This window comes from Klebsiella sp. CN_Kp104, assembly GCF_040064515.1.
Taxonomy (GTDB): Bacteria; Pseudomonadota; Gammaproteobacteria; order Enterobacterales; family Enterobacteriaceae; genus Klebsiella; species Klebsiella aerogenes.
In genome coordinates, this window is record NZ_JBEAII010000004.1 from 169889 (window position 1) to 213414 (window position 43526).

The 43526-nt window shown below is 51.1% G+C and carries 41 protein-coding genes (1 of these 41 cut by a window edge); 35 read left to right on the forward strand and 6 right to left on the reverse strand.

What is annotated here, in order from left to right; all coding sequences use genetic code 11:
- The 32 genes from ABLU80_RS07870 to ABLU80_RS08025 all read left to right on the forward strand — a co-directional run.
- Window positions 1-336: the 3' portion of a recombination protein NinG gene (locus ABLU80_RS07870; RefSeq protein ID WP_047053472.1), read on the forward strand. It extends 246 nt beyond the left edge of the window; only the last 336 of its 582 coding nucleotides appear in the window; its start codon lies beyond the left edge, outside the window; the stop codon is at window positions 334-336.
- Complete coding sequence (locus ABLU80_RS07875) at window positions 333-473, forward strand: YlcG family protein (protein ID WP_072205588.1); 141 nt, start codon at window positions 333-335, stop codon at window positions 471-473. The genes ABLU80_RS07870 and ABLU80_RS07875 overlap by 4 nt, the downstream gene beginning before the upstream one ends.
- Window positions 470-1291: an antitermination protein gene (locus tag ABLU80_RS07880; protein WP_348849880.1), complete on the forward strand. Its 822-nt coding sequence runs from the start codon at window positions 470-472 to the stop codon at window positions 1289-1291. Before ABLU80_RS07875 ends, ABLU80_RS07880 begins: the two co-directional genes overlap by 4 nt.
- 157 nt (window positions 1292-1448) lie before the next feature.
- Window positions 1449-1871: a hypothetical protein gene (locus ABLU80_RS07885; protein ID WP_047053468.1), complete on the forward strand. Its 423-nt coding sequence runs from the start codon at window positions 1449-1451 to the stop codon at window positions 1869-1871.
- A gap of 180 nt (window positions 1872-2051) precedes the next feature.
- Window positions 2052-2351, forward strand: a complete 300-nt coding sequence (locus tag ABLU80_RS07890) for a phage holin family protein (protein WP_058675830.1) — start codon at window positions 2052-2054, stop codon at window positions 2349-2351.
- Window positions 2348-2890, forward strand: a complete 543-nt coding sequence (locus ABLU80_RS07895; protein WP_058675829.1) for a glycosyl hydrolase 108 family protein — start codon at window positions 2348-2350, stop codon at window positions 2888-2890. Before ABLU80_RS07890 ends, ABLU80_RS07895 begins: the two co-directional genes overlap by 4 nt.
- Window positions 2887-3234: a hypothetical protein gene (locus ABLU80_RS07900; protein WP_047077968.1), complete on the forward strand. Its 348-nt coding sequence runs from the start codon at window positions 2887-2889 to the stop codon at window positions 3232-3234. Before ABLU80_RS07895 ends, ABLU80_RS07900 begins: the two co-directional genes overlap by 4 nt.
- Entirely contained in the window at window positions 3231-3506 is a 276-nt protein-coding gene (locus ABLU80_RS07905) for a hypothetical protein (protein ID WP_047053462.1), read from the forward strand. The genes ABLU80_RS07900 and ABLU80_RS07905 overlap by 4 nt, the downstream gene beginning before the upstream one ends.
- On the forward strand, window positions 3457-3651 hold the full coding sequence (locus ABLU80_RS07910; RefSeq protein ID WP_047053461.1) for a hypothetical protein: 195 nt from the start codon (window positions 3457-3459) through the stop codon (window positions 3649-3651). Before ABLU80_RS07905 ends, ABLU80_RS07910 begins: the two co-directional genes overlap by 50 nt.
- A 799-nt stretch (window positions 3652-4450) precedes the next feature.
- A complete protein-coding gene (locus ABLU80_RS07915; RefSeq protein WP_047053459.1) occupies window positions 4451-4696 on the forward strand; it encodes a DUF2560 family protein in 246 nt (81 codons plus the stop codon).
- A gap of 200 nt (window positions 4697-4896) precedes the next feature.
- Window positions 4897-5889 (forward strand): terminase small subunit, encoded by a 993-nt coding sequence (locus ABLU80_RS07920; protein ID WP_063422099.1) that lies wholly within the window; start codon window positions 4897-4899, stop codon window positions 5887-5889.
- Complete coding sequence (locus ABLU80_RS07925; RefSeq protein ID WP_047053455.1) at window positions 5867-7171, forward strand: terminase family protein; 1305 nt, start codon at window positions 5867-5869, stop codon at window positions 7169-7171. The genes ABLU80_RS07920 and ABLU80_RS07925 overlap by 23 nt, the downstream gene beginning before the upstream one ends.
- A 4-nt stretch (window positions 7172-7175) precedes the next feature.
- Window positions 7176-8600 carry a DUF4055 domain-containing protein gene (locus ABLU80_RS07930; protein ID WP_045419392.1) on the forward strand — a complete coding sequence of 475 codons (1425 nt, stop codon included), beginning with the start codon at window positions 7176-7178 and terminating at the stop codon, window positions 8598-8600.
- On the forward strand, window positions 8584-9696 hold the full coding sequence (locus ABLU80_RS07935; protein ID WP_063422100.1) for a phage minor head protein: 1113 nt from the start codon (window positions 8584-8586) through the stop codon (window positions 9694-9696). Before ABLU80_RS07930 ends, ABLU80_RS07935 begins: the two co-directional genes overlap by 17 nt.
- 106 nt (window positions 9697-9802) lie before the next feature.
- On the forward strand, window positions 9803-10567 hold the full coding sequence (locus ABLU80_RS07940; protein ID WP_024359389.1) for a DUF6651 domain-containing protein: 765 nt from the start codon (window positions 9803-9805) through the stop codon (window positions 10565-10567).
- 87 nt (window positions 10568-10654) lie between these two features.
- A complete protein-coding gene (locus tag ABLU80_RS07945) occupies window positions 10655-11791 on the forward strand; it encodes a P22 phage major capsid protein family protein (RefSeq protein ID WP_063422101.1) in 1137 nt (378 codons plus the stop codon).
- Window positions 11792-11831: 40 nt separating this feature from the next.
- Window positions 11832-12044 carry a hypothetical protein gene (locus ABLU80_RS07950; protein WP_063422102.1) on the forward strand — a complete coding sequence of 71 codons (213 nt, stop codon included), beginning with the start codon at window positions 11832-11834 and terminating at the stop codon, window positions 12042-12044.
- Between the two features lie 3 nt (window positions 12045-12047).
- Window positions 12048-12458 carry a protein singed gene (locus tag ABLU80_RS07955; protein WP_348849881.1) on the forward strand — a complete coding sequence of 137 codons (411 nt, stop codon included), beginning with the start codon at window positions 12048-12050 and terminating at the stop codon, window positions 12456-12458.
- A 1-nt stretch (window position 12459) separates the two neighbouring features.
- Window positions 12460-12693: a hypothetical protein gene (locus tag ABLU80_RS07960; RefSeq protein WP_048228844.1), complete on the forward strand. Its 234-nt coding sequence runs from the start codon at window positions 12460-12462 to the stop codon at window positions 12691-12693.
- On the forward strand, window positions 12680-13063 hold the full coding sequence (locus tag ABLU80_RS07965) for a glutamate 5-kinase (protein WP_348849882.1): 384 nt from the start codon (window positions 12680-12682) through the stop codon (window positions 13061-13063). Before ABLU80_RS07960 ends, ABLU80_RS07965 begins: the two co-directional genes overlap by 14 nt.
- 1 nt (window position 13064) lies before the next feature.
- Window positions 13065-13616 carry a hypothetical protein gene (locus tag ABLU80_RS07970; protein ID WP_045419374.1) on the forward strand — a complete coding sequence of 184 codons (552 nt, stop codon included), beginning with the start codon at window positions 13065-13067 and terminating at the stop codon, window positions 13614-13616.
- Complete coding sequence (locus ABLU80_RS07975; RefSeq protein ID WP_015705691.1) at window positions 13613-14005, forward strand: phage tail terminator-like protein; 393 nt, start codon at window positions 13613-13615, stop codon at window positions 14003-14005. Before ABLU80_RS07970 ends, ABLU80_RS07975 begins: the two co-directional genes overlap by 4 nt.
- Window positions 14006-14028: 23 nt before the next feature.
- Window positions 14029-15201 (forward strand): phage tail tube protein, encoded by a 1173-nt coding sequence (locus tag ABLU80_RS07980; RefSeq protein WP_042896383.1) that lies wholly within the window; start codon window positions 14029-14031, stop codon window positions 15199-15201.
- A gap of 54 nt (window positions 15202-15255) precedes the next feature.
- Window positions 15256-15738 carry a hypothetical protein gene (locus ABLU80_RS07985; RefSeq protein ID WP_047053440.1) on the forward strand — a complete coding sequence of 161 codons (483 nt, stop codon included), beginning with the start codon at window positions 15256-15258 and terminating at the stop codon, window positions 15736-15738.
- 167 nt (window positions 15739-15905) lie between these two features.
- A complete protein-coding gene (locus ABLU80_RS07990; protein WP_072205652.1) occupies window positions 15906-16070 on the forward strand; it encodes a hypothetical protein in 165 nt (54 codons plus the stop codon).
- 70 nt (window positions 16071-16140) lie between these two features.
- A complete protein-coding gene (locus ABLU80_RS07995) occupies window positions 16141-16497 on the forward strand; it encodes a hypothetical protein (RefSeq protein WP_047053439.1) in 357 nt (118 codons plus the stop codon).
- Window positions 16498-16980: 483 nt separating this feature from the next.
- Window positions 16981-19929, forward strand: a complete 2949-nt coding sequence (locus ABLU80_RS08000; protein WP_117025800.1) for a phage tail length tape measure family protein — start codon at window positions 16981-16983, stop codon at window positions 19927-19929.
- Entirely contained in the window at window positions 19929-20402 is a 474-nt protein-coding gene (locus ABLU80_RS08005) for a hypothetical protein (RefSeq protein WP_032712199.1), read from the forward strand. The genes ABLU80_RS08000 and ABLU80_RS08005 overlap by 1 nt, the downstream gene beginning before the upstream one ends.
- Complete coding sequence (locus tag ABLU80_RS08010; protein WP_045419358.1) at window positions 20389-20871, forward strand: DUF1833 family protein; 483 nt, start codon at window positions 20389-20391, stop codon at window positions 20869-20871. The genes ABLU80_RS08005 and ABLU80_RS08010 overlap by 14 nt, the downstream gene beginning before the upstream one ends.
- A 9-nt stretch (window positions 20872-20880) precedes the next feature.
- Window positions 20881-21261: a hypothetical protein gene (locus ABLU80_RS08015; protein ID WP_032712197.1), complete on the forward strand. Its 381-nt coding sequence runs from the start codon at window positions 20881-20883 to the stop codon at window positions 21259-21261.
- Window positions 21258-24293: a host specificity factor TipJ family phage tail protein gene (locus ABLU80_RS08020; RefSeq protein WP_063422110.1), complete on the forward strand. Its 3036-nt coding sequence runs from the start codon at window positions 21258-21260 to the stop codon at window positions 24291-24293. Before ABLU80_RS08015 ends, ABLU80_RS08020 begins: the two co-directional genes overlap by 4 nt.
- Before the next feature lie 77 nt (window positions 24294-24370).
- Complete coding sequence (locus ABLU80_RS08025) at window positions 24371-27286, forward strand: BNR-4 repeat-containing protein (protein WP_053040960.1); 2916 nt, start codon at window positions 24371-24373, stop codon at window positions 27284-27286.
- A 71-nt stretch (window positions 27287-27357) separates the two neighbouring features.
- Here ABLU80_RS08025 and ABLU80_RS08030 read toward each other — a convergent pair whose 3' ends face one another.
- Window positions 27358-30474: an SGNH/GDSL hydrolase family protein gene (locus ABLU80_RS08030; protein ID WP_348849883.1), complete on the reverse strand. Its 3117-nt coding sequence runs from the start codon at window positions 30472-30474 to the stop codon at window positions 27358-27360.
- A gap of 91 nt (window positions 30475-30565) precedes the next feature.
- On the opposite strand from ABLU80_RS08030, the gene ABLU80_RS08035 reads away from it, so the two are divergent.
- Window positions 30566-31138 (forward strand): recombinase family protein, encoded by a 573-nt coding sequence (locus ABLU80_RS08035; RefSeq protein WP_048228836.1) that lies wholly within the window; start codon window positions 30566-30568, stop codon window positions 31136-31138.
- A 431-nt stretch (window positions 31139-31569) separates the two neighbouring features.
- Here the strand turns inward: ABLU80_RS08035 and lpxP are convergent, their stop codons facing one another.
- A complete protein-coding gene (gene lpxP / locus ABLU80_RS08040) occupies window positions 31570-32478 on the reverse strand; it encodes a kdo(2)-lipid IV(A) palmitoleoyltransferase (protein WP_048228835.1) in 909 nt (302 codons plus the stop codon).
- 200 nt (window positions 32479-32678) lie between these two features.
- Window positions 32679-32951 (reverse strand): hypothetical protein, encoded by a 273-nt coding sequence (locus ABLU80_RS08045; protein ID WP_196796023.1) that lies wholly within the window; start codon window positions 32949-32951, stop codon window positions 32679-32681.
- Between the two features lie 408 nt (window positions 32952-33359).
- Here ABLU80_RS08045 and ABLU80_RS08050 point away from each other — a divergent pair, with 408 nt between their 5' ends.
- The gene (locus tag ABLU80_RS08050; protein WP_038998405.1) at window positions 33360-33593 is read left to right on the forward strand and encodes a hypothetical protein; all 234 of its coding nucleotides are present in this window, start codon (window positions 33360-33362) and stop codon (window positions 33591-33593) included.
- Between the two features lie 19 nt (window positions 33594-33612).
- On the opposite strand, the gene ABLU80_RS08055 is transcribed toward ABLU80_RS08050, so the two are convergent.
- The 3 genes from ABLU80_RS08055 to cspF form a co-directional block, all read right to left on the reverse strand.
- Window positions 33613-42195: a glucoamylase family protein gene (locus tag ABLU80_RS08055; RefSeq protein WP_348849884.1), complete on the reverse strand. Its 8583-nt coding sequence runs from the start codon at window positions 42193-42195 to the stop codon at window positions 33613-33615.
- 156 nt (window positions 42196-42351) lie between these two features.
- On the reverse strand, window positions 42352-42522 hold the full coding sequence (locus tag ABLU80_RS08060; protein WP_306305617.1) for a YnfU family zinc-binding protein: 171 nt from the start codon (window positions 42520-42522) through the stop codon (window positions 42352-42354).
- Between the two features lie 75 nt (window positions 42523-42597).
- Entirely contained in the window at window positions 42598-42810 is a 213-nt protein-coding gene (cspF, locus tag ABLU80_RS08065; protein ID WP_071787615.1) for a cold shock-like protein CspF, read from the reverse strand.
- A gap of 279 nt (window positions 42811-43089) precedes the next feature.
- On the opposite strand from cspF, the gene ABLU80_RS08070 reads away from it, so the two are divergent.
- Window positions 43090-43308 carry a cold shock domain-containing protein gene (locus tag ABLU80_RS08070; RefSeq protein ID WP_023279058.1) on the forward strand — a complete coding sequence of 73 codons (219 nt, stop codon included), beginning with the start codon at window positions 43090-43092 and terminating at the stop codon, window positions 43306-43308.
- The last annotated feature ends 218 nt before the right edge of the window (window positions 43309-43526 follow it).

A 43526-nucleotide genomic window follows, 5' to 3' on the forward strand; every position in this document is an offset into this window, starting at 1 on the left:
ATCCGCGAACGAGACTACGACTTGCCTTGCATCAGTTGCGGCACGTTTGACACGGTTCAGTGGGAAGCTGGTCATTACCGTTCCCGCGGTAAAGCATCGCACCTGCGCTACCACGAGGACAACATTCACAAGCAGTGCCATCACTGCAACGTGAATTTGTCAGGAAACCAGCAGCAGTGCCGCATTGGTCTGGTAGAGAAAATCGGCGCTGAGCGCGTCGAGGCGCTGGAAAACAACAACACCCCTCACCGATACACCATCGAAGAACTGGAAGGCATCAGGCGCCATTACAGCGCACTACGCCGTGCGCTAATAAAACAACGGGAGGCCGCATGAGCCGTGACGTTATCGAACGTATCCGCGAACGCTGGCAAAAGCTCCGCCTTTTCCGGTGCCGCGGAACAGTAATGACCGATTATCGCATTTTGAAAAACTTTGTCCGCATTTATCAGTCTCTTGGAGAAATAGCATGAACCTCGAAAATACAGTGAAATACCACTTCGCGAAGTCCACTATGATTAGCGATTCTCCACGAGTGACGACATCAGACTCATTAACCGGCACTGACATTATGGCTGCAATGGGCATGACACAGGAACGTGCTGCTATGGGGTATAGCGCTTTTCTGGGCAAGATGGGCATTAGCAACAATGATCGAGAACGAGCTATCGGTCTATTAGCTGAATATGCGCTGACAAAATGCGATAAAGTTGCCGCGCTGCGCAAGCTCGCGACGAACGTAAAACCTCAGGTTATTCAGATCCTCGCAACGTTCGCCTTTGAGGACTATTCGCGAAGCGCTTCCAGCAAAAAAAAATGTGACTGCTGCTGCGGTTCCGGATTCATCGACGTAGAGGTCTTCACCAACAAAGTATCGTATCCGGACGGCAAACCGCCGAAGTGGGTCAAAGTTACAAAGGGGATCTATCCATCATACTGGGAGGAGGTGAAGTCGGTTCGGGAGCAGGTCCGGGTGCTTTGCCAAAAGTGCAAGGGAAAAGGGACTGTTAGCGCTGCCTGTAACGACTGCCACGGTCGGGGGAAGGTAGTGAACCAGGATGAGACGGAGAAGCAGGGAGTGCCTGTCATGGGCAACTGCAAGCGCTGTGGTGGTCGTGGGTATGAGCGAATCCTCTCCACTGCTGTGCACAGTGCCATTTGCCAGGTAACGGATGCCATCACCCTGGATACATGGAAGAAGACGGTTAAACCATTTTTTGACGAACTGATCACTAAATTCGATATAGAAGAGGCATGGGCGGAGGGACAGCTCAAACAAATAACGCGCTGAGATATTTACTTTTCCCGAATTCGTGTTAATTTGTTCTAACGATGGGCATTGTCTGTTCACCGTTGATCAACCCGCCAGCGAGCGGGTTTTTTTATGGACATAAATTACCATTGCCATTCGCATGTGTATAATTCCCTGCTTTGCATCAGGCGATATTATGAGAAAGATTATTTTCCCAGCATTGTTTTTAGTGGCTTCCGCGCATGCCACTAACCAGCCAACGATGATGGTTTTCAAATGCTCTCCAGAACATTCTAAAAACAACACTATTGTTACTTGGCAAGATGTGAAGAAACAAGATGGCTGGCATCGTTATGCTAGCTGGAAAGATAAGGAGGGAGAGCATTATGGCATTGAGCTGTATTTCAATGGTTCATCGCCTAATAAGGATGGACAGATTGAGGATATATATGTGTTTGGCAATATGGATAGCCAGAAAAAAATATCAGGACCCGCAATCTCTATGATTCTCAATAAAAAGGCAAAGTTGCTAACTTACAGTATTACGAACGACTTGGTAGGGTCGGACGTGCACAACCCTCTGGAGAAAGGGACGTGCACCTTAAGCGATAAAGGTTAAATCTACTATCGAGCCACATCAGTATAACAACTTCATTAAAGCTGCCTTTTGGCGGCTTTTTTTATATCAGGCTCACGGGAATCATCTGCGACGAGCTTGGTTGATAAATCAGCCCAACGGTCCTGACCCTTTCAAACACACACAGCACCCCGTTTTTTCGGAGGTGATATGGCTAAACGTATGCAAGATAAAGAAAGCATTGCCGGAGTCTCATGGCTGATTGTCCTTGCTCTGTCATGCTGGGGCGGTCTTGTCCGATACCTGATTGACGTTAAGCAAAACAAAGCTACCTGGAGCTGGATTAACGCTCTCGCGCAAATCGTGGTTTCAGGATTCACCGGTGTCATCGGTGGGCTTGTCAGCATAGAAGGCGGCCTAAGTATTTACATGATTCTGGCCACTGCCGGTATCAGTGGGACTATGGGTTCTGTAGCGCTCACGTATTTCTGGGAGCGAATCACCGGAGTGAGAGCACAATGACAGCAGACAAGATTATCGAGGGTATCCTCGGCAAAGAGGGTGGTTATGTCGATCACCCCTCTGATAAAGGCGGCCCTACTCGCTGGGGTATCACGCAGAACACAGCGCGTGCATACGGTTACAAAGGCGATATGAAAGAGCTCCCTCGGGAAACTGCGAAAGAAATCTATATGCAGCAGTATTGGCTGGAGCCCAAATTTGACAAGATCGCCGAATTGTCACCATCAATCGCAGAAGAGTTATGCGATACCGGCGTCAACATGGGGCCGCGTGTTTCCACAACGTTCCTTCAGCGTTGGCTGACGGCACTGAACCAACGCGGCAAACTATATCCCGACCTGAAACCGGATGGCGTCATTGGGAACATCACGATCGCCGCGCTGCGCAGTTACCTAGCCGTACGGGGTAGCGCAGGGGTCACGGTGATACAGAAAGGGTTGAACTGCAGTCAGGGCGCACGGTATCTCGAACTTGCGGAAGCGCGGGAAGCCAATGAAGAATTTCTCTTCGGGTGGGTGAAGGAGAGAGTAAACCTATGAAGCTAATTATCTTCTTTCTGCTTGCGCTGGTGGTTGTTTTAACGTTGTTGCTGTTAAGAAAGTATACCCGGATTGAGTTTGTGGGACATGCTCGCCTGTTACTTAGAACTTGGTCTGTTCGTCTGGGGACTGCTGGCGCGCTGGTCGGTGTATGGGCGCAGTCATTCCCGGATGCCGCGCTTCATGCTTGGGCAATGCTGCCGCCGGATATCAAAAACATCCTTCCGCCAAATATCGTTGCACTAATTAGCCCTGCGCTGGTAGTGCTGGCGGTGCTCTCACAATATGTACGGCAGCCGGCATTGAAAGATAAGGCCGACAAACAGAAGGAGCCGAAGCAATGAGTTTTGAAATTATTGCTGAGCTGGTGGTCCTTATCCTGGGTGCTATCGCTGGTGCATTCGGTATTGGCCATGCTCGCGGTACCAGCAAGGCAGAAGCCAAATCAGCACAAACGCGTACTGAAGAGAAAGCCGCTGCTAGCGTCGCCGCGTCTGAACGGAAAGAGGAAGCCACAAGAGAGGCCTGCAATGTACAGCAGACAGTTAGCCATATGCCTGATGACGATGTTGATCGGGAGCTGCGCGAAAAGTTTACCCGCCCCGGTGGTGGTTGATACGGCCTGCAACTGGGTACGAATCATCTACCTGACCGACCACGATATCAATGTGCTGGATAAGCAGACCAAGCGCGACATTCTGGCGCACAACAAATCAGTGCTGGCCAATTGCTCGCAAATTACAGAGAAGGGTGCTAAGTAATACAGAGAAGGTCTAACTTATTGATATATATACTGCCACATTAGTAAAAATCTGAAAGCGAGACAATAGAGCGGTAAACAATGAAAAGTTTGTATCTAATTCATGGGCGCTAATGCACTATTGATTTTTAAATTCCTTCAATCTAAGAAGCTGCCCATGACGAAAAATTCACTTCCTAAACTTCCCCACGATTATCGTTACGGAGACGAACACTCAATCCAGCCTCATTCTGATGGGGAATATTTTGCGCCACAGGGGTGTGTTATCAAGTCTGTTGATCTTTCTAACGGAATGGTTATCTATGTTCCTATCCAGCGCTACATTGAGCATTTAAATATATGGGTCACTGTCTAAGGAACCCTCGAGTAATTTGTTAGCAACCCACTTGGTTGGAGCGAATTGATCATTGGTATCAAAAGAACAGCATATACATCTTTTGTTCTGGTTCAATGTTCTGGATAGTAGTGAATAATTAATATAAAGGGCTTTTTCAGTAATTAAATGATATCGATAGCCAAAATGAAGCTATCATCTCGTAACTACTGCCAGCTAACACCGAAATGGCAGAGGTCAGTTATTAAGCAGAAAAGTCTCACCCGGGTGGCTCCTTAGAGATTTTAGTTTTCTAACTGGTATTAACCAAAGGTCGCATCTTTATGCGGCCTTTTTTATTGTGCGCAACAAGTATCCTGTAGGTAACCGCTCTGCTTGTATACGTGGCAAGGATAAATGCGAATGTATCACAGAGGCCATTCTCAGAGTGACCTCGATAATGCCCCACATCGCACAGAGGTAAGACATGTCAGAGATCACCGCATCCGAACAAATCCGCCTAGATATCATCAAGAAAGTTAACTACGACACTGCCGCGGCTAAGCTGGCCATTGATTGGGTTGGCGATAGCTATCTCAAAGCAGAGCTCTTTGCAGACTCTTTCGATCGTGTTTACACGGAAAGTGAGATTGTCTCGAAAACCCGAAAGGCGATTCAGGAAGCAACCGAAGCGCTGGCACTGTTTGATACAGTCACGGAGCAGTCCAGTTAAGTCGTTACAGCAGGCATTCTATGAGTGCATGTGATAATGACGATTTGTGGTGTACTTGTTAATCGTCAAAGAAGCAGGAGATAGAACGCAACTATCACGATGGCTACCCTACAGAGAGAGGCACACCCGAGCCAATATGTACACCACAACCCACACAGGCCACAGGCGTTCGCTGGTGGCTTTTTTTATTGGAGTAATCCATGGCAAAGCCGGACTGGGGCGAGCTTCAGCAACGGTTCCTGTCCGATCATGCCGCAACCGGCGTATCACCGAAGGATTGGTGTGAAGCGCAGGGACTGAATTACGCTACTGCCCGCCGATATATCAAGAAACCCACTGCGCAAACTGCGCAAAAACCTGCGCAGAAGAAATTGCGCACTGCGCAAAAGGAAAAGTGCGCAGAAGAGCTGGTGGATAGCAAACTGAGTCCAAAGGTAAAGCGCTTCATTGCCGAATACCTCAAGGACAATAACGCCACTGCCGCCGCAGAGCGAGCGGGTTATAGCGACCCAAACTATGGCCGTCAGCTTCTAACGAATCCTAACGTTGCGCAGGCCATTGCGCAGCAGCAGAAAGCATCCATCGTGCGCACGCTGGGAAGTGCCGATGAAGTGCTTGAGCAGATGTGGCGGCTGGCAACGTTCGACGCCAACCAGCTTTCTCAGTATCGCCGCGGGAGCTGCCGTTACTGCTGGGGCTTCGGTCATCAGTATCAGTGGCGCGATGCCGTAGAGTACGAAGAGAAGCGCCTCGAAGCACTTGAGCGTAAACGTCGGGAACCTTTGGATGATGGGGGATACGGCTACGACCACACTAGCGCACCTAACCCGGAATGTCCTCGCTGCAATGGGGATGGTATCGGCCAGCCTTTCTTCGCTGATACGCGCAAGCTGGAGCCTGATGCAGCGCTTGCCTATTCCGGCGTGAAGCTCGGAAAGAACGGTGTGGAGATAACCGCTATCAGCCGCGAGCGAATGTTCGAGGCGGTGATGAAGCGTCTCGGCCTGGCTGATAGTGAATTCGCCCAGCGCCTGCAGCAGATAGAAATTGAGCGCCGGCAGCTGGAGATCGACAAACTTCGCAAAGAACTGGCCGCTGACCCGGAAGATGACGAGCCAACGCCAGTTGCGATCAATATCAACGTAGTCGATGCGCGAGTGAGGGAAGAGGATGGCGATAGCACCGACGCTTAACGTTCCTCAGGCCAAATTCCTTGCGATGCAGTACAAGTTTAAGGCCTATGTCGCCGGCTTCGGTTCTGGCAAAACATGGGTCGGTTGTGGCGGCATCTGCAAAGGAATGTGGGAACACCCAAAAATCAACCAGGGTTACTTTGCCCCTACGTATCCGCAGATCCGTGACATCTTTTATCCCACCGTTGAGGAAGTAGCCAATGACTGGGGGCTGAATGTCAAAATCAACGAGGGGAACAAAGAGGTTCACTTCTACGCCGGGCGCCAGTATCGCGGAACCACGATCTGCCGCTCGATGGAGAAACCACAAACCATCGTTGGTTTTAAAATTGGTAACGCGCTGATTGATGAGCTGGACGTGATGCCCGCGCAAAAGGCGCAATTAGCCTGGCGAAAAATCATCGCGCGTATGCGTTACAAGGTGCCCGGCCTGCGTAACGGAATAGACGTCACCACGACGCCGGAAGGGTTTAAATTCGTTTATCAGCAGTTCGCAAAGGCTGTGCGTGATAAACCCTCTCTCTCAACGCTGTACGGACTGGTTCAGGCCTCGACGTTCGACAACGAAAAGAACTTGCCGGCGGACTACATCCCGTCATTGATGGAGTCATACCCGCCGGAACTGATAAAGGCTTATCTGCGTGGCCAGTTCACCAACCTGACCAGCGGGACGATTTACCATCAGTTCGATCGTAAGCTGAATAACTGCCGGGAAGAGGAGCAGCCCGGCGAGCCTCTGTATATTGGTATGGATTTTAACGTCGGGAAGATGGCCGGGATTGTTCACGTGTTACGTCTGGGGCTTCCGTTTGCGGTGAATGAAATCGTGAAGGCTTACGATACCCCTGACATGATTCGCATCATCAAAGAACGGTTCTGGCTGTACGACGGCAAAGATTATCGCAAGGTGCGTGAAATCTATATCTATCCGGATGCTTCCGGTGATTCTCGTAAATCCAGCAATGCCAGCGCCACTGATATCGCCCAGCTTAAGCAGGCTGGCTTCAATGTGGTTGTTAATGCATCAAACCCACCAGTGAAAGACCGCATCAACTCGATGAATGCCATGTTCTGCAATGGCAACGGCGAACGTCGCTACAAGGTGAACGTACAGCGCTGCCCGGTGTACGCAGAATCGCTCGAACAACAGGTCTGGGCCGAGAACGGTGAGCCGGATAAAACGGCGGATAACGATCACCCTAACGATGCCGGCGGGTATTTCATTGTGAAGCAATTCCCGATCATCAAACCAACCGGAAAAGTCACCCAACTGCGGATGTAAAAACATGCCTGATATTTCAACGCCCAACCTCGACTATAACGATATGGTTGAGGCATGGGATATTAATGATGCGCTGATGGGCGGCACGCTGGAAATGCGCCGGCAGGGCAAGAAGTATCTCCCGAAATGGCCGAACGAAGATCCTGAAAGCTATAAGGAGCGTTTAGCTTCGGCAACGTTACTACCTGCCTATGAAGAGGCCATTAAACAAAACATCGGGCGAGTGTTTGCTGAGCCGACGGTATTGAGTGAGGACTCTCCTGAACAAATACGAGAGTTGTCGCCAGATATTGATATGGAAGGAAACCGGCTCGATGTCTGGGCACAGCAATTTTTCAGCATCGGATTCCAGTATGGTCTGGTACATGCGCTGGTGGACTTCCCGAAAATTGACCCGGAGGCAGTAAAAACTAAAGCCGACGAAAAAGCCGCGGGATCCCGCCCGTATGCTACGATGTTAAATCCTCGCCAGGTCATCGGCTGGAAATCGAAAGTGGTTAAAGGGAAAGTGGTGCTGACCGATCTGCGTATCAGAGAGGTCATCATTATTGATGGCGATGATTACGGGCAAACGAAAGTTGAGCAAATACGCCATATCATGCCGGGTAAGGTTGAAATTTATCGCCGAAATAAAGGTGAAAATGGTGAAAGCCAGTGGCAGATTCACGACGAGTGGGAAACCAGTCGCGATGATATTCCCCTGGTGACGCTTTACACGAAGCGAACAGGCTTTATGCGCGGTTCACCGCCACTGCTTAATCTCGCTTTACTGAATATCAAGCACTGGCAGAGTCAGAGTGAACAGGACAACATCCTGCATGTCGCTCGTGTGCCGTTGCTGGTGGCTTACGGTCTGGCTGATGGCGAAACGTTGACGATAGGTTCTTCCTCTGCGACTCGTTTCGATGACCGCCAGCGGCAGGGACTGGAATATGTCGAGCATACCGGGGCTGCGATTGAAGCCGGTAAGATTTCCCTTGAGGATCTGGAAAACCAGATGCGTCAGGCCGGCGCAAAATTGCTGCGCGCGGAAAACACATCGACTAAATCCTTAGACCAGACTCACGAAGAGCGGATGCAGGAGAATTCACCTCTCTACACCATGGCAAGCTCGCTTGAGGATGCGCTCGATAATATCCTGCAGATTATGGCGGAATGGCTGGGCGAGAAAGAAGGCGGCAATGTCGATGTACGCACCGAACTGGACGTTTCAGCCCAGACGTTTGATGCCGCAGCTGCAACGGCTGTTCAGTCGCTCCGTCAGGGGGGGGATATACGTCAGGTTGATGCTGTTCGCGTTTTGCAGGCCCTCAAATTTATCGATCCGGACGCGAAGCCCGAAGAGGTAATCGACGAGTTGCGGAATCAGCAGGTCACGCTTGCCGGCGGGCTGAGTAACCAGGGGGGTGCAAATGGCAACGGCGAATGACAAGCTTCAGGATGAATCGATAGCGCATGCGATATGGGTAGCGCGGTACAGCACCAGCGTTGCAAACAGAATGATAAAAATCCTGAATGACAGCGATGCGGAACTGACAGCCAGATTGCTGGTGGCGATGGATAGCCTGGATGCTGACAGCTTTACCGTGTCGCGAATGGAAGCGCTGCTCGTTAGTGTCAGAGCTCTCAATCGTGAGGCTGTGCAGTCAATGTACGCGGGCCTATCTGATGAGCTGCAGCAACTCGCCCAGCACGAAGCAGGCTTTCAGATGAGCCTGTTCCAGTTTGCGATCCCCGATGATGTTCTATCGCTTCATCCACTGGTGGGCATTTCACCGGATGTCGTTTATGCAACTGCGATGGCACAGCCGTTTCAGGGGCGCCTGCTTTCGGAGTGGGCAGATAACCTTGAAGCTGACAGGATGGCTAGAATATCCAATACAGTGCGGCAGGGTTTTCTCCTGGGCGATACCCATGAGCAAATCGCCAGAAAGGTCCGGGGTCATGCTAACCGTGGCTATCAGGATGGCGCGCTGCAGATGAGCCGCTCCAATGCTGGCAGTATTGCAAAAACGGCTGTAGGGCATCTTGCTTCGACTGCCAGGAAAAGCTTTGCAGACGCGAACGATGACATTTTGAAGGGTAAGCAGTGGTTATCCACTTTGGATAACCGTACATCAAAAGACTGTCGGATTCGCGACCGCCTCAAGTACACACTGGATAACAAGCCGATCGGCCATAAGGTGCCGTATCTGCAGGGACCCGGGAAAATCCATTTCTGCTGTCGCAGCGTCGAAACCTACATCCTGAAATCGTCTGATGAGCTCGGTATTGCTGTAGGGCAAATATCAAATAGCTCACGCGCCAGCATGGACGGGCAGATGCCTTTGGATACCGATTATCAGGGCTGGTTCTCGCGCCAGTCGTTCACGCGACAGTCCCAGATCGTTGGCGTAACCCGGGCCCGGCTGATTCGTGACGGCGGCATGTCGCCTGATGACCTCTACAACGACAAGGGCGAATGGCTGACTCTGGAGCAACTTCGTAACCTGGATGCTCAGGCGTTCAGCAACGCCAGACTTTAAAGCTTTTTAAGTCTTCAATCAGGCTGCCTCCGGGCGGCCTTTTTTATTGCCGTGATCCGGATGGTGAGCGGTGCAACGGTCGGATGACCACCGAAAAGGTAACCACATGAAACTGAAAACAGTCGAAGTTAACGGCAAAAGCTATGCAGAAGTCGATTCCAGCGGTTTACCCGTCTACGTCCACGATGACGGCCAGGAAGTTGGTTTTGATGCTGTGCAGGCCGTTGGGAAAATCTCCTCTCTGAATGGCGAGGCAAAATCTCATCGTGAAGCCAAAGAAGCCGCTGAAGCCGGTCTGGCTAAGTTTGCCAAAATCGGCGATCCGGCAAAGGCGCTCGAAGCGCTGGAGATGATGACTAAAATCGACCAGAAAAAACTGATCGACGCAGGCGCCGTTGATCAGGTTAAAGCGGATATCACCAAATCCTTCCAGGCGCAGCTTGATGAAGCTACCCAGCGTGCGACGACCCTTGAAGGCCAGCTTTATCAGGAAATGATCGGCGGCCGTTTCTCTGGGTCGAAATTCATCGCAGATAAAGTAGCAATCCCGGCAGATATGCTTCAGGCGCGGTTCGGTCAATCCTTCAAAGTCGAGGATGGCAAAGTCGTTGCCTATGACGGTTCAGGCAACAAAATTTATTCCCGCTCTAAACCGGGCGAACTGGCGGCCTTTGATGAGGCGCTGGAGTTCCTGGTGGAGCAGTACCCACAGAAAGACCACATTCTGAAGGCCAGCGGCAACCAGGGAGGCGGCTCACGGCAGTCTCAGCATTCACTCGGGCAGAAAACGATGAAACGCGATGCGTTTACCAGTTTGAGCCCGACAGATCAGCAATCAACTCTCAAAGACGGTATCACCATCGTCGATTAATTCTTTGCCAGCTGCCGGATGGCTGCTGGTGCCGGAGCTGGATAGCTCAACCAACCCTATATTTTAATCTCCAAGGAATCCATACACATGGCTAATACGCTTACCGGGTTGATCCCGACTATCTTCACGGCTCTGGATACCGTATCTCGCGAACAGGTCGGTTTTATCCCGGCTGTATCGCGTAATGCGAAAGCTGATGCAGCTGCGAAGGACCAGACTGTTACTGCGCCGGTTGCGCCACCGGCAACCACTGTTGATATTACCCCGGGGGCTACTGCGCCAAATGACGGCGACCAGACGATCGGCGCCGTTGATGTCAAAATCACCAAATCCAAAATGGCCCCGGTCAAATGGAACGGTGAGGAACAACTGGCGCTGGGGCCCGCAGGGACATACAACACCATCCTTGCTGATCAGTTTAAGCAGGCTTTTCGCGCGCTGGCTAATGAGATGGATGCAGATCTCGCGGCTTTGTATTTCGCTTCCTCCCGCGCTGTCGGTACGGCTGGTACTGCTCCATTCGGGATTGCGGGCGATCTGTCAGATGCGGCAAATGCGCGCCAGGTATTGTCCGATAACGGCTCCCCGACTACCGATTTGCAGATGGTCCTTGGTTCCTCTGCGATTGCTAACCTCCGTGGTAAACAGTCAGTTCTGTTCAAGGTGAACGAGTCTGGTACCGATGCGCTGCTGCGTGAAGGTATCGTGGGCCGTCTGGAGGGATTCAACATCCACGAATCTGCACACGTCAAAAAACGTGCAGCATCGGCTGCCGCTGATTATCTGGTAAATGGTGCAAAATCTGAGGGTGACATCCTGATCGCGATTGATACCGGCACGGGTTCTTTCACGGCAGGTGATATTGTGACGTTTGACGGTGACAGCAACAAATACCTCGTTGCTGCAGCTACTGCTACCACTATTACCCTGGCGGCACCGGGCTTGCGTCAGGCGCTGGCGGATAACTCCGCGATTACTACCGTAGGTGGATATACCGCAAACATGGCATTCGACCGTAACGCGTTCCTGCTGGCTGCGCGTACCCCGGCAATGCCGCAGGGCGGTGATACTGCGGATGACGTCATGAACGTTACTGACCCGGTGTCAGGCATCACTTATCAGGTTGCTCTGTACCGCCAGTATCGCCAGGTGCGTTACGAAGTCGGTTTGTCCTGGGGCGTAGCAGCAGTTAAGTCGGCGCACTCAGCGTTGTTGCTGGGCTGATAAATAGGGGCTTCGGCCCCTTTATTTTTGTGGAGGGCTTATGGCCGGATTAACAAAAGAGCAGCGCGCACAACGAGCTGCTGAGCAAACTGCGTTTACGCAGGCGGATAACAACGTATCTGTATCGACCACATCGCAGTTGGTGGCGATGGTTACCGATTTCCCGGCATTCCCCGGCGCTCCTAATACCGCCAACGTTCACCCTGATGAAGTGGAGAACTGGAAGGCGCACGGCTGGAAAGAAATGGAGTGATGCATGATCACTTTCATCACCGTTGGAGATGTCAATTCGATTCTCGGTGCCACCTGGACAGATGAAAGCAAAAAAGCCAAATCTGTGCTGATGACTAATACCTGGATGAATGGGCTTAACCTGAAACTGCCGTGCGATAAGGCAACTCACGAAACCATCATTCCTGACGATGTAAAACAGGCTGGCGCCTATGCGGCGCTGGCGGCGGCAAATGGCGGGTTGTATCAGCAGAAAACTGACTCTGGCGTGCTCCTCAGCAAGACGGTAGATGCCGACGATGTCAGCGTTTCCAAAACCTTCGCAGAACTTGCTACCAACAGCTCTGCATTGCTTGATTCTGACCTGCAGCTGGCTCTGGCCATGCTTAAGCCATACGGTGTTAATCAGTCGCAGGTGCGGCTGGTGAGGGGGTAACATGCAAAATCCGGATGTGCATTATGCCGGTGACGGGCTCGGTCCTCGCGATGTGTTTGTGAATGGAAACCCGATCAGACATGTCGTTTACGCAAACCCGGCAAAGGGCGTTGTTGAGTTTGCTCCGCTCCCGCTGCGGGTTAAGCGCAGCGGCGCAATTTATACCCGAAAACTCCACGGTACGGTGATCGTTAAACCTCAGCAGCGTAGTGGTGGGTGCAATGGGAATTCGTGACGAACTGCAAACCGAAGTCGCTGCGGCATTCGATACCGACCTGAAGGATGCTGTTAAGGATTTCACTGGAACATACACCGTACGAGGTGACTGGGACCCGGTTACGGAAACCGGCACTGAAACGCAGGTGACTTACTCGGGGCGCGGAGTGCTGGCGCGCTATAAACTCCGCCGCATCGATGGTGTTAACATCCTTCATGGTGATGTGAAACTCACAGCCCTCGTTAATGAGGTCACCGACAAGCCAGAGGTTGAGCACATCATCACGGCACCTGACCCGATCACTGGCGTACTCCAGCGCTACGAGGTCATTAGCGCTTCTGCAGACTCTGCTGGTGCTGCGTACTCCATTCAACTGCGGAGGGCGTGATATGGCTAAGGGCTGGAACATTGACCCGGCGGCATTCGCCGGGCTGGTGGAGGACGACGTCAGGTTACGGCAAAGAACCATCGCCATTCAGCTGCTGAATGAAATCGTCCAGCGATCGCCTGTAGGTAACCCGGAGTTATGGGCTATCAACGCCACTGCGGTGCAGTACAACAAAGCGGTAGGTGAATGGAACGAATCTCTTTATGCCGATCCTGCCAACCTGACAAAGACAGGCCGTCTCAGAAAGAAAGCACGTGTTAACGATGGCATGGATATCCGGCGTCCGGCTGAGTATCGCGCAGGAACTTTCCGGGCGTCACACTTTGTCAGTATTGGAGAACCAGATCATTCAATACCATCAGAGCCTGACCCGCGCGGAACAATGACATTCCTCAACGGGAAAAATATCATCAATCAGGCGCCGGCCTACTCGGTGATTTACATTCAGTCAAACCTCCCTTACTCCGTACCGCTGGAGAATGGCCACTCTACGCAAGCGCCGACAGGCGTCTATGCCGTCTCATTTAATGGTGTGATTCAGGCCTACAAATGACCCTCACAGAAATAAGAAACGTTGTCATCAGACGAATGACGACGCAGACCGCTATTGCCCAGGATGCGGTGGATTATCCAAACGGTCCTGTATTCGATCCCAGCGGTCGAAAAATCTGGGCGCGTCTTACTGACATCCCCGGACAAGCAGGTGCTAACGAAATTGGAGCGGGCCCGACTGTCCACCGAACAGGGGTTCTCATCATCCAGCTTTTCGTCCCTGTTGGTTCAGGCACTCTGCAGCTGACTCAGGCCGCCGACAAATTAACGCAACTCTTCGAGTTTCAGGACGACGGAGCGCTGAGTTATTTCGCCGTATCCGCCATCCCGGCAGGTGAAACCGATGGCTGGTCTCAGCTCAATCTTCAAATCCCTTATCGCGCTCTGTAGCGCACAATCAACAGGAGGCTCCTGTGAGTTCAGGCGCAAAAGTAGTAACCGCGTTTATTCGCGAAACCACACCGGGAGAGACACCCTCTGCTGGTGTCTGGAACCTGTTACGCCGTTCGTCGTTCGGGCTGATGCCAACGCAGAACACCAACGATAACGATGAAATCGGCGGTGATCGTATGGCGCAGGGCGTTTCCCGTGGCACGATTGATGTCGGCGGTGATGTCGGCACCAAATTTCGCTGGAATCAGCATGATGATTTTCTGGCGAGCTGTTTCGGAGCGGATTGGCTCGATAATGTGCTGACGATGGGCAACAACCGCATTACTTTTTCAGTTTCTTCATACGCTGATGATGTAGGGATCGCACAGATTGCCCGCGGTTGCCAGGTTGCAACTTTCCAGATTGAAATCCCGAATGATGGCGACATCACTGCGACCATTACCTTCGCCGGGCTTGACTGGGAAACCAAAGCCGACGATACCAGCTATTTCACTAACCCGGTGGATGGTGCTGGCGCGCTGCGCTATTCGTTTAAGGAAGTGACAGGCCTGAGTCTGAACGGAGTGGCGGGTGGTGCCGGCTTCTGTGTGGATACGTTTAATATCCAGTTTGATAACAACATGCAGACTCAGCGCTGTATCGGTACCGGCTCAGCATTTGCTGGCGCAAACATTCCGACGACCTTTACACCGTCAGGCCAGATCACGCTGTCATGGTCCAAGGCGGCCTGGGAGATCTACAAAAAAACCTTCACCGGCGAAACGGTGCCGTTTACCTTCACGCTGGAGAACGCCGAAGGCGCTTATACCTTCAGTTTTCCTGAAGTGCAGATTTCTGGCGACTGGCCGGACGCCGGGAATACTGACATCGTACAGGTTCAGCTCGATATCACGGCCGCCAATACGCCGCCAACCATTACCCGCGCGCCAAAAGTACCGGCGACGGCAATCAGTGTTGCGCCAGCCACTTCAAATGGCGCAGTCGGCTCTACGGTGACATTAACTGCCACGCTTACGCCTGCTGATTCAACAGATATCGTCCAGTGGACGTCATCTGACCCTGCGATTGCCAGCGTAGTTTCTACCGGGCAAAAAACGGCGAAAGTGACACGCAATGCTGCCGGGAACGCCACGATCACCGGGAAGGCTCGCACCTTTACGGCAACCTCTGAAATCACTGTCACCGCACCTTAATTTCCCTGACCCGTTCCGCAGAACATCGCGGTTCGGGCTTTTTATGGAGTCTGTATGCTGATTATTTCTTCTCGACTTGATCTGAGTGGCGAGCGTTGGTTTTTCCCTTTTAAAAAGCCTGATGGCCGTAAAAAGAAATTCACACCTGAAGAAGAAGCACTGTTTAAACTCCGCCTGCTGGTGACCAGCAGCGAGAATCCACAGTACCGCTCACGCAATGCGCTAGTGCGGCGCCATATCGACAAAATGGACGCGAGCTATCAGGTCGGTACCGACGCGTTCGATCTCGCCAGCGTGGGTGAAATTGACTCAATTGATGATCTGCTCATCGATAACTGCGCGCGCTTTCTTTTGAAAGACTGGGAGGGAGTAGGTGAGCTGGTGGATGGTATTGAGAAGGCTGTAGCGTATACGCCCGAACTTGGCGTCGCGTTACTGAAGCAGAACCCCGCGTTGTATTGGCTGATTCTGGCAGAGGCTGCAAACATAGCTCAGGGTAAGGAGCAGCAGACTCAGGAAACCGTAAAAAAGCCCTAGAGGCGCAGGCGTGGCTAAAGGAGTTCGGGGGCGAAAGGGGAGATAAGGCTAAATGGCGCCGGGAGCAACTGAACCTTCCACCGATTCCTGAGCCAGAAATTGATGAAGTAACAGGGGAGATCCTCAATGCCTATGCCATGATATCGCGCAGCAGGAAATATGCTGGCATGGCCGGAGTACCGCTCCCATTATCCCTGAATGATATTGAGCTATATCTGGCATCGCGCACCATCCTGATTGACCGCACCGAGTTTGACGCCGCTATCCTGGCGCTCGACGATGCGTGGCGTGACGAGTGGGCAGCGGAGCAGAAACGACAGGAAAAACGCTAAATAATTGTAGCATTGCGATGCATAACTCATGTGTTAGGATGTTTCCGATTGCAATCAAAGGAAATATAAAATGAAAAAAGTCATCGCATTGGCGCTTGGAGCGCTGTTACTTTCGGGTTGTACTGTGCGTGTTGCAGACTTAACTGTAGCAAGTACCAAAAACTACAACCTTAACGGGGGCAAGTTCTACAAAGGTAAACGAGTTACTGCTGAAGATAGCTACCCGGTCATCATCTTCCCTACAGGGATCCCTAACGTGAAAACTGCAGCAGACCGCGCGATTGAAAAAGATCGTTGTGCTGTTGGTCTGTCAGACGTAGTTGTCACTCAGCTAAACCATGCTTTCCTGTTTGGTAAAATAGGTCTGCGTGTTGAAGGCAACCTTGTGATTGACCGCAGTCTGCCGGGTTGCGAGAACGCAAGCTGATTTATTAAGCCACCTCCGGGTGGCTTTTTAACTGATGGGTAGGGGTATGAAAGCAATTTTTGTAGGATTGGTATTATCCTTTTTTTGTACATATTCTTTTGCTCAGATTGAGGAAGTGCGGTTTTTGGATAGCATGAAATCTCAAGCGTGTAATGGAAATAAGGCGTGTGAGTCTATATTCATATCAGCAATTAGTATGACATCGAATATTGCTAGATATCATGGCGAATGCCTTAGGGACGGTGACACCTCCAGGCAATGCCTCAATGCCAAGATTACTTACGATCATATAGCATCTGAGTATGAGCAAGATAAAAAAGCTAGGCAATGAACCATGCATCCGACAGGGGGCTGACTTAGCTATAGCTAAGCGGTGTAATGCAATGCCTTGCAATAAAGAAGATAACCTTCACTGATTATCACTTCTTAAACTATTCTTAACCCGCTTAATCAGCGGGTTTTTTATTGCCCGGAGATCGCTAAATGACAGAACAAACCTCCCGCCTTGCCATTGTTATTGATAGCTCCGGAGCAGAGAAACAGGCCGATAATCTCGCAACTGCACTGGTAAAAATGACTCAGGCTGGAGACCGTGCTGCTTCGAGCGCTGGCAAGGTGATAAAGGCTACGGACGAAGAAAAGCAGGCTCTATCTGAACTTCTTGATCGTATTGACCCGGTGAATGCTGCCCTGAATAAGTTGGACAAACAACAACAGGATTTGGCGAAGTTCAAATCGAAAGGGATGGTAGATACAGATACATTTGAGCTTTATTCAAAGCGAATTGAAGAGACTCGTAACAAATTAACCGGCTTTCGTGACGACTTGAAAAAAACTGGGCAGTCTGCTGCCCAGACAGCTTTTGCAATGCGCATGATTCCCGCTCAGATGACGGATATCGTAGTCGGACTTTCTACAGGCCAATCCCCTTTTATGGTGCTTATGCAGCAGGGGGGGCAGTTAAAAGATATGTTTGGCGGTATTGGGCCAGCTATTAAGGGAGTTGGTACCTATGTTATGGGGTTGGTTAACCCTTTTACGATTACTGCCGCAGCTGTTGGTGTTCTTGGTCTTGCTTACTATAAAGGCGCTCAAGAGCAGGACGAATTTTATAAATCCCTCGTATTAACTGGTAATCAGGTAGGGAAAACATCCGGTCAACTTGCTGATATGGCTGCTCGTGCAGGAGCTGTTGCAGATTCAACCACCGGGAAAGCCGCTTCAACGTTAAATCAGTTAGTTTCATCTGGAAAAGTCGCAGGCGATTCACTGGAGCGTGTAACAACTGCAGTCATAAAAATCAGTGACGCGACAGGAATAGCCACTGAAAAACTTGTGAGTGACTTCAACGATATTGCAGCTGATCCGGTTGCGGCCATTACTAAACTAAACGACCAATACCATTTTTTAACTCTGGCAACCTACAACCAGATTAAGGCCTTGCAGGATGAAGGGAATCAGCAAGAGGCGGCACGCGTAGCGACCGATGCGTACGCCAATACCATGCAGCAGCGTGCAAATGATATTCATCAGAATCTAGGCCTTCTTGAAAGTGCCTGGGACTCGCTGGGGAAAGCAGCTAAAGGTGCATGGGATGCGATGCTCAACATTGGGCGCGAGCAGACCCTACAAGTCAAGTTAAGTACCTTAAATGAAAACATTGCCGAGGCGCAGAAAGGTCAGGCGGATGGGGGTTTTTGGAACGGGTTAAATGCTCGGTTTAGTAACCTTCCGGAGATGCTCAAACAACGGGATGCTATTCAGTCGCAAATTACAGCGGAAGATACGCTAAATGATATTTTGTCAGATCATGACAAAGCAGAACAAAAGCGCATTAAAACTCAGCAGGAAGCGGATCGAGTTAACCTTCAATACTTGAGCAATGCTGATAAGCGAAATAAAGCTATTAAGCAGCAGAGTGAGTTCTTGAAGGCTGGCGCTATCACGGCAGACCAGTACGCTAAAAATGTTTCTCGTATTAACGAGATGTATAAAGATCCAAAAGCACCAAAGATCGCGAAGACGCCTCAAGGAAAAGCCTACGCAGAGGACGCAGCAACTCGGCTTCTTGACCAGATACACCAGCAGACTGCCGCGATGCAGTCCCAGTTGGATGCCAGCGATAAACTTAATAGCGCTACGCAGGCACGGGTTAAGTTCGAACAGCAGATCGCTGACCTCAAATCTAAAACGCAACTAACCGCCGACCAGAAGTCGATTCTTTCCCGTTCTGACGAAGTATTGCAGGCCTATAAGCAGCAGGAGGCTTTGCAGAGTTCAGTTAAAACGCTGGATGACTACCGGAAAATGCAGGAGCAAATTGCACCAAAGGAATTGCGCCAAAATGAGACGTTGCAAAAACGCCTCGAAATTCTTCAGAAGATGGTTGAGCTGAAGAAACTGACGCCGGAGGCTGCTGGGAAGCAGGCGAGCGACCTGATTGGTAAATCAGTGCTGCCTGATTCCGTTATATCAGGTGTGAACAAGGCCGGTGGTACGCTGACGTCTGGAGCAACCAATAGTGACCTGTCAGGGCAGGGATTGAACATGATAGGGCTGCAAATAGAGCCGCAGCTTGAGGTTATCGAAAAGCTGAAGCAAGCCCAGACTGATTATGCTTCCTGGCTGAACCAGCAGCAGCAGGCGATCACACAAAGTACTTTACTGAATGAGCAGCAGAAGCAGCAGCAATTGCTGGCTCTCCAACAGCAAGGACAACAGAACCAGCAAGCACTAAGCACCGCAGTTTATGCCGCACAGATGCAATCAGCGCAAAACTCTTTCTCCAGTATCACCGATTCGATGGGGGCGATGTTCGGCGAGCAATCTGTAATGTATAAAGCGGCATTTGTTACGCAAAAAGCTTTTGCGCTTGCTCAGGCGGCTGTTCAATTGCCAATGGCAATGGCGCAGGCGCTTTCAAGCCAGCCATTCCCATACAACTTAGCAGCAATGGCTACTGTTGCAGGCCTCATGGCTACAATAACGTCCAGCATCTCCAGTGCTGCCGCCGTCGGCTTTGCTTCTGGTGGATATACTGGCTCAGGCGGAAAGTATCAGCCAGCGGGTATTGTTCATAAAGGGGAGTACGTTTTCGACCAGGAGTCTACAAATCGAATCGGCGTGTCACAACTTGAGGCGTTACGGAACGGCAAGCCACTTGATGCCACATTGGGGCGTTCGGGGTTTGGGACTGGCGTTCAGAACGTTAGCAACAGCCAGCAAACGACCATCATCCGCCCCACAGTCACGGTTCCTCCAATAACCATCAATGGAAATCCTTCTGACGCGACTGTGCTGCTTGTACAGCAGGCTACTCGTGAAGGAGCAAAACAAGGTTACCAGCAGGTTGCTAACGATCTGGCAAAAGGGGTTGGCCAAGTGCACAAGGCATTAACTGGGGGGTATAACACTGGACGGAGAACAGGGTAATGGCTGAAATATTTTATCCGCATGACTATCTCCCTATGCCTTTACAAGAAGGCTATGGATTCCAGCCAGTCAGCCCTTTGAAACGAACTCAACTCACCACAGGCCGGGCGAGACAACGCAGGGCGTATACCTCGACTCCCACGGAAGCGACTGTATCCTGGTTTATGGAGAGCGATGTTCAGGGGCTAACGTTTGAATCGTGGTACCGCGATGCGCTCTCTGATGGTGCGGCCTGGTTCATGATGAAGTTGCAAACCCCCGCAGGCATAAAATTCTACAAATGTCGTTTTACGGATATCTATCAGGGGCCAGTGCTGGTGGCTCCCATCTACTGGCGGTATTCGGCGACGCTGGAGTTATGGGAGCGTCCACTATTGCCTCCGCCGTGGGGTAACTACCCCGAGTGGATAGCAGGTAGTTCACTGCTTGATATCGCATTAAACAGGGAGTGGCCAAAGCATGACGGTGCTTAACCGGCTTTATGCCAGTAGCGGATCGGAAGTCATCATTGAAACGCTGCAAATCAATATCGGTTCGACGGTGCATTATTTCTGCAAGGGCTACGACGATATTACAGCGACGACCGAAAATGGCGCTGTTATAACCTTTTCAGCCGCAGCTATCGATATCGCCATCCCGGCCAGAAACAGCGACGGTACACAGGATTTGAAGTTCGCTGTCAGCAACATAAAAGGGGAGGCGAGTACAGCGATTCGTGATGCCCTGGCAGCGAGGCAAGATGGCTCTATGACTTACAGGCAATATGTTTCAACGGACCTTAACGCTCCGGCTACCGTGCCGTATACGCTCGCTATCAAATCGGGATCCTGGACAGCGCTGCAGGCACAAATCACAGCCGGCTATATGAACGTTCTCGATACCGCCTGGCCGAGATTCCGTTACACCCTTAATGAGTATCCCGGCCTCCGTTACATGAGTTGAGGTTTCCCCATGTTTGAACCTGATAAATACCTTTCGGTCACCTGGCTGAAGGGCGGCAGAGTGTATCCGCAACTCGACTGCTTTGGCATCGTAAATGAGATACGACGCGACCTTGGATTACCCGAATGGCCAGACTTTGCAGGTGTGACCAAAGATGGCGGCGGCCTTGATAAAGAAGCCAGAAAGCTGATGTTGAAGCTTGAGCGTTGTGAACCATGCGTCGGCGCTGGCGTGGCGTGTTATTCGGGAACAATGGTCACCCATGTGGGGATTGTTGTTGAGCTGAACGGGTTGCTGCAGGTAGCGGAATGTAACCCCGGCTCGAACGTTTCTTTTATGCCGGTCTGGAAATTTAAACGGCGATTTATCAAGGTGGAATTCTGGCGATGACGATCAATATTTATCCCTCCCGGTTACCTGGCGGACCACTTGAAAGCCATCAGCATGCGCGCATAACCCTGCATGAGTGGATGCAGAGGAATGTCGAAAACTATGATCCCGGGCTGCCACAGCCAATCAGCGTTGAGATTGATGGCGTGCCCGTAGCATCAGAGGAATGGCCGCGGTGCGAACTGTTACCAGATACTGACGTGAAGATTTACCCCGTCCCTTACGCGACAGGCTTTGCCATTGCCGCCCTGGTTGTAGCGGTAGCCGCTGCAGCTTATTCCATCTACATGATGAATAACCTCGATACGGGAGCCTACGATTCATCTACGGGTAAGTCTCTGGACTTAAACCCGGCAAAAGCGAATACAGCAAAACTTGGCGATCCTATTCGGGAATTGTTCGGGCGTGCGCGGGTTTATCCGGATTATGTTGTTCAGCCGGTCAGTCGTTTTAACCCTGATGACCCAACCAGAATGACAGTTGAGATGTTGATCTGCGTGAGTCGTGGAAATGTGGCATTTGCTAACGGCGATATCAGGATTGGTTCGACGCCTATTTCCGCCCTGGGTGATTCATTCTCCTGGACACTGTATCCGCCGGGAGCGGATGTTTCCGGCGATCGCCGCAGTGAAAACTGGTTCAACTCTACCGAGGTGGGCGGAACGTCCAGCGGCAGCGGCCTTGATATGGCGCAGACGGCACCGGATTCATCCGATATTACCGCCGACAGCATGACCGTTTCGGGATCGTCGGTTTCGTTCACCGGGCTGAGCGATGATGATGGCGATGATTCTCTGCCTGAGTCCTGGGTGGAAGGTGCGCTGGTGACTATCATCGCGCCGACCAACTACCTGATTTCGTCTTCATCGGGTTACAGCGTCCTGTTCAGTGACACGCTGACTGAGATTAACCCCTATGCCGGCATGCCCGTTACGCTGGAAATTAACGGGGCAGAATATGATCTCTTCATCGCTACGTTCACGCCAAAGCAGGATGCTGTTCCGGGCGTGGGGGGATCGGCAGCTTCATTGCGCGGCAGTGCAGCCCCAACAACCTATGATTTTTCGACCAGCAGCCAGACGTTTACCCTGACTTGGCAGGCGACTACTTATACCGTTTCGCTGATCGCTAACTACGGCAATATGTCTGGCCTGCTGGCGGCAATCAATGAAGCGATAGCTGGGTCTAACCTGGTCGCGCAGGATGATGGCGGGGTAGTTCGCATCGTTGAGAAGTCCAGTCCGTGGCTGGGCGGCAGTATTACCGCCTCATCACTTCCGGTTTCCGTTTTCGGGGATAGTCCAGTTTTTACCGCTGGTACCGCATCCAGCGGCGGCAGCCCGGCGATCACCGCCAATGTTACCCTTGCTTATGGGAGTGGAAGCGGCGCGGCATTTTCCGGCATTCCTGAAGGGACGCAGCGGCTGTCGCTGGCGCATCGGGGAAATGAATACCGTATTGCCTCAGCAGATGGTACAACCGCGACGGTACAGCGAATGGTTAACGGAACCGTTGATAATACCTGGCCAGGCTACTCACCCAGGACGATGATTGATTACCAGGCGACCGGGATTAACGACAACAATAGCTGGATGGGCCCGTTTCTCGCCTGCCCGGATAATGAGGTGGTAAATGCATTTGAAGTGAATTTTTCATTCCCTTCCGGAATTTGCGGTTTCGGAAAATCCGGTGGCAAGAATTACCGTAACGTTGATTATGAAATTCAGTACCGGGTATATGGTTCTGGTTCGGGCTGGGTGAGCAAAACCGGACGGTACCGGATGAAGAACATTAATGCCCTGGGGTTCACTGAGCGATTTGAACTGGCTACCCCTGGACTGGTTGAGGTTCGCTGCCGGCGGCGTAATGAGCAGGGCAGTAAAAACTCCAGGGACTCTATGTACTGGCAGGCGCTGCGCGGCAGGTTACTGACCCGCCCGGCATCATATGCCGGTGTATCGTTAATGGCCGTGACGGTGGAATCTGGCGGCAAACTGGCGGCGCAGTCTGATCGGCGCGTAAACGTTGTGGCCACGCGTATTTATGATACCGGCGCCCCGCGGCGCATCTCCAGCGCGCTGTTTCATGTTGGTAATTCTCTTGGCCTGGCAATGGACACCGAAGCCATTAACACCCTTGAGGCAACCTACTGGACCCCGAAAAATGAGTATTTCGACTTCGCGACAGGTGACAGTGTCTCCGCGCTGGAAATGCTGCAGAAGATCACCACAGCGGGGAAATCATATTTCCTGCTGAGTGACGGGCTCGCATCTGTAGGCAGGGAAGGGATTAAGAACTGGTCCGGCATTATCAGCCCGCATGAAATGACCGAAGAGTTACAGACCACCTTCTCGGCGCCGTCCGCCGATGATTACGATGCTGTGGATGTCACTTATATCAATGGCACGACGTGGTCAGAAGAAACGGTGCAATGCCGGACTCCGGATAACCCCACACCGAGGAAAATTGAGAGTTATACCCTCGATGGGGTGCTTGACCCGAACCGCGCCTATCAAATCGGCATGCGTCGCCTGATGAAATACCTGTATCAACGGCTGGGCCATAACACGACAACAGAACTGGATGCGCTGGTCTATCAGTATGGCGATCGCATTCTGCTGACGGATGACATTCCGGGAAATAAAACAGTAAGTAGCCTGGTTATGGATATGGCCACATCTGGCGGTCAAACGGTATTTACCGTCTCCGAGCCACTGGACTGGTCCTTTGAAAACCCGCGCGCAATTCTGCGATACCAGGATGGTTCTGCCTCCGGGCTGCTGGTGGCCACCTTTGTCGGGGATTATCAGTTGTCCGTTCCGTGGCAGGCTGCTTTTGATGAAATTCTGCTGGACGATCCGAGCATCGAACCGCCGCGGCTGGTGTTCTGCAGCTCAACGCGAAGTGTCTACGATGCCATATTTGAGGAGATAGCCCCGCAGGCGGACGGAACCTGCCAGGTGACGACAAGACAATACAGCGACATTTTCTACCAATACGACGACGCCAGTTACCCCGGCAGCGTCTCTTAAAACCAAAAATTTCCCCGATTAACTTTCTTTCGCTCAAACCCTCGTTTGGGCGAAGCCTCTTTTTGGAGCAAAAAAACATGGCCTTTAACCCGCCGCTGGGATCGACCAACGCCGATGTTTTTATGGGCAACGTTCAACGTCTGGATGAACTAGTTAACGGTCCTGCAGCCGACGTTCCCGATCGTGCAGGTGACCCGCTATATTCCTGGCGCCTAACCCGTCAGAGCCTGATTCCTCTTAGCCGTCAGTACATGACACTTGCAGACGCACAGGCGGATATTGCCAACATTCCTGATGGCTCAGCGACCTATGTGCGCAGTGCTGACGGGAGTTCACTTGCGGATGAATATATCAACAACGGCGGAACACTGGAGGCAACCGGGCGTAAAATGCCGTCACAAAGTGGTATCGCCACGGCGATTAATTATTTACTGAGTGGTATTTATCCATCTGACGTATCCTCTTCATGGGAAATTACTAAGAATTTTGTCATTTTCAGGGATGGCACTTTTGCTGCTAATGACGCATGGGATGGGTATTTTGTTCCCTGCAAAGAAGGCGATCAGGCTGATTATTTTGGTGTTATCAACACAGTAACAGCTGGAGAAACAACTGCCTGGCTGATTCAGTGCGACAATAACAAAAACTACGTTAAGGTTCTGGCGGAAACCGTTTCGACAGGTGTTGCAACTGAGCAGGGAACTGTACACGGCGTTGCAACTCAGGAGGGGTATATTTATGTTCGCGTGCGTAATAGTGTAAACCCGAACTGGAATATCAACTTTCTCAAAAAGCATTTGATTACCACTGATGACTATTTGAACGGCATTTCTCAGCTTAACCAGGGGCTTTGGCCGGAAAGTGCATCATCTGTCTGGGAAATTACCCGCCAGTTTGTTTTGTTTTCTGGCGGTCTTTCCGGCTCTTATCCTGAATGGGATGCGTATTACATTCCTTGCAGCAAAGGGGACCAGGCTGAATATTCTGGCATTATTGATCTGGCAACCGCAGGGACCGTTACGGCATGGCTGATTCAGTGCGATACCGACAAAAAGTACGTGTCTGATTTAGCAGTCAATGTCACTACTGGTGATGCAACAAGGCAGGGCACGGTTAGAGGAACGGCTATCCAGGATGGTTATATTTATGTCCGGGTAAAAAATAGCGGGAATGCTGGGTGGTATATCAATTTCATGAAGAAGTTTCTGATTGCTTCTTCCGATGTTGGTATTGCTGGCGGGGTTGCTGAATATGACGTTTTAAAAGCTATCGGGGATAACGGTCAGTCCATTGATTACACCAAAAACGGCAATTACTATGTTTTTGGCGTCGTAATGCTGTATGACGGGACGATTAACAGCAGTGCCGGTAATGACTGGCTGGCGTATTACCTGCCAGTATCAAAAGGCGATCAAGTCACGATGTCCGGCATCTACGGTTCAGCGACCGTCGGCCAGCAAATGGCATATTTCATTCAGCTGGACCATGACAAAAATTTTGTTGCGCCCCTGGATATCTATATCAGTACCGGCGCCTCTGACGTCCAGTTAACCCGCAGCGTTATCGCTTCTCAGGATGGGGTGATGTATGTCAGGGTGCGGCGTGTACTGGGTGGCGTCGAACAGGCATACAGCGTTACAGCATTCCAGCGCAGCTACAAGCTGCTGCAGGACCTGTACGCTCTGCAAAATCAGGTTGATGACCTGATTAATAACGGGGCAGTGCAGACGCCTGTTATTGGTGCGACTCTGGAGCAGTTACCCGTAAAACTGGATAACAGATTTAACTACAACGCTGCCGTATATATTCAGGATAACGTTGTCACTGCCGGGAATTACACTTTCGCAGTTGGTACACGTGGGAACCGTCATCCCATCATCATGCGCAAAGAGAATCTCACCGGAGTGTGGACATATTTCGACCTTCACTATGTCACCGGAAACCCTTTAGCATCGCCAACCGAAGAAGATAGTCATAACGTTTACAGCCTGGGCGTGACGAAGGATGGTTATCTAATTGTCAGCGGGAATATGCACGCCAAACCGTGCCGGGCTGTTATATCCAATGCTCCATATGACATTACGGCATGGACGGCAATCAGTTATACCGCGTCAGCGGAGGTAACCTATCCTCGGTTTGTCAATTACCCGGACGGAACCACGCAGGCATTCTGGCGACAGGGGCTATCGGCTGCTGGTCAGTATTATTCAGCCCTGTTTAATGACACGACCAGAACGTTTGGACCTGTATTCCAGATTGCAGCAACAGACCTCAACGCGAACGCCTATGAACAACGCCTCGGTGTTGGCCGGGATGGTTCGCTGCACTTCTGCTTTGGCCTACGCGTCAATGCGAACACAGCAGATGCTAACCGCGGCCTGTACTATGCGAAATCGATGGATAAGGGACTGACATGGACAAACGCTGCCGGCACTGTAAATTACCCTGCACCACTGACAGAAGCCAACAGCGAGAAGATCGCTGATATCGCTCTGTATTCTGGTTATGTTAATCAGAATGGCGGCGCGTGTGATTATGACAGCCACTACCACACTTGCCTGTGGCAGACTGATGAGAATAACCATACGCAAATCGCTCATATCTGGTTTGACGGCTCAGACTGGCATGAGGAATTCGTTTCAAAGTTCACATTCAAGGTCAATACTACAAAGCCTCTACTGGACGGTTCCCTTAGTCGTCCGGCCATTGGCTGCAACAAGTATGGGAAAACATGGATATTCTATCGAACAACCGAAATGGGGCGCGATGGAGAAATCAGGGCAATCGATGTATCTGAGCCAGGTAACCCGGTAGAGCATATTGTTACCGGGTTCAATATGGGGACACTAGAGCTGGCGGTAAATACCAATACTCTGATGAACGATAACCAACTGCTGATGCTGGCAACTCGCGGTGCGATTGGTTATGCGGACCCTATGTACGCTCGATACACAGATGAGCCAGGGTATCTGTTAGTTGCAGTGATGCCTTAATAACCCCCACCCGATAACCGTATGCAAGAGTTACCGGGTGGGATTAAAGGGTCTCCCTACCAAATTCAACTTTATATCTGTGGAAGCAACATAGCCCTGATTAGTGCGGCTGCAATCGCATACCCACCAGTATCCGGGTCAGGATGCAATCCATCCCCCACCATCCACGGACGCGCGGAACCATAGGCATAATCTGCAGGGTGAACTCCGAAAGAGCTTTGCAGATTAAGGAATGCTACATCCTGCTCCCGGGAGAGTTCGTACATTTCCCGGGCATAGCTAGACATTGGGATAGTATTTCCTCCCGGACGGTTATTTTCTGCAGGACAAATCAGCATAATATCAGTGGTCGGCGACGCTGTGCGGAGGCGGTTAATCATCGTCAGGAGGTTTGATTTAAACGTCTCCGGAGTAATCTTCACCCCCTGGTCGTTTGTGCCCAACATGATGGTAGCCAGATTTGCTTTCAGGGTTGTAAATGCCGTCTCCCAGCGAGTTTCATCGGCATTCACCCAATTGTTAGTATGCGAACCACTACCACCAAGCTTATGCACGATGACACCCGGCTGCGTGGCGTTCTGGATACTGACGCCGTAAAGCACCACACTACCGGAAACCAGCGTTATCGTTACCGTTCCGCTACCTACAGTCGGCATCGACGGCATCGGGATCATCTGCATACCCGCTGCATAGGTGGACAAATCAATCTCCACCGGCGCTGCCATCCCTGGGGCGTTATAGCTGATTATTCCGCCGCCGCCTTCGGCGTAAAGCGTATAAGTGAACCCCAGGCTAAAGTCGTCATTCCAGGTCAGCGTCGCTCCTGCAGCAGCACTAGTGACTGATGAGATATCCAACCCGTTACCGGTGTTGTACTGGCAGGCGAAACCAGTTTGCGTTATCACCGTGCCGATAATATCGGTATTGTCGCCGAACTGGTCATAACCGAACGATCGATACCCAAAACCAATGGGCGGAACGGTGACCGTCGCCGCAGTACCGTTATAGAGATGCCATAATTTCTGCGCACATTTCAGGGCATAACGTACCTGCCCCCTTGTGTAGCTGTCACCAATCATCGCCCAGGAGAACTGCACATTACCGCCATAGGTAAGTTTGTTCAGTCGCATATGGGTTTCACGCAACCGTTCAAGTCCGTATGAGTCAGGAACGGTAGTATCTTCCGGTGCCGCACCGCCGCCAGTAACCGGAGTCCCGTCTGGCATCGTTGACAGCAAAGAGTAGGTAAATGCTTCATACGCCGTAGACACTTCACCCGCTTCCATCTGGAACGTATCGCTGATGGCAACGGACGTGGTGATCCGCACAAAATAGCAATCGGCAGGAGTGGTAATCACCCGGATATGCTGGCCCGTATCAGACAGAGAGCTGATGAACCCTTTATTCCTGGCATAGAAAGCGACGAATCGGGAGTCAGAGTTAAAGGCGAATTTCATCCCAGGTGTCACCGGGATAAAATCCGAGTAGTAGTACCGGGAATCAGGCTCATGAATTATGCCCTGCTCATCGATATAGCCAGATTTTCTGGTGTTTTTGTTATAGAGGTTTTTCCCCGATACAAGAAGCCCTTGCTGAACGAAGTTAATATCAAGCCCATCAGCGAGCACCATTTCCCCCGGAACTCTGAGTGCTGAACCATCTGAAGCTACCGGCTCCATCAGGTGCTGGTAATCAGCTCGCGGCGCGAGATAATCACCTTCTGACAGAAACATGGTTTCCATTACATTCTGTGCCAGCGTGATGCGTGCATAGGCAGAATTTTCAGGCGGGGTAAACTCGGTAACCAGTGAAAGCGTGGAGATGTACTGCTTGTCAGCATTGTAAAACGCCACAAACCGTAACTGAGCAGCGGCTTTATATTTCGTGGCAGGTATGACCCGGATATAGTCAGAATAGACATAGCCAGCCCCTGACGCCCCCTGTACGGGATAGACAGATCCCCATTCATTGATGTAACCAAAACTGGCAGCGTTCTTGTTAAACAGGTTTACGCCGGGGCCAAACAATATGGTCTCCTCCGGCTCCTCAGCGAACGTGACCTGTACACCGTCAAATGCATCAGGTGCAACCTGCCGGAACGGCTCGAACTCAGTAGCCAGGCTGTTCTCTTCAATCATCATCGCCGGAACAACCAGAGTAGGAACCTCAATGCGCATAAACACTGCGCCAGCAGGGATAACAAGTGCGGCTATCGTTTTCGAGCCATAACCATCAACTGCCTGCACACTGATAAACCGGCCTTTAGCATCGTAATACGCTGCCGCCCGCCACTGCTGGTTAGAGCAGTAGCTTTTGGTTGCGTCAATCTTCATATAGCCTGACACCGACATTGACGTGTCGCTGTTATTAGTTATCGTTCCGGTCGATGATAAATGCCTACCGTCAAATACCAGCGAGGGGTTAAAGAAGTTTTTCCCATGCGCAAAACCCAGCGCGACATATCCATTTGTGGTAGCACCATTAATGACAGGGCTGACGATGGACTCGTAATTCGTGTACGGCATCTGGCCGACGCCAAAGTTTAACTGGAATACATCCAGATTACTGATTAGTACAGAGACAACAACAAACGCTGCACTGGCTGGCGCTGTAAATGACGTCACACTGCTGACATCGGATAGGTACATGCCATCAGCATCAAAAAATGTCGCAACCCTGGTGTTGATTCGGGTTGTGTACGGGGCATCGCCAACAATGCCTATCCGTTCTGAATAACAATAATCCGGGTTTGCCGTCGGCACGCCCGAACCTTCGAACAAATAATATCCAGGGGTAACCGTATTTTTGTTGAAAAGATTAACGCCCGGGTTAATCAGTTCCGGCATGATGGCATCAACAGTTCGTTGCGATGGCATTTGACGCCCTGTAGGGGTCAGCGTGCCGGCATTATTAATATACTCGTCCGCCAGCGCAGAGCCATCCACGCTGCGAACATAGACGGCGCTCCCGGCAGGAATATTGGCAATATCCGCCTGTGCGTCTGCAAGTGTCATGTACTGACGGCTAAGAGGAATCAGGCTCTGACGGATTAGACGCCAGGAATATAGCGGGTCACCTGCGCGATCGGGAACATCAGCAGCAGGACCGTTAATCAGTTCATCCAGACGTTGAACGTTGCCCATAAAAACATCGGCGTTGGTCGATCCCAGCGGCGGGTTAAAGGCCATGTTTTTTGCTCCAAAAAGAGGCTTCGCCCAAATGAGGGTTTGAGCGAAGTCTCGGAGCTTTTTACAATCAGCTATTTCAAAGGGTTATATGATGCTGATTGGTTACGCCAGAGTGTCTACCGGGGATCAGAACCTCGATTTACAGAAAAACGCACTGATTCGAGCAGAATGTGAGCTGGTTTTTGAAGATATGGCCAGCGGGAAAAATGCCAGGCGACCTGGTTTAAAGCGTGCGTTGCGCAGACTCAAGCCTGGTGATGTGCTGGTGGTCTGGAAGCTGGATCGGCTTGGGCGCAGCGTGCGCGACTTAATAACCATGGTATCGGAGCTACAGCAGCGCGGCGTAAACTTTCGCAGCCTGACTGACTCGATCGACACGTCGACCCCTGCAGGCCGTTTCTTCTTTCATGTCATGAGTGCGCTGGCAGAAATGGAACGAGAGTTGATCGTCGAACGTACTCGCGCTGGTTTAGCCGCAGCAAGGGAGAAGGGGAGAATTGGAGGGCGGCGTCGGGTAATGACGACTGATATCGTGGAACATTGCCGCCGGATGCTCGCAAATGGAGCTACCCGACAGCAGGCTGCAGATGTTATTGGGGTTGGGGTAAAGACGATTTACAAATATTTCCCTGTAGCTGGCGTAGGGAATTTTGAGAATCAGTAATCGTCAGGGATGTTGGAGATACCGCCCCACACGATAATCAGGCCAAGTATAGTCATGGCAAATAAGGTTACAGATACGCCTGAGATGATTAAAAATGTCATATAGTTCCTTGAGGTGTGTGTTGTCATTCATTAGACAGCAGGAACTGTAGAAGGTTGTGAGCTTTACAAATTTCTGGCAATCGTTTTTTGGTTAAGTAAACGGCCAATGGCTATATGTAAGAGTTAGTTGGGAACCACCAAGTACTTACTCGGGAACCTCTTGGTAAAGAATTGCAGGGATAATCGGAGATAGTTTGAAGACTACTAAGATATTTCCCCGGAAAACATTGCCTCATCCTTATAAACTTAAGGATTTCAACGTGGTAAAGCCTGCTGCTATTACAAAGTAGTCAGCAAGATAGATTCATGGTACATGACAAGTAGAATGGTTCATTTATATAAAGAGGCTTCGCCTTCAGGACGCGTTTTGAATCTGCGATGCATCCACAGGTATTGCTCAGGGGCTCGGAGAATTTCATGCTCGATGATCTTATTCATATAACCCGCTGCGGCGACCTTGTCTTCCCCTGGATAGCCTGACAACGGATTGCTGATATACATGCGATAACCTTTTTTATCGCTACGTCGAATCATGCTAAGTGTGATCAGTTGTGCACCTGCGAGTTTTGACAGAGCATATGTTCCGTTCGTTGAGGCTGCTTTTTTTACCGAGAAAAAAGGTGCAAAAACGCTTCCCTTAGGCCCATAATCCTGATCTGGTGCAAACCACACGGCTTCACCAGCTTTCAATGCATGAACAAAACCAGATAAATTACGCCGATTAATCATCGCTTTATTTGAACGCATACGCCCTTTTGTCTGTACCCATTCCATTAATAGATTATTGTGTGGGCGATACGTTGCCATCATAGGATGGCATAAACCCATTACTCTTCCACACAACTCAAGGGACATAAAATGAATCCCGACAACCATTACCCCTCTGGTCGCACCGGTCAGGTTTTCAAGCCCTTCGACATCAAACCATTTTTTGACTCTCGCATCACTCCAGAACCAGGCCATTCCTGTTTCCATCAGTCCCAGTCCGAGAGAAACAAAGTTTTTATTGACCATCTGGCTCCGGGCAAACGGTGTCATCTCGGGAAAGCAGAGTTCGATATTTCTAATCGCAATTCCTTCCCGACGTTTCAGAAAGGGTCTGGATATTTTTCCAAGACCAGAGCCCAGAATATGTAAAACCGGGTAAGGAAGCTGAACGAGAAGCCACAGCAGACCCAAACCAGTCCAGGTAAGCCAGTAGCGGGGATGGAGTAAATTATAAGTAAAAGTCTGTGACATAAATTTCCTTAATGCTAATGGAGTTATAACGCAAAAGGGAAATGCTGAGAAAATTCGTCTTTAGCGATACTCATTCTTTTAGACAGTTTGAATTCGTATAAATTCAGAAGAAACAATTTCAATTACTGGCAACAGTTTTTGAATAGTCAAGGATACATTGTAAATCAGCAAAGTTATGCTGTTATAACTTCATGGGTTTTTCATTGATATTCAAGAAATTGTCTTCTGGATTCATCATCATCAAGGTACTCAAAAGAAAGAAGGCGAATTTTGGTAAGTTTATAAAACCACTCACAATCGTTTCGTTGAATAATTTCGCCTGGTTTGAAACATATCCCGGATGCCTCCCGGATAATCGCATATTTACCATTACTAAACCTGACCCGGTGAATACAGAAAGGTTGGCCAGCCTGCCCGTGACAGCTGTTCGACAGGATATGTCCTTCAATAAAAAGCGATTTTTTAGATTTCATTATCATGCCTCAACAACTGCAGTACAGGAGAAATGTGGTCATTTCCCGATATCACTTACGTTAAGTGGAAGAAGCTGATCAGCCGCCGATACACCAGCATTCTGAAGGTCTGAACAACAGTCCGCAGGCAGGGCACTCAAGAACCGCATCTTTTCTTAGCTTACCTGCTTTCTGATCAGCTCTGTGTGCGCATACCGGGCAGGCAACATGAACCGGTCTTTCTTTAAAATATCTGAGCCCTTTTGTATAAGACATAAATGATTCTCTGAGGAATACAGTAATTATTATACGCTTTGATATAAAAATAACTGGCATAAGTTATGTTAAGTTGTGTCTGAATCAGGATGTAAGATATTGAAAATTGAACGTCTGATTTATGATACACTATCCTTCCGTGAGAAATTTATGATGAAATCAGAAGACACCCTTGACTGGTATCCGGCACAACTACCGCCTGTGAAAATTATTCTTGGCGAAGCCGTGCTGGCTGTGGGTAAACAGGGCCGACCGATTAATACCCGCACCTTGCTGGAATACCTTCAGGTCATGCAGGAAAAACAAAAAAGGCGGGATGACAAAATCGCCATGCAGACTGCGATTGATGTTCTCAGGGATAATCAGCGCATTAACGGCAGACGTTAATGCACCTCCGGGATCAGTGTCAGTTCTGAATGATCTCAACCGTATGGTTTTGTCCATCATCCTTCAGCGGTATTCTGTCATCAGGGAGGAGAACACCATCCAGCGTCACGGAATATTCTGCATCGCCGCGTGAGACACTAATCTGATAGTGGCTTTCACCATACTGATAAGCAATAGAAAAAGACGGCCACGCATCCGGTAATAGGGCATGAACTCTAAAGTCAGTGCCGGTGCGTTTTATCCCCAGTAATTCCTCGGTAAGTAAACGCCAGGCCCAGCCTGCAGAACCGGTGTACCAGCTCCAGCCTGCACGACCAGTATGGGGAGCGACGCTGTAGACATCAGCACTCATGACATAAGGTTCAGCTTTATAAATCCCGACAGAGCCCGCATTGAGAGTATGATTTACAGGGTTGAGCATTGACCAGAGTTGCCAGGCTCGTTTGGCATTCCCCATCCGGGCAAATGCCATCACGGCCCAGATGGCGCCATGAGTATACTGCCCTCCGTTTTCCCGCACACCGGGCAGGTACCCCTGTATGTAGCCCGGATTTGGACCGTGTCCGTTGAAAGGAGGCGTTAACAGTTTGATCAGCCCGCCTTTGTTATCCACAAGGTGCTTATCCAGCGCCTGCATGGCCTTTGCGCACCGTCCCGGGCTCGCGGCACCGGACAATACAGACCAGCTCTGCGCAATCGCATCAATCCGGCAGTCCTGTGAGGTTTTCGATCCCAGGGGAGTACCATCGTCAAAATACCCGCGCCGGTACCATTCCCCATCCCAGGCGTGGGCTTCGAGATTGCTTTGCAGGCGCAGAGCCTGTGAATGGCACATCGCGGCGACGCTTTCATCCAGCCTGCGCTCCGCCAGCGCTGCAAACCGCTGCAAAATGTCGTACAGGAAGAAGCCCAGCCAGACGCTTTCACCTTTGCCTTCGATACCCACCCGGTTCATCCCGTCATTCCAGTCACCAGCCCCCATCAGCGGCAGGCCATGCCCCCCGAACCGAAGTCCATGGCGAATAGCTTTGACACAGTGTAACCAGAGAGTCTCTCCGATGCCGCTGATGACCGGCGTGTCATAGACAGACTCTTCACCAGGCGGAAGCAGGCGCCCCTCCAGATAAGGAATGTGTATTCCCAGAGCCTCCATATCCCCCGTCGTTTCAACATAGTGGCAAACGGCAAGCGGCAGCCACAGGTAGTCATCTGAACAACGGGTACGGACACCGTTACCGTGTGGTGGGTGCCACCAGTGCTGCACATCCCCCTCGATAAACTGCCGGGAGGCACAGAGTATTATCTGTTCACGCAACCGGTTCGGATCAGCATGGCTCAGTGCCAGTGAATCCTGCAACTGATCGCGAAAACCATATGCACCGCCAGACTGATAGTAACCACTGCGGGCCATAAGGCGACAGGCGACTGTCTGATATAACAGCCAGCCATTGACCAGTAAATTTACTGACGTGTCGGGGGTGTTAACCACGATTTTATCGAGCACATTGTGCCAGTGGTTATGAATCCGGTTCAGCTCCTGGCGGACTGTATCCTCGTTCATGTAATGGGCCAGCGTCTCATTAGCACAAACATCATTCTCTTCTGCGCCGAGGATAAAAATAAACGTCCTCTGATCCCCATCAATTAATGTTACCGTCGATTGTACCGCCCCGCATGGATCCAGACCGGCGCCCGTGTTACCTGAAAGCCTGCGCAGTTTCATGGCTGACGGCGCGTGAAGGGAACCATTACGGCCAATAAACTCCCGACGGTCCCCGGTCAGCGAACAGTCATTACCGCTGACGGCAAAAAATGCAGTTCGGCCTTCACCATTATCACCATAAAAGTTGTTCGCCAGCACCCCGCAACCGCCAGACGTTCTGGCCGCATGTGTCACAATGTGAGGAGCTGAGCGAGTTCGTGATCCTCCGAGCGTCCACTCTACATAACCTGTGACGGAGAGTTGACGTGTCCGTCCCGAAGAGTTACTGAGTGTCAGGAGCACCAGTTTAACTGGCGCCTCTTCGGCAACCAGGACCGTCAGCTCGCTGTCTATTCCACTCTCTCGATGGGCAAAAACGCTGTAGCCAAAACCATGCCGGGTCAGGTAATCACCGTGTCCGCGAACAGGCAACGCTGTCGGTGACCAGTTTTCCCCGGTCTCTTCATCACGCAGATAAAACGCCTCGCCAGAGCGATCGCTCACAGGATCGTTTTCCCAGGGTGTTAACCGGTATTCATGGGCATTCTCATACCAGGTATAGGCCTGTCCTGCCTCTGAGATCACGCTGCCAAAACGGGGATTTGCCAGTACGTTTGACCAGGGAGCCGGTGTCTGCGCATTTTCCCGCATAACAATTTGATATTCCCGTCCATCCTGAGAAAATCCACCGAACCCATTGAAATAGCATAACTGACTGATATCGGGGGGCAAGTCCGTATGTTGATTACGCTCGCGCACTGCACGCGGCATGAATGCTATGACCGGCGATTTCAGGGTATGGATACGCTGGTTAAGCTGTTCATTAATACTCCCTGCGCGGTCATCAAGATAAAGACAGGCCACGCTCATCAGAAGCAACTTATCTTCTGCGGAGAGATGCTCGCCATTACGGACAAAAAGACCGCCCGTTTTGTCCAGCAGACTGGCTTCAGACCCCGCATAAATTAATTCCATAATTTGATTTTGTAATCCCTGCTGGTAGCCACCGGGGCTGTTATTCAGGATAACCAAATCAACATCCAGTCCTTTCTGTCGCCAGTAACGGTGTGCCTGAATCAGTGTGGTCACTGAGGCGATACTTTCTTCGCCGGTTATACTGAGCAGTACTATCGGCAGATCGCCTGAAATTGCCCAGCCCCACAGACCGGACTGACCACGCCGGTTGCGGCTGATCACCTGGCCTTCAGCGCGTAGCTCCTGGACAGGGTAAAGCACAGCACTGGCGAGACGATTAAACAAAGTTGCATCATCTTCACTGGCATTCATCTGGCGTAATACCACCAGACTGTGAGACCAGGCCAGTTCAAAGACGCGATCGGCAATAGGGTAATCGCGATATTTTTCCAGCAGGGCCAGGCTCTGCTGGCGGTTCTCGCTGATACCATAAACGATATCAATCGTAACCGGCTGCCCCGGCTGTAGAGTGATGGAGTGACGTATAGCCAGTATCGGATCCAGCACTGACCCCGACGTGTTGCTGAGCGTCCCTCCCGCCTCTATTGCCTGGGCATTCGCAGGATTTCTGCCACGTCCAATAAACCTTGCCCTGTCCGTTTCAAACGACACGTTATTTCGGTTATCGCCGTGCACCACCATCATGTGAAACAGGCAAGGACCCGGTTCATCCGGTGAGCGCGGGCGCCGGTGGCAAAGAATAGCGTCACGCTCAGGAGCCAGCTCAGTCTGAATAAACAGATTGCTGAATGCCGGGTGTGCCAGATCGCTGGCAGCCGCTGCCAGGACCACTTCAACATAGGTTGTCAGCTCCAGAGAGCGAGGCTTGCGACCACGATGAATCAGTGTGAGCCGTCGCAATTCAACATCATCCTCCGGAGAGATCACCACCTGAGTTTTGACGCTGAGTCCCCCGAAGCTGCGTCTGAATTCTGCCCCCGCATCGGTGAATAACACTTCCTCGTCTTGTCCGCTGATGTAGCCTGTCGGTTGCCAGGTATTGCTCCACACATCTCCCGTCTGGGTATCGCGGATATAGCAGAATGCTCCCCAGTTATCACGGGTGGTATCACTGCGCCAGCGTGTTATTGCAATATCGTTCCAGCGACTGTAACCGCCGCCGGCTGCGGTCAGCATCAGATGATAATGGCCGTTGGACAGAAGTTGAATATCCGGGGCAGGGGTATCCACGCTATAGAAAATACGGGGTTCATAGCGGATGGGTTTGACCCTGCCCTCATGAGATTCAAAATGACGGCGCGGACTGTACAGATCGACCGCATCCGGCACGCGCTCCTGTAACAGCAGACTCGCTGACCGGAATACCGTACTGGACATAAAGCGTTCAGTCATGGGGGCGTCAAGCAGCACATGAGCCAGCGCCTGAAATGCCATACCCTGGTGATGCGCCATCCAGGACTGTACCACCGCATAGAGCTGACCGGTTGCAAGACGTGAGGGGGTATAGTCCAGCGCTTCATAAAAACCGTATTCTCCGCGTGCACCATTTTTTTGCAGCCTGAACAGGTTCTCACAGGCTTTCTGCGGGGAAACCATCAGCGCCAGCAGCGTGGCGTAAGGAGCAACAACCATGTCATCGGCAAGCCCCCTGCGCAGACCGAGCCCCGGTACGCCAAATGCCTGATACTGATAATTATGCTGAACATCAAAAGCATGATAGCCAGACTCTGAAACACCCCATGGTACCCCGCGTTCTTTCCCCCAGTGAATCTGGCGCATAACCGCCGACTGACTCATTTCATCGAGCAGGCTGCCGGGCCAGGTGGGCATCACCAGATTCGGCATCAGATATTCAAACATGGATCCGCTCCATGACATCAGGGCCGTTTCATTATCAATCGTGGTAAACAATCGACCCAGCGCGTACCAGCTTTTAAGAGGCAGCTGATTAGTCGCAATGGCAAGAAAACTGGTCAGGCGGATTTCAGACGGCAGGAGATCGTAGTGGCTCTTGTCAGGCGTATTCGTGTCACAGTTATAACCGACGCTGAGCAGACTGGTTGCTTCACTGTACAGAAAGGCGAAATCCATCCGGGCATGCTCATCCAGCCGCTGTTCCAGCTCGGAGACAATATTGAGTCGCATCCGGGCCTGCTCCGCCACTGACGCCGGAGGCGTTTCTGTACCGGTTAATGTCGGACGGGCAAGCTCGCTCAGCGTCGGCAGCGTCTGTTCATTCCAGGATACAGGTAACCAGCCAAGCAACAGAGACCACTCATGGCAAAGCTGAACCAGTTGATGCTCCAGATGTCCAGCCCAGCGCATCTGAAGAGGAGATCCCTGATGACATGCGCTGGTCAGATGGTTGCACTGGGTGCGCATGCTTTTCAGTTCGCTGATAAACGCCTGCGGAGAGAGCGACACCGCATTCAGGCAATGCTTGCGCAGCAGTCTCAGGCTGTCAGGTGGGTTCTTACCCCACTGTTTTTCCAGAATATCCAGCGTATCGTTCAGTCCTGCCAGTATCTGTTGGCTGCTTAAAACAGGCTGATGACGCATGGCGGACAGGCCTGCACGCAGGGTCAACAAATGCCCGGCCATGTTGCCGCTGTCGACGCTGGAGATATAGCGTGGACTGAGGGGGACCAGCGTACGGGTGTCATACCAGTTGTAGAGATGGCCCCGGTAGTGCTCCATTTTATCCAGCGTGTCGAGCGTGAGCGACACGCGCCGGAGCACCTCTCCGCCAGGCAGGTAGCCAAAGTCCCATGCCGTCAGGTTAGCCATAAGGGAAAGACCAATATTGGTAGGAGAAGTTCGGTGTGCCACCGTCGGTTGTGGTATTTCCTGATAATTATCAGGCGGAAGCCAGTTCTCTTTTTCTGTGGCAAAGGTTTCAAAAAATGCCCAGATTTCACGGCTTGTCTGGCGTAACAGCTGTTTTTGTTCCTGACCTGGCGAAAAAACCTTACGCACGGGCTGACGACTCAGCCAGCTCATCAGCAGCGGGGCCACACACCATACCAAACCGATCGGTAACACAATCCCCAGCAGCTGGGGGGCCAATTTTCCGGTCAGAATTATCAGCGTCACGCCACCGGCAACATTCAGCCACATCGCCTGATAAAAACGTGCAACAGTGGATCTGGCCTGACTGCTGTCCTGGCTGTGGCTGACCCACTGGCTGAGGTGACGCCTGCTTATCCCCAGTCGCCATAGCGTCACGGCGATCGCTTTCAGAGAATATCCGGCTTCGTGCGGCAGTATCGCAAAATTAAGGCTGATACCTGACAGACGCTTCAGCGCGCCCGCCCCTACAAGTAACAGATGCGGCTTCAGGCGGCGGCGCAGAGGTTTATTGAGAAGGTCATGGGTGATGCAGAGGAGGGCTGGCAACAGCCAAATCAGTGACAGTATGCACAGCCAGTAAACCGGATTGGGAACCCAAAGCAGGGTGAAGTAGAGCAATACCACTAAAGAGGGGGCGACCAGGCTGCGACGCAGATTGTCGAGTAATTTCCAGTAAGAAAGCGCGGTCAGTGGATTCCGGGTACGGGTTCCATCGGCTTTTCTGACGTGTGGTTTCAGCCAGTTAAGCAGTTGCCAGTCACCCCGGATCCAGCGTGAACGGCGTGCAACGTCCGACAGATAATTATTAGGGTACTGTTCGTAGAGTAACACCTCACTCAGCAGACCCGAGCGCGCATAGCACCCTTCGAGGAGATCATGGCTGAGAACCAGATTTTCCGGGCAGGTATTGGCAGTGGCCTGCATAAAAATGTCAACATCGTAAATCCCTTTGCCCACGAACGACCCTTCCCCAAAGAGATCCTGATAGATATCCGAAGACATCATAGAATAGGGGTTATTACCCGGTATGCTGCTGCGCAGGGCGGCGTAACGCCCCTGACCGTTACGTGGTATCTCCTCAGCAAGACCGGGTTGTAAAATACCAAATCCTTTGACCACCCTCTGGCGTACCGGATCATACTCTGGCGTATTCAACGGATGGGCCATCGCCGCGACCAGTTTGTGAGCCGTATCGCGCGGCAACACCGTATCACTGTCCAGGGTAATGACGTATTTTATGTGACCCGGTAAAAGGTGGGCAGGCATGTCTGCAACGCTGACGAATTGCGTTCCGGGATGGCGCAACCAGCTGTTCAGTAACGCCAGTTTTCCCCGCTTGCGTTCATAGCCCATCCACGCTCCTTCCGAGGGGTTCCATTCAGGCTGACGATGTAACAGATAAAAACGTGGTCGGCCGGAGGGGTAGCGGCGATTCAGCACCTGCGTATCAGCGATAGCCTGTCTGAGCAGCGCGTGACTTTCCGGCGAGGGTTCATTTTCAGAATCTGCAAAATCAGTGAGCAGCGCGAACCTGAGATTTTCGTTTTCATTCCCCAACCAACAGACTTCAAGACTGGAGAGGAGCTGGCTGAAACTTTCGTGGCTGGTCAGCATGCAGGGGATGACGATCATGGTGGCACTGTCAGCGGGAATGCCGGTTGAAAAATCCATCCCCGGCAAGGGGCGAGGAACGCGAAAACGGGTGGTTGCGTCACTGAGTAAATCACTCATTAACTGAGTTAAAGCGATAACCAGAGGTAATATCACCGCGATTAACAACCAACCTGCGCCCTGCATGGCAGTTTCGTGCAATATTGCCGCGGTCGCTGCGGTTGTCAACAACGCCAGGCTACCAAGCCATGACAGCAGGGTTATTCTGTTGAAACTGTGCCGCAAGCGTATGAGTCTTGAGGTGTCTGCCAGGAGATGTATATCCAGTGCCTGTCGACCTTCGCCGGCGAGATAATAACCAACATGATGTTCCGGTGTATTGGGGGCTTTTTCCTCTGAAAGCGCCAGCACCCTGTCAGCAACCTCAGGCTCGCTGAGCCCACTGTCTCTGGCCAGAACCTCAACTACGTGCCGGTAATGATCCCGGGTATTGAAGTGCATCCGGGGATAGATACCGGCAGGATCATTGCTTAATACCTGTTCGACGACGCTTATCGTTTCGGCGAAATCAGCCCAGTCCGTTTCACCCAGTAATCGCAGACCTGCGATGCTGTTACTGACAGACAGCTGGCTGGCGGCAAGCTGTTGATTGAAGTTATTTATGAGAATGTCAGTGGTGACTCCCTGTTCCCGAAGGCACTGATCAACCCAGGTAAGAGGTAACGACAGCGCGTTGCCGTGCCCCTGCAGACGCCGCACCAGTTCTGCGACAAACGCGCTGGATAACGGAGGACGGGAGCGCGCCAAATCGGCAACCACCATAATTAAATCACCAGGCGCACTCTCTGCACATTCGAAAATCCTGGTTATCCACGTATCTGCCAGGTTTCTGTCCTGTTGCGCTTTTATCACTTCCATACTGATACGACGAAGATTTTCAATCAGCGCCAGTCGAAGCATTCCCGGTAATGCCCAGACTTCACCCAGCGTCAGCGGCGTCACCTGTTGATAGGCAGCGAGATAGCTGGTCAGACTGGTGGCATCCCAGCGGCCATCACCGTGAGCAATGGCCTCTGATGCGATATGATAAATTCTTGGGCAATTCAGCGGCGACATCAGCGACGGGAGACCTTTACCAAAACTTTTCGGCAAGTGCTGGCGGACGGTACGGATTTGTTCCTCAATCAGATAATAATTGTCCAGCAGCCACTCCCCGGCGGGCATGATACTGGTCTTTTTACCTGCATTAAGCTCATAGCAGTTTTGGGTGATAACGGCCTCATTGTCGCCAAGCCGTTTCAGAAGATAATAGGGATGTTTATCCGGTGATACTTTATGGGTCCGCGCCAGCTTCTGACCATAGCGTTCCATCTGGGCAGTCGAAAAGAGTTCTGACCGCGGAGTGCTTTCGCTTGCAGGATCGTTCGCCGAAAACGTTACGTTTTCGGCAGCATTCACCGGAATACGGGAGCGGTTAAACCACGCTCTGGGGTTCATTTTCATAGCATTGCTCTGATGCGACATTAGCGCGCAGGAGCAGTTGCGAAATCAGTTCAGAAACGTTCTCTCAGGATGGGCGTAAGGCATCAGGGATTTAACAGCTGCTGGGATTTAACTTAAGTATAGAAGATGGTTCTGTCCACGGCGGATCAGTTGATACTAGCGCCGTGAGATAAACAGGGCTTTACACCGAGGGCAAAGCATGGCCTGATTGCGCCGGATTTTTGCCATCGGTTGAACTGATTTGAAACCACAAACAGTGCAGACAACAGTGGCAGTAGATGCACCGCTGAAGAATTTCATTGCGTAATTGATAATAGACATAACCATTAACCTTTCAATGAATGAACTTCACCGTATCACATATGGTTAAGTTTTAATCTGTTTATTTTGTGACCCTGAAATTCAGGAGAGGTAAATGTTCGCAGCCACAGGCCCTCTGGGACCATTGATCCGACAGAATTCTATGCGGCTTCCTGGGATGAGTAATTCTGATTCGCGGGAGTTAACGGCTGAAATGTGAAGCAGAACATCTTTTCGCCCATCTGAAGGGATGATGAGGCCTTTACCACTGAGAATGTCAAAGCTTTTGACAATGCCTGTCATTTTATGGGACAAGTCGATTCCTTATTAAAAACACGTAAAGACTATACATTCAAAATAGTATATTGCCACACTTAATTTTCCTGCAGGACTTCTGGATGGCTAAAAAATAATTTGCGTATTAGTATCTCCCGTGTCTTAATGAATCCTGTTAGTTCAATGTACAAACGAACGTTAAACATTTTCTGGTCAGTCCTCATTACCAGGCGCTATCGCTGATATCCCCTCCTTTTGAGTCATACCTTTAATACTATACGTTTACTATTAATACTATCATGTATAACGGGAGTCAGTATGTCCACAAGAATTAAAGGTTTGGTAAAATGGTTTAACGAAGATAAAGGTTTTGGTTTCATTTCACCTCTTGACGGAAGCAAGGATGTCTTCGTCCATTTTTCCGCACTCCATGGTGAGAATTTCAATACCTTATTTGAAGGGCAGAAAGTTGAGTTCGCCATGCAGAGTGGTGAAAAAGGGCCTGCTGCTACAAACGTAATACTTTGCGATAAATGAAGATTTGTGGGCCCGCGACAACGATGAAGGATTATTCCTGAGTAGACAGGTCCATAAATTAAATCAGAGAAAGTCGGTTGTTTTTTTAATATCAGGTCAACATGTTTTTCGCAATTATGAGTGTGCTGACCGATGTGATGAAGTGCAGGACTGCTGCCTGAAAGCCTGAAAGCCTGAAAGCCTGAAAGCCTGAAAGCCTGAAAGCCTGAAAGCCTGAA

What these genes read in the sequence shown, in the direction of transcription:
- ABLU80_RS07875 (WP_072205588.1), top strand. Translation starts at nt 333, where the DNA reads ATGAGCCGTGACGTTATCGAACGTATCCGCGAACGCTGGCAAAAGCTC.
- ABLU80_RS07880 (WP_348849880.1), top strand. Translation starts at nt 470, where the DNA reads ATGAACCTCGAAAATACAGTGAAATACCACTTCGCGAAGTCCACTATG.
- ABLU80_RS07885 (WP_047053468.1), top strand. Translation starts at nt 1,449, where the DNA reads ATGAGAAAGATTATTTTCCCAGCATTGTTTTTAGTGGCTTCCGCGCAT.
- ABLU80_RS07890 (WP_058675830.1), top strand. Translation starts at nt 2,052, where the DNA reads ATGCAAGATAAAGAAAGCATTGCCGGAGTCTCATGGCTGATTGTCCTT.
- ABLU80_RS07895 (WP_058675829.1), top strand. Translation starts at nt 2,348, where the DNA reads ATGACAGCAGACAAGATTATCGAGGGTATCCTCGGCAAAGAGGGTGGT.
- ABLU80_RS07900 (WP_047077968.1), top strand. Translation starts at nt 2,887, where the DNA reads ATGAAGCTAATTATCTTCTTTCTGCTTGCGCTGGTGGTTGTTTTAACG.
- ABLU80_RS07905 (WP_047053462.1), top strand. Translation starts at nt 3,231, where the DNA reads ATGAGTTTTGAAATTATTGCTGAGCTGGTGGTCCTTATCCTGGGTGCT.
- ABLU80_RS07910 (WP_047053461.1), top strand. Translation starts at nt 3,457, where the DNA reads ATGTTGATCGGGAGCTGCGCGAAAAGTTTACCCGCCCCGGTGGTGGTT.
- ABLU80_RS07915 (WP_047053459.1), top strand. Translation starts at nt 4,451, where the DNA reads ATGTCAGAGATCACCGCATCCGAACAAATCCGCCTAGATATCATCAAG.
- ABLU80_RS07920 (WP_063422099.1), top strand. Translation starts at nt 4,897, where the DNA reads ATGGCAAAGCCGGACTGGGGCGAGCTTCAGCAACGGTTCCTGTCCGAT.
- ABLU80_RS07925 (WP_047053455.1), top strand. Translation starts at nt 5,867, where the DNA reads ATGGCGATAGCACCGACGCTTAACGTTCCTCAGGCCAAATTCCTTGCG.
- ABLU80_RS07930 (WP_045419392.1), top strand. Translation starts at nt 7,176, where the DNA reads ATGCCTGATATTTCAACGCCCAACCTCGACTATAACGATATGGTTGAG.
- ABLU80_RS07935 (WP_063422100.1), top strand. Translation starts at nt 8,584, where the DNA reads ATGGCAACGGCGAATGACAAGCTTCAGGATGAATCGATAGCGCATGCG.
- ABLU80_RS07940 (WP_024359389.1), top strand. Translation starts at nt 9,803, where the DNA reads ATGAAACTGAAAACAGTCGAAGTTAACGGCAAAAGCTATGCAGAAGTC.
- ABLU80_RS07945 (WP_063422101.1), top strand. Translation starts at nt 10,655, where the DNA reads ATGGCTAATACGCTTACCGGGTTGATCCCGACTATCTTCACGGCTCTG.
- ABLU80_RS07950 (WP_063422102.1), top strand. Translation starts at nt 11,832, where the DNA reads ATGGCCGGATTAACAAAAGAGCAGCGCGCACAACGAGCTGCTGAGCAA.
- ABLU80_RS07955 (WP_348849881.1), top strand. Translation starts at nt 12,048, where the DNA reads ATGATCACTTTCATCACCGTTGGAGATGTCAATTCGATTCTCGGTGCC.
- ABLU80_RS07960 (WP_048228844.1), top strand. Translation starts at nt 12,460, where the DNA reads ATGCAAAATCCGGATGTGCATTATGCCGGTGACGGGCTCGGTCCTCGC.
- ABLU80_RS07965 (WP_348849882.1), top strand. Translation starts at nt 12,680, where the DNA reads ATGGGAATTCGTGACGAACTGCAAACCGAAGTCGCTGCGGCATTCGAT.
- ABLU80_RS07970 (WP_045419374.1), top strand. Translation starts at nt 13,065, where the DNA reads ATGGCTAAGGGCTGGAACATTGACCCGGCGGCATTCGCCGGGCTGGTG.
- ABLU80_RS07975 (WP_015705691.1), top strand. Translation starts at nt 13,613, where the DNA reads ATGACCCTCACAGAAATAAGAAACGTTGTCATCAGACGAATGACGACG.
- ABLU80_RS07985 (WP_047053440.1), top strand. Translation starts at nt 15,256, where the DNA reads ATGCTGATTATTTCTTCTCGACTTGATCTGAGTGGCGAGCGTTGGTTT.
- ABLU80_RS07990 (WP_072205652.1), top strand. Translation starts at nt 15,906, where the DNA reads ATGGCCGGAGTACCGCTCCCATTATCCCTGAATGATATTGAGCTATAT.
- ABLU80_RS07995 (WP_047053439.1), top strand. Translation starts at nt 16,141, where the DNA reads ATGAAAAAAGTCATCGCATTGGCGCTTGGAGCGCTGTTACTTTCGGGT.
- ABLU80_RS08000 (WP_117025800.1), top strand. Translation starts at nt 16,981, where the DNA reads ATGACAGAACAAACCTCCCGCCTTGCCATTGTTATTGATAGCTCCGGA.
- ABLU80_RS08005 (WP_032712199.1), top strand. Translation starts at nt 19,929, where the DNA reads ATGGCTGAAATATTTTATCCGCATGACTATCTCCCTATGCCTTTACAA.
- ABLU80_RS08010 (WP_045419358.1), top strand. Translation starts at nt 20,389, where the DNA reads ATGACGGTGCTTAACCGGCTTTATGCCAGTAGCGGATCGGAAGTCATC.
- ABLU80_RS08015 (WP_032712197.1), top strand. Translation starts at nt 20,881, where the DNA reads ATGTTTGAACCTGATAAATACCTTTCGGTCACCTGGCTGAAGGGCGGC.
- ABLU80_RS08020 (WP_063422110.1), top strand. Translation starts at nt 21,258, where the DNA reads ATGACGATCAATATTTATCCCTCCCGGTTACCTGGCGGACCACTTGAA.
- ABLU80_RS08025 (WP_053040960.1), top strand. Translation starts at nt 24,371, where the DNA reads ATGGCCTTTAACCCGCCGCTGGGATCGACCAACGCCGATGTTTTTATG.
- ABLU80_RS08030 (WP_348849883.1), bottom strand. Translation starts at nt 30,474, where the DNA reads ATGGCCTTTAACCCGCCGCTGGGATCGACCAACGCCGATGTTTTTATG.
- ABLU80_RS08035 (WP_048228836.1), top strand. Translation starts at nt 30,566, where the DNA reads ATGCTGATTGGTTACGCCAGAGTGTCTACCGGGGATCAGAACCTCGAT.
- lpxP (WP_048228835.1), bottom strand. Translation starts at nt 32,478, where the DNA reads ATGTCACAGACTTTTACTTATAATTTACTCCATCCCCGCTACTGGCTT.
- ABLU80_RS08045 (WP_196796023.1), bottom strand. Translation starts at nt 32,951, where the DNA reads ATGAAATCTAAAAAATCGCTTTTTATTGAAGGACATATCCTGTCGAAC.
- ABLU80_RS08050 (WP_038998405.1), top strand. Translation starts at nt 33,360, where the DNA reads ATGAAATCAGAAGACACCCTTGACTGGTATCCGGCACAACTACCGCCT.
- ABLU80_RS08055 (WP_348849884.1), bottom strand. Translation starts at nt 42,195, where the DNA reads ATGAAAATGAACCCCAGAGCGTGGTTTAACCGCTCCCGTATTCCGGTG.
- ABLU80_RS08060 (WP_306305617.1), bottom strand. Translation starts at nt 42,522, where the DNA reads ATGGTTATGTCTATTATCAATTACGCAATGAAATTCTTCAGCGGTGCA.
- ABLU80_RS08070 (WP_023279058.1), top strand. Translation starts at nt 43,090, where the DNA reads ATGTCCACAAGAATTAAAGGTTTGGTAAAATGGTTTAACGAAGATAAA.